Genomic DNA, 56985 nt, shown 5'->3' with positions numbered 1-56985 from the left:
CGTGAAGTGTTTGGCCGGGATAAGCTCGCCCGATTTGACCCCGGAAAGCTCCAGCATCGACTGCCAGATTAATTTTCCTGACTCGCCGGTTGTTGCGGCGAGCCTGGCTACCTGTTTATTTAACGAATTATGTTCGGCAGGCAGCAGCGGACGGTCGGTCGCCGGGCGCTGCTGCGGCTGTGGGATCGCCAGCTGGTTATTTTGCAGCAGCGTCAGTACGCTTTTTAATTGTTCGGGCGTGAGCTGGCCGAGCGCGGTCTGACCAAACTGCTGGCGGATGTAATCGCTCACGGCCTGGCGATTATTGCCCTGTGGCAGAAGGTCACTGAGCTGCTGAATCACCTGGCGCGTGGCGTGGGTGGTTTGTGCCAGGCTCAGGCGCTGATTGAGATTTTGCTCAGCCGCGGGGAAGTGACGCGATAATAAAGGCGTCTCACCTTTTAGCCCGAGATCGTGTTTGAGTCCGGCCCACACTTCGGCGCTTTGCTGCAGGCTTTGGGCAACAATACGCGTGATCAAACGTTCCAGAACGGTACGTTGCTGAGTGGAAAGCGGAAGCTCGCCTGCCGCAGAAAGGGGGGAGGACGGTTCCCCCGGAGGGCGTGCTGTGGCCCCCTGAATGGGTTGCATAAGCTAAAATCCTTTGTCGATCCCCGGCTCAAGTATGCCAGGACGCCAGATTATGGCACACTATCGGGCTTATTCTCGACGATTAACCGAACAGGTAGCTAACGTGAAAATCCTCGTTGACGAAAATATGCCCTATGCACGCGAATTGTTTAGTCGCCTTGGCGATGTTACTGCGGTTGCCGGGCGTCCTATTCCCGTATCCGAACTGGCTGATGCCGATGCGCTAATGGTGCGTTCGGTCACCAAAGTGAATGCTGATTTACTTGATGGCAAAGGGATTAAATTTGTCGGTACGGCAACGGCGGGCACCGACCACGTTGATGAAAATTACCTTAATCAGGCAGGCATCGCTTTTTCAGCGGCTCCTGGCTGTAACGCTATCGCGGTGGTTGAGTACGTCTTTTCCGCGCTACTAATGCTTGCGGAACGCGACGGTTTCCAGCTTGCCGACCGCACGGTGGGCATTGTTGGCGTCGGTAACGTAGGTTCACGCCTGCAGGCTCGCCTGGAAGCTTTTGGCGTTCGCACGCTGCTTTGCGATCCTCCGCGCGCTGACCGTGGTGATGAAGGTGATTTCCAGCCGCTGGAAACCCTGGTACGTGAAGCCGATGTGCTGACGTTCCATACGCCGCTGTTTAAAGACGGCCCTTACCAATCGCTGCATCTTGCCGATGAAAAGCTTATCTCCAGCCTCAAACCCGGTGCGATTCTGATTAACGCCTGCCGTGGCCCGGTGGTGGATAACGCCGCGTTGCTGAAATGTCTGGAGAACGGGCAGGACTTGAGCGTGGTGCTGGATGTCTGGGAGCCGGAGCCTGAACTCAATGTGGCGCTGCTCAATAAAGTCGATATCGGGACTGCGCACATCGCGGGCTATACGCTGGAAGGCAAAGCGCGCGGCACCACGCAGGTGTTTGAAGCATTTAGCGCGTTTATCGGCCAGAAACAGCAGGTGGCATTAGACACTTTGCTGCCAGCCCCTGAGTTTGGCCGCATCACCCTGCACGGCGCGCTCGATCAGGCGACACTCAAAAGACTGGTTCATCTGGTGTATGATGTGCGCCGCGACGATGCCCCGCTGCGTAAAGTCGCGGCCATTGCGGGCGAGTTTGACAAGCTACGCAAAAATTATCTGGAGCGCCGTGAATGGTCATCGCTCTATATTCAGTGCGATGATGAAGCTGCCGCGGCAATGCTGCAAAAGCTGGGCTTTAACGCCATCTATCAAGCAGGACGTTAATACAATCCTTTTTATCGTCCCGGTATATCGCCGGGGCGATACTGCTATCAAAGTCTGGAGTAAACCAACATGTCTGAAGGCTGGAATATTGCCGTTTTAGGTGCCACGGGTGCCGTAGGCGCAGCTGTGATTGAACTGCTTGCCGAACGCCAGTTCCCGGTTGGTGAATTGTATGCGCTGGCGCGCAACGAAAGCGCCGGTGAAAATATCCGTTACGAAGGCAAAACCGTGATGGTTCAGGATGCGGAAGCATTCGACTGGACGCAGGTTCAACTGGCATTCTTTGTGGCAGGCGCTGAAGCGTCCGCGCGTTATATCGAAGAAGCCACCAACGCGGGCTGCCTGGTTATTGACTCCAGCGGCCTGTTTGCGATGGAGCACGATGTGCCGCTGGTGGTGCCTGACGTGAACCCATTTGTGCTGGGCGAATACCGCAATCGTAACCTGGTGGCCGTTGCTGACAGTCTGACCAGCCAGCTACTGAGCGCGCTAAAGCCGCTTATCGAGCAGGGGGGATTATCGCGTATTCAGGTCACTAACCTACTGGCTGCGTCCGGGCGCGGCAAAACGGCGGTAGATGCGTTGGCAGGGCAGAGCGCCCGCCTGCTTAACGGTTTGCCTATCGAAGAGGCTGACCTGTTTGGCCGCCAGTTGGCCTTTAACATGCTGCCGTTAGTCCCAGATGCACAAGGTAGCGTGCCTGTAGAGCGCCGCCTGGTGAACGAAGTGCGTAAGGTGCTGCAAGACGAAGGCGTGATGATTTCTGCGAGCTTCGTTCAGGCTCCGGTATTTTACGGCCACGCGCAGATGGTTAACTTTGAAGCGATGCGCCCGCTTGCCGCTGAAGAAGCGCGTGATGCGTATATGCAGTTTGAAGATATCGAGCTTTCCGAAGCAGGCGAGTTCCCGACTCAGGTTGCTGATGCTTCCGGTAGCGCACATCTTTCCATCGGCTGTATCCACAACGATTACGGCATGCCAGAACAGATCCAGTTCTGGTCTGTTGCCGATAACGTTCGCTTTGGCGGCGCGCTGATGGCGGTGAAAACCGCTGAAAAATTAGTGCAGGAGTATATGTACTAATGTCCGAGGAGTTGCCCGATCTTTCCAGAACCAGCCCTCTTTATAAAATTGCGCTCGGCATTGAATACGACGGCAGCAAATATTACGGCTGGCAGCGCCAGAATGAAGTGCGCAGCGTGCAGGAGAAGCTTGAAAAAGCGCTCTCCAAAGTGGCGGACGAGCCGATCGGCGTCTTCTGCGCCGGGCGCACCGACGCAGGTGTTCATGCCACCGGCCAGGTGGTGCACTTTGAAACGCGCGTGCAGCGTAAAGATGCGGCATGGACGCTGGGGGTAAATGCGAATTTACCTGGCGACATTGCCGTGCGTTGGGTCAAAAATGTGCCCGATGATTTTCACGCGCGCTTCAGCGCGACGGCGCGGCGCTATCGCTATGTGATTTATAACCAGCGTCTGCGCCCGGCGGTGATGTCACAGGGGGTAACGCATTTTTACCATCCTCTGGATGCTGAGCGTATGCATCGTGCGGCACAGTGTTTGCTGGGCGAAAACGATTTTACTTCGTTCCGCGCGGTGCAATGCCAGTCGCGCACGCCGTGGCGTAACCTGATGCATATCAACGTCACGCGTTACGGTGCTTACGTGGTGGTGGATATTAAAGCCAACGCTTTTGTGCATCACATGGTGCGCAATATTGTCGGCAGCCTGATGGAAATCGGCTGTGGCAACCAGGCAGAAGACTGGATGGCTCAATTGCTGGCGGCAAAAGATCGCAAGCTGGCAGCTGCAACCGGTAAAGCAGAAGGCTTGTACTTAGTTTCTGTGGACTACCCTGAACATTTTGCGTTGCCTAAACCCCCGATGGGACCCCTTTTTTTGGCAGACTGACTCCGGTCGACAAAGGTAGATAACTATGGATTTTATCCACTTTATTATTGATTTTATTCTGCACATTGATGTGCACCTGGCGGAGTTGGTCGCGCAGTATGGCGTCTGGGTTTATGCCATTCTGTTTTTGATTCTGTTTTGCGAGACGGGTCTGGTGGTGACGCCGTTCCTGCCGGGTGATTCGTTGCTGTTTGTGGCGGGCGCGCTGGCGGCATTGCCAACCAACGATCTGAACGTTCATACCATGGTGATTTTGATGGTTATCGCCGCTATTGTGGGTGATGCGGTGAACTACACTATTGGGCGGATGTTTGGCGAAAAGTTGTTCAGCAACCCGGACTCAAAAATTTTCCGTCGCAGTTATCTTGATAAAACACACGCTTTTTACGAGCGTCATGGCGGAAAAACGATTATCCTCGCGCGCTTCGTACCGATTGTGCGAACTTTCGCACCGTTTGTTGCCGGCATGGGGCATATGTCCTATCGCCACTTTGCGCTGTATAACGTGGGCGGTGCGTTGCTGTGGGTATTGTTGTTCACCTACGCAGGTTACCTGTTCGGCGATCTACCCATCGTGCAGGAAAACCTGAAATTACTGATTGTGGCGATTATTTTACTGTCGATATTGCCGGGCGTGGTTGAGATCCTCCGCCATAAACGCGCGGCCAAACGCCTGCAAAAGTAATCCTGTCGCGCGGTTCGACCACTTTTTTATCCAAAGTCGCGGGCCGTTATGTTTTAATGAGCACCATTTATGGTCTGGGGCAGGTATTGACTGCCTCAGAAAAACTGGCATCGACCAGGTTCAAGCAGAAAGGTCATCAATGAGCTGGATTGAACGAATTCTCAATAAGAGCAATATCACCCCTACCCGTAAGGCGAGTATCCCTGAAGGGGTGTGGACAAAATGCGACAGCTGTGGCCAGGTTCTGTACCGTGCCGAACTGGAACGCAATCTTGAAGTCTGCCCAAAGTGCGATCACCACATGCGCATGTCCGCGCGCGATCGCCTGCATAGCCTGTTAGATGAAGGCTCGCTGTTTGAGCTGGGTAGCGAGCTTGAGCCAAAAGATATTCTCAAGTTTAAAGACTCGAAAAAATACAAAGATCGTCTGGCATCCGCCCAGAAAGAGACCGGCGAGAAAGATGCGCTGGTGGTGATGAAAGGCACGCTTTATAACATGCCAATTGTGGCGGTGGCGTTTGAGTTTGCTTTCATGGGCGGTTCCATGGGTTCTGTGGTGGGCGCGCGTTTTGTGCGTGCCGTGGAACAGGCTCTGGAAGATAACTGCCCGCTGATCTGCTTCTCAGCGTCCGGTGGCGCGCGTATGCAGGAAGCGCTGATGTCGCTGATGCAGATGGCGAAAACCAGCGCGGCGCTGGCAAAAATGCAGGAGCGCGGTTTGCCGTATATTTCGGTGCTGACTGACCCAACCATGGGCGGCGTGTCGGCAAGCTTCGCCATGCTGGGCGATCTGAACATTGCTGAACCAAAAGCGCTGATCGGCTTTGCAGGCCCGCGCGTGATTGAACAGACCGTGCGTGAAAAACTGCCGCCGGGCTTCCAGCGCAGCGAGTTCCTGATCGAAAAAGGGGCGATCGATATGATCGTTCGCCGCCCGGAAATGCGCCTGAAACTGGCAAGCATTCTGGCAAAACTGACCAATCAGCCCGCGCCGAATCCGGAAGCGCCGCGTGAACCGATTGTGGTTCCGGCCGCACCGGAAGAAGGTCACGAGGCCTGATAGTTAATAAGGGCAGGCCAAACAGGTCCTGCCCTTTTTCTTGAACCGTAGGTAGAGCGGGCATCATGGAAAAAACTCAAACTCCTCAAGCCACGTCGCCCCTGGCCACGTGGCTTTGTTATCTCGAAAACCTTCACTCTAAAACCATTGAGCTTGGCCTTGAGCGGGTAAAGAAAGTTGCCACGACGCTTGAGGTACTAAAACCGGCGCCCACGGTGTTTACGATTGCCGGAACCAACGGCAAGGGTACAACGTGCCGCACGCTGGAAAAAGTGTTGATGGCGGCGGGATATAGCGTTGGCGTCTATAGTTCACCGCACCTGGTGCGCTATACCGAACGCGTACGCGTGCAAAGCGAAGAGCTGGACGAGGCTTATCACACGGCGGCATTTGCCCAAATTGAGGCCGCGCGCGGCGAAACTTCACTGACCTATTTTGAGTACAGCACCCTGTCGGCGCTCCTGTTGTTTAAGCAACTGGCGGTGGATGTGGCGATCCTTGAAGTGGGCCTGGGCGGGCGTCTGGATGCGACCAATATTGTCGATGCCGACGTGGCTGTGGTTACCAGTATCGCGCTGGATCACACCGACTGGCTGGGGCCAGACCGCGAAAGCATCGGGCGTGAAAAAGCGGGCGTGTTCCGCGGTGGGAAACCGGCCATCGTCGGCGAGCCAGATATGCCACACACCATTGCCGATGTGGCGGCGGAAAAGGGCGCTCGGTTGCTGCGCCGTGATGTGGATTGGTCATATCAAGTGGATGAAGAAAGCTGGAGCTTTAAAGATGCTCAGGGTGAGCTACATGATTTACCGCTGCCGCTGGTTCCACAACCGAATGCCGCAACGGCACTTGCCGCATTGCGGGCAAGCGAACTAAACGTCAGTCATGCCGCTATGATTCAAGGCATTGAAGAGGCGACGTTGCCGGGGAGATTCCAGGTGATTTCGCAAGAGCCGTTGGTTATTCTCGATGTGGCGCACAACCCTCATGCGGCAGGGTATCTGGCCGGGCGTATCGCGCAGCTTCCGAAACGTGGGCGCGTGCTGGCGGTTATCGGCATGCTGCATGACAAAGACATCGCCGGTACGCTGGCCTGTTTGTCGCCTCAGGTTGATAGCTGGTATTGTGCTCCATTAGAAGGCCCGCGTGGTGCGACGGCGGAACAGCTGATTGAACATCTCGGTCAGGGCGAAGTCTATGGCAGCGTGGCGCAGGCCTGGCGTGCCGCAATGAAGGCCGCCACGGAAAATGATACCGTGCTGGTATGTGGTTCATTTCATACTGTAGCCCACGTAATGGAAGCGTTGGACGCGGAGAAAGCTGGTGGCGAGTAAGTTTCAGAATCGATTAGTCGGAACCATTATTCTGGTCGCATTGGGGGTGATTATCCTGCCAGGGCTGCTTGATGGTCAGAAAAAGTACTATCAGGATCAGTTTGCCGCTATCCCTCTGGTGCCAAAACCGGGTGACACCGACGAGCTGGATATGCTGCCTGCGGCGACTCAGGCGCTGCCTTCGCAGCCACCGGAAGGCGCGGCAGAAGAGGTAAGGGCGGGTACGGCAGCGGCACCCGGGCTGGATATTGCCTCACTGCCAGGCGATAACGGTGCGGGTATTGACGAAGTCCCCCTTACCCGCGAGCAGCCCAGGCTGAAGCCGGCGATTGAGAAGCCAAAACCTAAACCAGCAGCAAAACCGCACGGCAGGGCGGAGGTCGATCAAACCGAAGAACGCCTGGCGATGATGAGTGAAGAGCCGCCTGCGCCTGCAAAACCTGCCCAGCAAGAAACGGCCGAGCAGGCCCCCGTCGGGAAAGCTTACGTGGTGCAGCTCGGTGCCTTGAAGAATGCCGATAAAGTCAATGAAATTGTTGGTAAACTACGCGGCGCCGGGTTCCGTGTTTACACTTCACCGTCGACGCCAGTTCAGGGTAAAGTCACCCGAATTCTGGTAGGGCCGGATGCTTCGAAAGACAAGCTGAAATCGTCTCTGGGTGAGCTGAGTGCAATTTCCGGTTTGAACGGTGTGGTCATGAATTATACGGCTCGCTAGAGAGTTTTAACCCTCACCCCTCCCCTCTCTCTGCAAAGAAGAGGGGGGAAAGACAGCGCCCTCGCCCCACTGGGGAGAGGGACAGAATGAGGGGAAAATTCTGCGGCAATAGGGCAAAAAACCAATGGCGTTGAGCCTTTTTTCAACGCCATTATTTATTTACGCGGGGGAAGGAAATCCCTACGCAAACGTTTTCTTTTTCTGTTAGAATGCGCCCCGAACTGGACGTCAGGGCGATTTGTCGTGGGATTTGTTCATGGTCTGGATAGATTACGCCATTATTGCGGTCATCGGCTTTTCGGCTCTGATTAGCGTTATTCGTGGGTTTGTGCGTGAAGCGTTATCGCTGGTAACCTGGGGCTGTGCTTTCTTTGTCGCCAGTCATTACTACACTTACCTGTCAGTCTGGTTCACCGGCTTTGAAGACGAACTGGTACGTAATGGAATAGCTATCGCGATACTGTTTATCGCGACACTCATCGTCGGGGCGATAGTCAATTATGTGATTAGCGCGCTGGTTGAGAAAACCGGCCTGTCGGGTACAGACAGGGTGTTGGGGATCTGTTTTGGTGCGTTACGTGGCGCACTGATCGTCGCCGCCATTCTGTTCTTTCTTGATACGTTTACTGGTTTTTCGAAGAGTGACGACTGGCAAAAGTCGCAGCTTATTCCGCAATTCAGTTTCATCATCAGATGGTTCTTTGACTATCTGCAAAGCTCGTCAAGTTTCTTGCCCCGGCCGTAGCGCGGGGGTTATGGCTTAATGAGGAAAAGACAACATGTGCGGTATTGTCGGGATCGCCGGTTTTATGCCGGTAAACCAGTCTATTTATGACGCGTTAACGGTGCTTCAGCATCGCGGGCAGGATGCCGCAGGCATCGTCACTATTGATGCCTTAAACTGTTTCCGTCTGCGTAAAGCTAACGGTCTGGTGAGCGATGTGTTTGGCGCTATTCACATGCAGCGCCTGCAGGGAAATATGGGGATCGGCCATGTGCGATACCCCACGGCAGGCAGCTCCAGCGCTTCTGAAGCCCAGCCTTTCTACGTTAACTCCCCGTATGGTATTACCCTTGCACACAACGGTAATCTGACTAACGCCCACGAACTGCGCCAGAAGCTGTTCGAAGAAAAGCGTCGCCACATTAACACCACTTCCGATTCTGAAATCCTGCTTAATATTTTCGCCAGCGAGCTGGATAATTTCCGCAATTACCCGCTGGAAGCAGACAATATTTTTGCCGCTATTGCCGCAACCAACCGCCAGATTCGCGGCGCGTATGCTTGTGTGGCGATGATTATCGGCCACGGTATGGTGGCGTTCCGCGATCCGAACGGGATTCGCCCGCTGGTGATGGGCAAGCGTGATTTAAATGATGGCCGCACCGAATACATGGTGGCCTCCGAAAGCGTGGCGCTTGATACGCTGGGCTTCGAATTCCTGCGCGATATCGCACCGGGCGAAGCGGTGTACATCACCGAAAAAGGGCAGCTGTTTACCCGCCAGTGTGCTGACAACCCAACCAGCAACCCATGCCTGTTCGAGTACGTTTACTTTGCGCGCCCGGACTCGTTCATCGACAAAATTTCCGTTTACAGCGCCCGTGTGGAAATGGGTAAAAAGCTCGGTGAGAAAATTGCTCGCGAGTGGGAAGATTTGGATATCGACGTGGTTATCCCGATTCCAGAAACCTCGTGCGACATCGCGCTGGAAATCGCCCGTATTCTCGACAAGCCGTACCGTCAGGGTTTTGTGAAAAACCGCTACGTGGGCCGCACGTTTATCATGCCGGGCCAGCAGCTGCGCCGTAAATCGGTGCGTCGTAAACTCAACGCCAACCGCGCCGAATTCCGTGATAAAAACGTGCTGCTGGTGGATGACTCCATCGTGCGCGGGACCACTTCTGAGCAGATTATCGAAATGGCGCGTGAAGCCGGTGCGAAGAAAGTCTATCTTGCCTCCGCGGCGCCAGAGATCCGCTTCCCGAACGTTTACGGTATTGATATGCCCAGCGCCAACGAACTGATTGCTCACGGTCGTGAAGTTGATGAGATCCGTCAGCTGATCGGTGCAGACGGTCTGATTTTCCAGGATCTGAACGATCTGATTGAGGCGGTTCGGGTGGAGAATCCGGATATCACGCAGTTTGAATGTTCGGTGTTCAACGGTATCTACGTGACCAAAGATGTGGATCACGAATACCTTGAGTATCTTGAGTCGCTGCGTAATGACGATTCACAAGCGATTGCCCGTCAGAACGAAGTGGAAAACTTAGAGATGCATAACGAGGGTTAAAGCCATCCTCACCGTCACCCTCTCCCGGAAGGAGAGGGTGACCATTTCTTGCATCCCTGCCCATCTTGCGGCAAAGTCAGCCCAGATAAACTCCACGGGCGAATGAAAAATATGAAACGGTTAATTGTTGGGATTTCAGGTGCCAGTGGCGCAACTTACGGTGTGCGACTGCTTCAGGTACTGCAACAATTACCGGACATCGAAACGCATCTTATCCTGAGCAATGCAGCCCGCCAGACACTCGCGTTGGAAACCGATATTTCCTTACGAGAAGTTCAGGCCTTTGCCGATGTGGTTCACGACTCGCGTGATATCGCCGCCAGCCTTTCCTCTGGCTCTTTTAAGACCCACGGCATGGTCATATTGCCTTGCTCAATCAAAACCCTTTCAGGCATTGTGCATAGCTATACCGATGGTCTGCTAACGCGTGCGGCAGATGTGGTGCTAAAAGAGCGGCGCCCGCTGGTGCTCTGCGTGCGTGAAACGCCGCTGCATCTTGGCCATTTGCGTTTAATGACCCAGGCTGCCGAGTTGGGGGCGGTGATTATGCCGCCAATGCCAGCGTTTTATCATCGTCCGCAAAGCGTGCAGGATATCATTGACCAGACGGTCAACCGGGTGCTCGATCAGTTTGATATTGAGCTGCCAGAAGACTTGTTCGCTCGCTGGAGTGGAGCATAAGCTCTGCGCCAGCGTGGTGCATCACAAAACCCTGCGCCTCATCATGGGGCGATTTTGCAATCCCGATCACTTCCAGAACATTTATCCGTTATTTTCCACCGTTAATGCTTTTTCCTCATACCAGACCTGCTATCTTTCATTCTTGTGACGGAGTTGTAACTTTTATTTAACACAAAAATGCACACTTTCTTTCACGCAGGAAAAAGTGGCATAAGAACTGCAACTCTGGTCTGCAACACAAAACAAACACAACACGACATCACACATAATAAGATCCGTAAACCTGGGAGTTACGCATGAAAAAGCAAGTTCTCGCTCTGTCTTTGCTGCTTGGCCTGAGCACCACCGCAAGCGTCTTCGCAGCACTTCCACAGAGTCTTCGTCTGGGTACGGACACCACCTACGCGCCGTTTTCTTCTAAAGATGCAAAAGGGGATTTTGTTGGTTTCGATATCGATCTCGGCAATGAGCTTTGTAAACGCATTAATACCCAATGCACGTGGGTAGCAAGTGACTTTGACGCGCTGATCCCTTCGCTGAAAGCAAAGAAAATTGATGGCATTATCTCTTCACTGTCGATCACGGAAAAGCGCCAGCAAGAGATCGCTTTCTCAGACAAACTCTATGCGGCCGATCCCCGCCTGATCGCGGTCAAAGGTTCGCCGATTAAACCGACGCTGGATTCCCTGAAAGGCAAGCACATCGGGGTATTGCAGGGATCTACTCAGGAAGCGTATGCCAATGCTGAATGGCGTACCAAAGGTGTTGATGTTGTGGCTTATGCCAACCAGGATCTGATCTATTCTGATCTGGCGGCGGGGCGTCTGGATGCAGCATTCCAGGATGAAACCGCCGCAAGTGAAGGCTTCCTGAAACAGCCTGCGGGAGCAGGCTATGAGTTTGCAGGCCCGTCTGTGAAAAACAAACAGTACTTTGGTGACGGCACCGGTATTGGCTTGCGTAAGGACGATACCGAGCTGAAAGCGGCTTTCGACAAAGCGCTGGCAGAGATGCGTAAAGACGGCACTTACGACAAATTTGCGAAGAAGTACTTCGACTTTAATGTTTACGGTCAATAAGGTTATCCCGTAGTCTGTAGCCCGGCTGCGCTTCAGGGCCGCCGGGCTGAATAGAATTGCAATCCAGTTTTCGCTGATTGCACCTGCCTGGTGCGCAAATGCAGGATTGCACCAAAATGGTGTGCTGCATGCATCCTATTGGTGCATGGTGTTTTTCCTGTTTAAGGATGCGTCATTAATGTCGCGCTATAGCGGGCGAAAAACACTATATTAATATGCATAAATTGGCATGAAACATGCAATTTTATCCGGTTGAAAATCAATCGCGTATAAAAACAGTGACTTCGAGGATAATTATGAACAAGCCGATCATCGCGCTTTCTTTGGTGCTGGCATTTTCCAGTGTTTCCACAGCGTTTGCCGCTATTCCTGAGAACTTACGCATTGGTACTGACCCGACTTATGCACCGTTCGAGTCGAAAAATGCGCAGGGCGAATTAGTCGGATTTGATATCGATCTGGCAAAAGAACTCTGCAAACGCATCCAGACTAACTGTACCTTCGTAGAAAACCCACTTGATGCGCTGATCCCCTCGTTAAAAGCGAAAAAGATCGACGCGATTATGTCGTCCCTTTCAATTACGGAAAAACGCCAGCAAGAGATTGCCTTCACCGATAAACTTTACGCCGCAGACTCGCGTTTAGTGGTGGCAAAAGGCTCTCCTGTTCAACCCACTATTGAGTCCCTTAAAGGTAAGCGCGTCGGCGTTCTGCAAGGCACGACTCAGGAAACCTTTGGTAATGAGCACTGGGCGCCTAAAGGCATCGAAATTGTCTCTTACCAGGGCCAGGATTCTATCTACGCAGACCTGACGGCGGGCCGTATCGACGCTGCATTCCAGGATGAAGTTGCGGCCAGCGAAGGCTTCCTGAAACAGCCGGTGGGTAAAAATTACCAGTTCGGCGGCCCGTCGATTAAAGACGAAAAGCTGTTTGGCGTCGGTACCGGTATGGGCCTGCGTAAAGACGACACTGAATTACGCGCAGCGCTGAATAAAGCGTTTGCCGAAATGCGTAACGACGGAACCTACGAGAAGTTAGCGAAGAAATACTTCGATTTTGACGTTTACGGTGGTTAACAGTCACCAGTGGTTAAACCTGCCCGCCTGGGCAGGTTAAGTTTGTGCAGACGCTGACGACAGGATACGCACCATGCTGTACGGTTTTTCAGAAGTCATTTTTAGAGGAGCGATCGTCACGCTGGAACTGGCGCTGAGCTCCGTTATCCTCGCCGTTATTATTGGCCTGGCGGGAGCCGGGGCCAAATTATCTAAAAATCGCCCGTTGGCCATGCTGTTTGAAGGCTACACTACCCTGATTCGCGGCGTTCCCGATCTGGTGCTGATGCTGCTGATTTTCTATGGCCTGCAAATGGCGCTTAACGTATTAACGGACTCGCTTGGTGTCGCACAATTTGATATCGACCCGATGGTTGCGGGTATCATTACGCTCGGTTTTATCTACGGCGCCTATTTTACCGAAACCTTCCGCGGGGCTTTTATGGCCGTGCCTCGTGGGCATATCGAAGCGGCTACCGCCTTCGGTTTTACCGGTTCGCAAACTTTCCGCCGTATTCTCTTCCCGGCCATGATGCGCTATGCGTTACCCGGTATTGGGAATAACTGGCAGGTTATTTTAAAGGCCACCGCGCTGGTTTCGTTGTTAGGCCTGGAGGATGTGGTTAAGGCCACGCAGCTGGCCGGGAAAAGTACCTGGCAGCCATTCTACTTTGCGATTGTCGCAGGCTTAATCTACCTGTTCTTCACCACGGTATCGAATGGGGTATTGCTCTGGCTTGAACGCCGTTACTCCGTTGGCGTGAAGAGGGCCGAGCTATGATCGACATTATTCAGGAATACTGGAAAGCGCTGCTGTGGACCGACGGCTATCGCTTTACCGGCGTTGCCATCACGCTGTGGCTGCTGATTTCATCGGTAGTGATGGGCGGCATCCTGGCGCTGTTTTTGGCGATTGGCCGCGTGTCCAGCAACAGGTTTATTGCGTTCCCCATCTGGCTGTTTACCTATATTTTCCGTGGCACGCCGCTGTATGTGCAGCTGCTGGTGTTTTACTCGGGCATGTACACGCTTGAAGTGGTGAAAGGAACCGTGCTGCTAAATGAATTTTTCCGCAGCGGCCTGAACTGCACGGTGCTGGCGCTGACGTTAAACACCTGCGCGTATACCACTGAAATCTTCGCCGGGGCGATTCGCTCAGTCCCACATGGCGAAATTGAGGCCGGGCGGGCTTACGGTTTCTCGCCATTCAAAATGTATCGCTGCATTATTTTGCCTTCGGCGTTACGCATCGCGCTGCCTGCTTACAGCAACGAAGTGATTCTGATGCTGCACTCCACGGCGCTGGCGTTCACCGCCACGGTACCGGATCTGCTAAAAATCGCCCGCGATATCAACTCCGCGACCTACCAGCCGTTTACCGCCTTTGGCATTGCGGCGGTGTTATACCTGTGTATTTCTTATGTGCTGATTAGATTGTTCCGCAAGGCTGAGCAGCGCTGGCTGCAGCATGTTAAACCCAGCTCTTCGCATTGAGTGTTCAAGATGACTGATAAAAAATTAAGCGTTACCGACCTGCACAAGCGCTACGGCCAACATGAAGTGTTGAAGGGCGTCTCATTACAAGCCAACGCCGGCGATGTGATAAGCATTATTGGTTCTTCGGGCTCCGGGAAAAGTACCTTTTTGCGCTGCATCAACTTCCTCGAAAAGCCGAGTGAAGGCACGATTATCGTCAATAACCAGAACATTAATCTGGTACGCGACGGGGACGGGCAGTTGAAAGTGGCCGATAAAAACCAGCTCCGTTTGCTGCGCACGCGCCTGACCATGGTGTTCCAGCATTTCAACCTGTGGAGCCACATGACGGTACTGGAAAACGTGATGGAAGCGCCGATTCAGGTGCTGGGCCTGAGCAAGCAGGAAGCGAAAGAGCGGGCGGTTAAATACCTGGCGAAAGTCGGTATTGATGAGCGCCAGCAGGTGAAATACCCGGTGCATCTTTCCGGCGGCCAGCAGCAGCGCGTTTCTATTGCGCGCGCGCTTGCCATGGAGCCTGAAGTGTTGCTGTTCGACGAGCCGACCTCGGCGCTTGATCCTGAGCTGGTAGGCGAAGTGCTGCGTATTATGCAGAAGCTGGCCGAAGAGGGAAAAACCATGGTGGTGGTAACCCATGAGATGGATTTTGCGCGCCACGTATCCAACCATGTGATTTTCCTGCACCAGGGGTTAATCGAAGAAGAAGGCACGCCGGAAGAGCTGTTTGGCAACCCGAAAAGTGCGCGTTTGCAGCAGTTTTTGTCGGGATCGCTGAAGTAGTTTTCCCTCACCTATCCCCTTTCCCTGAAGGAAAGGGGATAGAACGGTTTTCTCCTTCTGCAGGGGAAGAAGGCCGGGATAAGGGCGCGTTCTAGCGCACCACATCCCCCAGCGCTTCCTCCAGATCGTACCAGCGAAAGCCAAACCCAGACTCCTCAAGCCGTTTGGGCAGCGCTCGTTGCCCGCCTAATACCAGCACCGAGGATTCCCCCATCATTAACCTGACCGCCGCGGCGGGTACGCGTATAAATGCCGGACGCTTCAGTACATGGCACAACGCGTGGGAGAACTGTTCGTTACGAACCGGGTAGGGTGAAACCATATTAAACGGCCCGCGCAGGTCGTTATCGAGCAGCCACAAAATGCCATTCACCATATCGTCGATATGGATCCACGCCAGATACTGCCGCCCGTCGCCCATCGGCCCGCCCAGGCCTAAGCGGAATATCGGCAGCAGCTTCGCCAGGATGCCGCCTTTGGGGGCCAGTACCACGCCGGTACGCAGCAGACAAACGCGAGTCTGCTCACTCTGCGCGCCACAGGCGATTTGTTCCCAGCGGGCGCACAGCTTGTGGGTAAATTCATTGTGCGGCGGCTCATCTTCATTGACGACGACTTCGCCGAGGTTGCCGTAGTAACCAGCAGCAGAACCGGAAATCAACACGGCAGGGGGCGTCTGGCTTGCTTTAAACATCTCAACCAGGCGTTCGGTTATCTGCCAGCGGCTTTGGCACAGACGCTGTTTCTGCACTTGCGTCCAGCGTTTATCGGCGATGGGTTCCCCTGCCAGGTTGATGACCGCAGCAAAACCATCGAGATTAGGATGATCGTGAAGCCCTTTCCAGAGCGTCACTGTTGAGCCCAGCAGCCTGCGGGCCTTATCGGGGTTGCGGGTGACGACGGTGACGTCGTGTCCTAACTCCTGCAAGCGTGGAATCAGATGGCTGCCAATCAGGCCGGTTCCACCGGTAATCAGTATCTGCATGCTTGTCTCCTGCCGTTTGCTTACCTGCGCCAGCTCAGCGTCATGGATACCGAGTCGGCGTAACGTAGCGCGTGAAGTTTATCAATCTCTACCTCAGCATAAGATACCCACGGGTGGTCACATGCGATATTGAGCACATCCTGAGTTAATTTTTCCAGTAAAGAGAAGCGGCTATTCTCAACCAACTGAATGATTTGTTTGGTGATGGTGCGGTAGTTCAACGCATCGTTGATGTCTTCACTGGCGCGGGCTTTATCTGCCGGATAATGAATGGCAACGTTAATCACGATATCCTGGCGGTTGGCAATCTCTTCTTCCTTGATGCCAATAAAGGTGCGCAGGCGTAAGTTCTTGATGCGAATAATCGCGTCTGGCTGTGGGGATGGCATTGCAGGTTTCCTCCATGTATTAATTTCCCGTCCCAGAATACACGAGGAATAACGTAGCGCCCATGCCGGGCGCTCAGGAGTTAAATTTTTTGCGCCTGGCCATATGCTCGTTCGGTTGCCGGGCGTGAATGAATGCGCTCAAACCAGTTTTGCACGGCGGGGAAATTTGCCAGATTAATGCGCTGGCGCTCGTGAGAAACCGTCCACGGATAAGTTGCAATATCGGCAATACTGTATTTATTGCCGCCCAGCCACGGGGTTTTCTCTAGCTGTTTATTCAGCACGCCGTACAGACGCTGGGTTTCTACCTGATAACGTTCGATAGCGTAAGGAACCGGCTGTGGGGCAAAGTGGTTGAAATGATGATTTTGCCCAAGCATCGGGCCGAAGCCACCCACCTGCCAGAACAGCCATTGCAGCGTTTGGGCGCGTTCACGCGGCTCTTTGCTTAATAGCTCGTTAGTCTTTTCCGCCAGATAAAGCAGGATTGCGCCAGACTCAAATAAACTCAGCGGGCCCCCGCCATCCGTTGGCTGGTGGTCAATAATGGCCGGAATTTTATTGTTGGGGGAAATCGCTAAAAAGGCAGGCTGAAACTGCTCTCCTTTGCCAATATCAATACGATGAAGCGTATATTCCAGACCCGCCTCTTCCAGAAACAACGCGATCTTATGCCCGTTGGGTGTGGGTGCATAGTAAAGGTCAATCATGGGATGCCCATCCTGATGTCAGCATTTTTCATCAACCTATCGAGTATAGACTTTTTCAAAAAATTGCCTTGAGGATAAGTTTTGTTTAAGTGACAGGGGGTATTTTCCCCTCTATGTTCAATATCCTGGAAAGCTAATTTATGGGGATGCTATGAGCCAGCCGACAATAACGCTGTGGTCCGACGCCAATTTTTTTAGCCCGTATGTGATGTCTGTTTATGTCGCTCTCAAAGAGAAAGGCCTGAGTTTTACTCTGCAAACTGTTGATCTTAATAGTGGGCAGCATCTGCAGCCCGGCTGGAAAGGGTATCAGCTGACGCGGCGCGTTCCGGTGCTTGCGGTCGATGACTTTTTGCTGACGGAATCCTCCGCCATTGCCGAGTATCTTGAAGAGCGCTTTGCGCCTCCGACCTGGGAGCGTATTTATCCCCATAACCTCGAAAAACGCGCCCGTGCCCGGCAAATTCAGGCGTGGCTGCGCAGCGATTTAGTGCCGATTCGTGAAGAGCGGGCAACGGATGTGGTGTTCGTGGGGGTGAAGAAGCCGCCATTGACGGAGAAAGGAGCGGCGGCGGCGCAAAAACTTATCACGACGGTAGAAAATTTATTACCTGCCGGTCAGCAAAATCTTTTTGCTGAATGGTCGCTTGCTGACACCGACCTCGCGCTGATGCTTAACCGCCTGATACTCAATGGTGATGACGTGCCTGAACGCCTGCAAGAGTACGCCGCATTTCAGTGGCAGCGCGCGTCGGTGCAGCGTTTCCTGGCACTTTGTGCAAAGCATTCTGGCTGATTAGCCCCATAATTCGCTATGATAATTTCGCTTATCATTAACAGGAATAGGGTTTTATGAAGCTGATGTTTGCCTCGGATATCCACGGTTCGCTACCCGCTACCGAGCAGGTGCTGGCGCACTTTGAGCGCAGTGGTGCTAATTGGCTGATATTGCTGGGAGATTTACTAAATCACGGGCCGCGTAATGCGCTTCCCGTGGGGTATAATCCAGCCGCCGTGGCCGAGCGGTTTAACAGCATGGCTGAAAGCATTATTGCGGTGCGGGGGAACTGCGATAGTGAAGTTGATCAGATGCTGCTCGAATTCCCCATTACCGCACCCTGGCAGCAGATATTGCTGGCAGAGCAACGTTTATTTATTACCCACGGCCATCTGTATCACCCGGATAAACTGCCGCCGCTGGCAGATAACGACGTGCTGGTTTTTGGTCACACGCATCTGCCGGTGGCGAAGAAGCAAGAATCGGTTTATCTGTTTAATCCCGGCTCGGTGAGCATTCCGAAAGGTGGGTTTGCCGCGAGTTACGGTATGCTAAACGACGGTGTTCTGAGCATTCACGCACTGAATAACGCTGGGGTTATTGCGCAGGTGGAGATTACCCCGTAACTTACCGTGAATTAAACCGATAACGCGCCAAAGAGCGCCCTGAATAAGGTTTCCCTAATGGCGGAACAGAGTCATTTTATTGGCACGGAATGGGTAGATATTGTCAATGAAGACAATGAAGTGATCGCGCAAGCGAGCCGTGAGCAAATGCGTGCGCAGCGTTTACGCCATCGCGCGACCTATATCGTGGTTCACGACGGTATGGGTAAGATTTTGGTGCAGCGCCGGACTGAAACCAAAGATTTTATGCCGGGCATGCTGGATGCCACCGCAGGCGGCGTGGTGCAGGCCGACGAGCAACTGCTTGACTCTGCACGCCGCGAGGCTGAAGAAGAGCTGGGGATTGCCGGTGTGCCATTTGCCGAACACGGGCAGTTCTATTTTGAAGATACCCACTGCCGGGTGTGGGGAAGCCTGTTTAGCTGTGTTTCTCACGGCCCCTTTGCCCTGCAGGAAGCAGAGGTCAGCGAAGTCTGCTGGATGTCCCCTGAAGAGATTACGGCCCGCTGTGACGACTTCACGCCTGATTCGCTCAAAGCGCTGGCGCTGTGGATGACGCGCAATGCTAAAAATGAGTCTCAGCATACGGCTGTAGCGGATTAATTCATTCAGACTCCAGCCCCGGGTAATTTTCGGGGCAGCAGCAATAAAAAAGGCCGCACATCAATGCGGCCTTTTTGCTTCTCAGAAAACGTTAGTCTTGTTGAGAAGACTGGATCGCGGTCAGTGCGATGGTGTAAACGATATCGTCTACCAGCGCGCCACGAGACAGGTCGTTAACCGGTTTACGCATGCCTTGCAGCATTGGCCCGATAGAGATCAGGTCCGCTGAGCGCTGTACCGCTTTATAGGTGGTGTTACCGGTGTTCAGATCCGGGAAGATGAACACGGTAGCACGGCCCGCAACCGGTGAGTTTGGCGCTTTGGACTTAGCCACATCAGCCATAACCGCGGCGTCATACTGCAATGGACCGTCGATCATCAGGTCAGGGCGTTTTTCCTGAGCCAGGCGAGTCGCTTCGCGAACTTTCTCTACATCGCTACCTGCACCAGAAGTACCGGTGGAGTAGGAGAGCATCGCAACGCGTGGCTCGATGCCGAATGCAGCAGCGGAATCCGCAGACTGAATGGCGATCTCTGCCAGCTGCTCAGCAGTTGGGTCCGGGTTGATCGCGCAGTCGCCGTAAACGTAAACCTGTTCAGGCAGCAGCATAAAGAACACAGAAGAAACCAGAGAGCTACCCGGAGCGGTTTTGATCAGCTGCAACGGAGGACGAATGGTGTTCGCCGTGGTGTGAACCGCACCGGAAACCAGGCCGTCAACTTCGTCCTGCTCAAGCATCAGCGTGCCCAGCACTACGTTGTCTTCCAGTTGCTCACGAGCAACGGCTTCGGTCATGCCTTTGCTCTTACGCAGCTCAACCAGACGCGCCACGTAGCTTTCGCGAACCACTTCTGGATCGACGATTTCGATGCCAGCGCTCAGCTCAACGCCCTGTGCTGCGGCAACACGGGTGATTTCATCCGGGTTACCCAATAGTACGCAAGTTGCGATACCACGTTCAGCACAAATCGCGGCGGCTTTCACCGTACGCGGCTCGTTACCTTCCGGCAGAACCACACGCTTACCGGCTTTACGTGCCAGCTCGGTGAGCTGATAACGGAACGCTGGTGGAGACAGGCGGCGGCTGCGCTCAGAAGTTGCCGTCAGTGATTCGATCCAGCCCGCATCAATGTGGCTTGCCACATATTCCTGCACTTTTTCGATGCGCTGATGGTCGTCCGTTGGCACTTCCAGGTTGAAGCTTTGCAGGCTCAGGGAGGTCTGCCAGGTGTTGGTGTCAACCATGAACAGCGGCAGGCCGGTGGCGAATGCTCGCTCGCACAGTTTGCTCACGCGTGGGTCCATTTCGTAACCACCGGTCAGCAGGATCGCACCGATCTCCACGCCGTTCATGGCGGCCAGGCACGCTGCAACCAGCACGTCTGGACGGTCTGCGGAGGTTACCAGCAGGGAACCTGGGCGGAAGTGCTCCAGCATGTGCGGAATGCTGCGCGCACAGAAGGTCACAGACTTCACGCGACGCGTTTTGATGTCGCCTTCGTTGATGATGGTGGCGTTCAGGTGACGTGCCATATCGATGGCGCGTGTCGCTATCAGATCGAAGCTCCACGGCACACAGCCCAGAACGGGCAGCGGGCTGTCAGCAAACAGCTCTTTAGGATCGATATTGGCGATGCTCGCTTTAGTCGAGTCATCGAAAATCTCAGACAGGTCAGGGCGGGTACGGCCTTGTTCATCAACCGGGGCGTTGAGTTTGTTAATGATAACGCCGGTGATGTTGGTGTTTTTGCTGCCGCCAAAGCTGCTACGAGCCAGCTCGATACGCTCTTTCATCTGCTGCGGGGAGTTGTTACCCAGAGACATCACGAAGACGATTTCAGCATTCAGCGTTTTGGCAATCTCATAGTTCAGAGACTGGGCGAACTGATGCTTGCGGGTAGGGACCAGACCTTCAACCAGCACCACTTCAGCATCTTTGCTGCTGGCGTGGTAGTTAGCGATGATCTCTTCCATCAGCACGTCTTGTTGGTTGCTCGACAGCAGCGTCTCAACGTGATGCATATGCAGCGGCTCGGCAGCTGGAATGCTGGAGTTGGCGCGCACGATGCTGGTGGTTTGGTCAGGAGTATCGCCACCGGTACGTGGTTGAGCGATAGGTTTGAAAACGCTTAGGCGAACGCCTTTTTGTTCCATAGCACGGATAACACCAAGGCTGACGCTGGTCAGGCCGACGCTGGTTCCGGTAGGGATCAACATAATAGTACGGGACACGGTATAACCTCTTTCGTATTCGTAAGGATTCGCTTACGAGGACTCAGAAAACAACACCGCCAGCTTGCGCTGGCGGTAAGGAGAATCAAGCGGTCAGGCGAGATGCATCCTGAGCGATAACCAGTTCTTCGTTGGTCGGAATGACCATCGCAGGAACGGTACCCTCTTTGTTAATGTAGCCTGATTTACCAAAACGCGCAGCCAGGTTACGTTCATGGTCAACTTCAAAGCCCAGAACGCCCAGTTTGCCCAGAGACAGTTCACGTACCATTGCGGCGTTCTCACCGATACCGCCGGTGAATACCACGCCGTCCAGGCGACCGTCCATCAGCGCAGTGTATGAGCCGATGTATTTTGCCAGGCGGTGGCAGAAGACGTCCATTGCACGCCTGGCATCGGCTTTGGTCTGGTAGTTATCTTCAACATAACGGCAGTCGCTGGTGACTTCAGTCAGACCCAGCAGGCCAGACTCTTTGGTCAGCATTTTGTTGATGTCATCAACGCTCATGCCCAGAGAGTCATGCAGGTGGAAGATGATAGCCGGGTCGATGTCACCAGAACGGGTGCCCATCACCAGGCCTTCCAGCGGAGTCAGACCCATAGAGGTGTCAACGCACTGGCCGTTACGAATAGCAGAAACGGAACCGCCGTTCCCCAGGTGGCAAGTGATAATATTCACTTCTTCCACCGGCTTGTTCAGCATTTTCGCGGCTTCCTGAGTCACATAGTAGTGGCTGGTGCCGTGTGCGCCGTAGCGACGAACGCCGTGCTCTTTGTACAGTTTGTACGGCAGAGCATAGAGATAAGATTCTTCTGGCATGGTCTGGTGGAACGCGGTGTCAAACACAGCAACGTTTTTATCAGCCAGTTTAGGGAAGGATTTCAGTGCTTCCGCGATACCGATCAGGTGCGCCGGGTTATGTAATGGTGCAAAAGAAGCGGTATCTTTGATACCCTGAATCACGGTCTCGTCGATAATTACAGAGCTGGTGTATTTCTCGCCGCCGTGAACAACACGGTGGCCGATAGCGGTCAGCTGCTCGGACAATTCAGGTTTTTGTGCCAGAATGGTATTAACCATAAAGTTAAGAGCTTCGCTGTGAGCGGCGCCTGCACCCAAAGCCGCTTCTTGTTTACCGCCATCCATTTTCCACTTGATACGCGCTTCTGGAAGATGGAAACATTCGGCTAAACCAGAAAGGTATTCGTCACCGTTGAGTGCATCAATGATTGCAAATTTCAGTGAAGAGCTACCGCAGTTCAGAACCAGTACTAACTTACTCGACATGGAAGTACCTACTATTAATATGTGGCTAAAAAAACGTCAGTTAGTCTCTCAGCGTAGCGCATGATGAGCCTGACATTTATGATTAACGTCATGCCAGAAGCGTTTTTTTGGCACGACAAACAAATACTCTTGAGTTTACGCCATGTTGCGTGATTTTCTGGCAACGGCTAACTAAGTAAAAATTGACAACCTGCGGTTTCCCTTCTACGGCCATCAAGGCCGGCACAGGATACCCGATTGCGGCAGCTAAAGACAAAAGATTTTGAACCATGTAATTTAGAGTTGCTGTTTTGCACGAAAATTTTATTTTTTATCTGTGAAGTTGAGGTAGAGCCATGTCGACACCCCAAAATAGCCACGTAAGCTGGTTTAGCCTGTTCAGCCGTGGACAACACTATTCGAAGACCTGGCCTGTCGATAAACGCCTCGCCCCGGTCTTTATTGAAAATCGAGTTATCCGCGCCACGCGCTTTGCCATTCGCTTTATGCCGCCTCTCGCGGTGTTCACGCTGAGCTGGCAAATTGCTCTTGGTGGCCAATTAGGCCCCGCCGTCGCTACCGCTTTATTCGCCTGTAGTCTGCCAATGCAGGGATTATGGTGGCTGGGCAAACGTTCCGTGACGCCGCTGCCGCCGACGATTTTGAGTTGGTTTTACGAAGTGCGCGGTAAATTACAGGATGCCGGGCAGGCGTTAACGCCTGTCGAAGGCAAGCCAGATTACCAGGCGCTGGCCGACGTTCTGAAGCGTGCTTTTAAGCAGCTGGATAAAACTTTTCTTGATGATTTGTAAAATCCCTGCCGTTACGCCTATATAGAAAGGATATTTTTTCGCGGGCTCACTCACCCCGCGCAACAGGAGCTAAGAAATGGAAATGACTCACGCCCAGCGTCTGATTTTATCGAATCAGTACAAAATGATGACCATGCTCGATCCGGATAATGCCGAGCGCTATCGCCGCCTGCAAACCATCATCGAGCGTGGCTACGGCCTGCAAATGCGCGAACTGGATCGTGAGTTTGGTGAGCTGACGGAAGAAACCTGCCGCACCGTTATCGATATTATGGAGATGTACCACGCGCTGCATGTCTGCTGGACTAACCTGAAAGATAACCAGCAAATTGACGAACGCCGCGTAACTTTCCTCGGCTTTGATGCGGCCACAGAAGCTCGCTTGCTGGGCTATGTTCGCTTTATGGTGAATATTGAAGGCCGTTACACCCATTTTGATGCGGGTACTCATGGCTTTAATGCGCAAACTCCAATGTGGGAAAAATACCAGCGGATGTTGAAAGTATGGCATTCCTGCCCGCGTCAGTATCATCTAAGCGCCAACGAGATTGCGCAAATCATTAATGCCTGAGGGGAGAGTCGTCTTGAAGTGCAAAGGTTTTTTGTTTGATTTGGACGGGACTCTGGTCGACTCCCTGCCTGCCGTTGAGCGTGCCTGGATTAACTGGGCTAAACGCTTCGATATTTCACCGCAGGAAGTTTTAGGCTTCATTCATGGCAAACAGGCGATGACTTCGCTGCGTCATTTTATGGCGGGTGCCCCTGAGGAAGCTATTCAGCAGGAATTCTTGCGCCTCGAAAAAATCGAGTCAGAAGATACCGACGGTATCGTGGCTTTGCCTGGCGCCGCTGAACTGCTGGCCCATTTGAGCGAAGCGGGCATTCCGTGGGCTATCGTCACTTCGGGTTCACTGCCGGTTGCCTCTGCTCGCCGTGCAGCGGGAGGATTACCGGCTCCGGAAGTGCTGGTGACTGCTGAACGTGTGGCTCGGGGCAAACCTGAGCCGGATGCTTACCTGCTCGGCGCTCAACTACTCGGGCTTGAGCCTGAAGAGTGCGTGGTGGTGGAAGATGCGCCAGCAGGCGTGCTTTCAGGCCTTGCTGCGGGTTGCCATGTGATTGCGGTAAACGCTCCGGCCGAGACACCTCGCCTTGAACATGTCGATTATGCGCTGCATTCATTAACCGAATTGCTGGTGCAGAAGTTGCCAGACGGCAGCGTTGAAGTATTCAGAAAACACTAAACACATGATTTAGCCCCGCGATAGCGGGGCTTTTTTATGGCATGATTTTTCCCCCAGAGACAACTCACAAGGACTTGTTTTGAACTCGGAACTCGTTTGGGTTTTATCGCTGTTAGCGGTAGCGGTGGTACTGTTTGCCACTGGAAAAGTACGTATGGACGCGGTAGCACTGCTTGTCATCATTGCATTTGTCCTCAGCGGCACCCTCACTCTTAGCGAAGCCTTTTCTGGCTTTAGCGATCCCAACGTTATTTTGATTGCCGCGCTGTTTATTATTGGCGACGGCCTCGTGCGCACCGGCGTTGCCACAAAAATGGGCGCCTGGCTGGTAGATGTCGCAGGCAGCAGTGAAACTAAAATGCTGGTTTTGCTGATGCTAACCGTGGCAGGTCTTGGCGCGTTTATGAGCTCCACGGGCGTTGTCGCGATATTTATTCCGGTGGTTTTAAGCGTTTCCATGCGAATGAAAACCTCACCGTCGCGCCTGATGATGCCGCTGAGTTTTGCTGGCCTGATTAGCGGCATGATGACGTTGGTCGCCACGCCGCCAAATCTGGTGGTCAATAGTGAACTATTGCGTGAAGGTCTTCAGGGTTTCCACTTCTTCAGCGTGACGCCGATTGGCCTGGTGATTTTGCTGTTGGGCATTATTTATATGCTGTTCGCCCGCTTTGCGCTAAACGGCCAGCATAAAGAAGACGGTAAACAAGACTGGCGCCGCCGCACGTTCCGCGATTTGATCAAAGAATACCGTCTGACCGGCCGGGCGCGCCGCCTGACAATCCGCCCGGGCTCTCCAATGGTAGGCCGCCGTCTGGATGATTTAAAGCTGCGCGAGCGCTATGGTGCGAACGTTATTGGTCTTGAGCGCTGGCGCAAATTCCGTCGGGTGATTGTTAATGTCACTGGAGTCACCGAATTTCGCGCGCGCGATGTTTTGTTGATTGATATGTCTGCATCAGAGGTCGATCTGCGTGAATTTTGTCGCGAGCAGATGCTTGAACCTATGGTGCTGCGCGGCGAGTATTTTTCGGACCAGGCGCTGGACGTTGGCATGGCTGAGGTTTCGCTGATCCCCGAGTCAGAACTCATTGGGCAAACGCTGCGCGAAATAGCCTTCCGCACGCGTTACGGCCTGAACGTGGTAGGGCTGCGCCGCAATGGGGAAGCGATGGAAGGGGTGCTGGTGGATGAAGCCCTGCAGCTTGGCGATATCTTGCTGGTGGTGGGCGACTGGAAACTGATTAGCCAGCTGCAATTGAAAGGCCGTGATTTCCTGGTGCTTAATTTGCCCGTGGAGGAAGGGGAGGCGTCGCCTGCCCATAGTCAGGCACCACATGCGGTCTTCTGTCTTGCGTTAATGGTCGCATTGATGCTGACCGACGAAATTCCCAATCCCATTGCCGCGATGATTGCCTGCCTGCTGATGGGTAAATTCCGCTGTATTGACATGGAAAGCGCCTATAAAGCGGTGCACTGGCCAAGCATTATTTTAATTGTCGGCATGATGCCGTTTGCCCTTGCGCTGCAAAAAACGGGCGGCGTTGATCTGATCGTCAATGGATTAATGCAGCTGGGCGGGGGCTATGGCCCGCATCTGATGTTGATTTGCCTGTTTGTGATGTGCGCGGCAATTGGGCTGTTTATTTCCAATACGGCGACCGCCGTCTTAATGGCGCCTATTGCGCTGGCCGCCGCGAAGACGATGGGGGTTTCACCTTACCCGTTCGCCATGATCGTCGCACTTGCCGCCTCTGCTGCATTTATGACCCCGGTCTCGTCCCCTGTAAACACGCTAGTTCTGGGGCCGGGGAACTATAAGTTCAGCGACTTTGTGAAGATGGGCGTGCCGTTCACCATCATTGTGATGGTGGTGAGCGTAGTGATGGTGCCGATGCTATTTCCGTTTTAGTTTATGGTATAGACAGCCCTCTGCCTGAGGGAGCAAAGATAGATCCCCACTCCTGCGGGAGGGGGCGGTCTCACCAAACTACAGCGGTGAATCCTGGCTTATCTCATCAAGCGACAGCTGGAAGCTTGGCACAAAGACATTCATAAAATAGTCCATCTCTTCGCTGTGCCTGTCCGCCAGGGTCTTCTCAAGGCGGCTTTTCGCCAGCAGAAACTCATTATTCCCGGCCGACAGCTCTTCAAGGCATTTCAGATAGGCGCATAGTGCATCAGCCTGCTTCACAATGGCTCTTTCTTCATCGCTACTCTGATGTTCATCGATCAGCGGCGCCCAGATATCCCGCAGCTCTTCGGGCACCATATCAATCAGTTTCTGCTGGGCGATTTTTTCGATGGCTTTGTATTCATGAGCGATTTGCGAGTTGAAATACTTCACCGGCGTCGGCAGATCCCCGGTCAGCACTTCACTGGCATCGTGATACATGGCCAGCAGAGCAACGCGCTCGGCGTTAATCTGCCCGTTAAATTTGCGGTTTTTAATCACCGCCAGCGCATGAGCGACCATCGCAACTTGCAGACTATGCTCTGAAACATTCTCGGTACGCACATTGCGCATCAGCGGCCAGCGATTGATTAATTTCAGGCGTGAAAGGTGGGCGAAGAAATGGCTCTGGCTCATAGGTACACTCGGTCTCTACTACAAAGAAAACCATTGTGCAGGGGGGCAGGGGAAGATGCAAACATCTCCCCCTCAAGCTTTACTGGTGGTAGTGTCCGAGGAAACGGCCAAATTTATTGATCGCCATTTCCAGCTCATCAACCCGTGGTAAGGTCACGATACGTACGTGATCGGGCCACGGCCAGTTAAACGCCGTTCCCTGAACCAACAGCACTTTTTCTTGCAGCAAGAAATCCAGCACCATTTTCTGGTCATCGTGGATATTAAAGCGCCTGGCGTCAATTTTCGGGAACATATACAGCGCGCCGCGCGGCTTCACGCAAGAGACGCCGGGAATATCGTTAATCAGCTCCCATGCGCGATTACGCTGTTCGTAGAGGCGGCCCCCAGGCGCGATAAACTCGCTAATACTTTGGTAGCCACCCAGCGCGGTCTGAATAGCATGCTGAGCCGGAACGTTGGCGCAAAGACGCATGGAGGCCAGCATTTCCAGACCTTCAATATACCCTTTAGCGTGTTTTTTCGGCCCGTTCAGCACCATCCAGCCCTGGCGGAATCCGGCAACGCGATAAGTTTTCGATAAGCCATTAAAGGTAATGGTCAGCAGGTCGGGTGCCAGCGCGGCAATGGAGTGGTGCTGGGCTTCGTCGTACAAAATTTTGTCGTAAATTTCATCCGCGAAAATGATCAAATTATGCTGACGCGCAATTTCAACCACTTCTAACAGTAACTCTTTAGAGTAGACCGCACCCGTTGGGTTGTTTGGGTTAATAATCACGATACCGCGCGTGCGGGGGGTGATTTTGGCGCGAATATCATCCAGGTCCGGGAACCAGTCAGCGGACTCATCACATAAATAGTGCACCGCCTTGCCGCCTGAAAGCGACACCGCTGCGGTCCACAGAGGATAATCCGGTGCCGGAACCAGCATCTCATCGCCGCTATTGAGCAGCGCCTGCATTGACTGAACGATCAGTTCAGAGACCCCGTTGCCGATGTAGATATCCTCAACCGTCACATCCCGCATCTCCCGCGCCTGATAATGCTGCATGATGGCTTTGCGTGCGGAGTAGAGCCCTTTCGAGTCGCAGTAGCCCTGCGCCGTTGGCAGGTTACGAATCACATCGACAAGGATTTCATCCGGGGCGTCAAAGCCAAAAGGGGCCGGGTTGCCAATATTGAGCTTGAGGACTTTATTCCCTTCTTCTTCAAGGCGTTTCGCCTCTTTGAGCACCGGGCCACGGATGTCATAACAGACGTTATCAAGTTTGCTGGATTTTTCGATAGGGGACATGAACCTGACCTTAAATGTTAGCGCCACTTCCTGCCGTGGAAGCGACCAGGCAACAATGTACTCCTGCTACGCGCAGATTTGAAGGTCATCGAAGCGTCAGAAGGTCATTTATCTTTGATTTTAAGGTAAGGTTAGAAAAACGAATCAATGGATTTTTTTTAGAATAATATATCGTTAAGTATTGGTTTTTAATTAAAAATATGGAAATTAAATTTAGACTCAATTTCATTAACTATCTGGCTGGTGAGTGTTGGTAGGTCATGCTAATCCGTTAGCAAATTAAACTGAGTAATAGTTAAGGAAAACTGAATATTCATGCTGAAGATAAAAGGAGCGTATTGGTGTGAGTTAATAATATGTATATAAAAATAACCGGGAGTGTGATTAATATAAGTAGAAAAAGAGTTAAACGGCTTCTCTTTGGTTTTAAGTTGCTTCAAAAATCTTTATCAATAAGCCACTGAGCCGTGAATTAAAAAAGAGAATGGGATCAGATAATCCACAACAAAATCTAGGGATTGGTATCATTTGCGGTAAGATATGTTAGTCAAAAATGGCTAATGTCTTTTTTTGGCTATTGTGAAAGTCTATGTTTTATCGCAGGTTAGTATATAGCCACTGTACTTTGATATTTGTCCGCGCAGCGAAAGCGACAGAGCGAAGATTTTCATCGCGCTGACCTCTGCAACCGCAGGGAGTTGAATAAATAAAACGCAGTGCTGAAGAAGCCGTTTGATCATCATTGCTCAGTTTTAATTTCAGTGACTGGTACGATAAGACGAATGTTTGTATGTTGGTTATGGCGGTATAATCTTGCCCGGAATACGTGTTTCGCATAATTGATGCGCGTGGGACAGGATGTATGAGAATAAAAAAATCAGAACGACTGTCAGGATGACGGCATGGCCCCTCGGGAGGCGTTCTGTAAAAGGGAATTGCTTTATCTTTTTGATAAATCACAGCAATAAAACTAAGGCAGACTCGTAAGAGCAACCTGGTAGTGAAAAATTATGATTAACGCAAATCGTCCGATACTTAATCTCGACCTCGATCTGTTAAGGACTTTTGTCGCCGTAGCGGATCTGAATACTTTTGCAGCAGCAGCCGTCGCGGTTTGTCGTACGCAATCGGCTGTTAGTCAGCAGATGCAGCGTCTTGAACAGTTAGTAGGGAAAGAGCTTTTTGCCCGTCATGGCCGTAATAAGCTGCTGACCGAGCATGGCATTCAGCTCCTGGGGTATGCGCGAAAAATCCTGCGTTTTAATGATGAAGCCTGTACTTCACTGATGTTTAGTAATTTGCAGGGGGTACTCACCATTGGTGCCTCTGACGAAACAGCGGACACCATTCTTCCCTTCCTGCTTAACCGGATAAGTTCGGTTTATCCTAAGCTGGCGCTGGACGTGCGCGTCAAACGCAATCCGTTTATTGAGGAGATGCTTAACCAGCAGGAAGTTGATCTGGTGGTGACCACCTCAAAACCCGCACATTGTGAATCCATTGTATTACGGACTTCGCCAACCTTATGGTATTGCGCCTCGGATTATCTCTTCCAGAAAGGGGAAACCGTGCCTTTAGTGATGCTTGACGATCCTAGCCCGTACCGGGATATGATGCTTGAGCACTTAAATGCAGAGCGTATTCCGTGGCGCATTGCCTATGTAGCTTCAACGCTTTCCGCGGTGCGGGCGGCGGTGAAAGCGGGCCTGGGCATTACCGCGCGCCCGGTGGAAATGATGAGTCCTGAACTCCGCGTGCTGGGGAATGCCGACGGCTTACCGGTAATGCCGGAGACGCAATATCTGCTGTGCCGTAATTTGCACAGCGGCAATGATTTGGCTCAGGCTATTTTCAGCGCCCTTGAATCCAATCCCAGCCCTTATCGCTACATGGCCTCGCCAGATGAAGATGACGGCACTGTGTTAATGGAACGTGATTTCGAGTAGTAATCCGCGAAGGTTAGTAACAAAGCGGGAAAGTCAAAAACGGGTCACTGAAGATGTTTCTTGTTTCAGTGGCTCGTTTTTTAATCACTGCCCGATGCGTGAATAATTAATTTGTAAAAACATGTTTTAAAACAAACAGCTTTCTCTCCCCTATCCAGCCTGCCTTTTGTGCCTGTCTCATCAATTAACCTGCGTCAGATTGTTAATAAATAGGATGTAATGTTGTTGGTTTTCTCGGTGAGTTAACAAAAGCGTGTCTCAGATCAAGAAAATACTCCCTCTTGGGGGGATGAATAGTTGAGATTTCCTGCCAGAATAGAACTGTATAAGATTTTTCCTCCTTAACGGACACGATTCACTTCATTAAAAAGAGTTAGTCACGTGACGTTACAACTTGTAGCGCACTAAATGTTAATGACGTTGGATTGATGTAAATTAATGTGTGGATACTTTTGTTAAAGTTGACAAAAGGTTATAGAAAGGAGTAAAAAACCCCATCAATTTGCCGGTAAAGATTTGATTCCGGCAGTTATTGTAAGGTTTATTGTTCCTCCCCATGAATCGATGTGGTGTTCATCTGCCAGCAAGAGCAGAGACTCTGGCGCCACTTTTGATGAGTAAGCAATGAGTATGTCAACATCCACTGAAGTTATCGCTCACCATTGGGCGTTCGCAGTCTTTCTTATTGTTGCCATAGGCCTGTGTTGCGTAATGCTTCTCGGGGCCTGGTTCCTTGGCGGGAGAGCTAAGGGTCGGCACAAAAACACCCCCTTCGAGTCAGGTATCGACTCAGTTGGTACCGCGCGCTTACGTCTTTCCGCCAAGTTTTACCTGGTCGCCATGTTCTTCGTTATCTTCGACGTGGAAGCCTTGTATCTCTATGCGTGGTCAGTCTCTATCCGTGAAAGCGGGTGGGTAGGCTTTGTCGAGGCCGCAATTTTCATTTTAGTGTTACTGGCAGGCCTGGTGTATCTGGTGCGCATTGGCGCGCTTGACTGGACTCCTGCGCGTTCGCGCCGCGCCCAAATCAACCCGGAAACCGACAGTCTCACTAACCGTCAGCAGTAATAGCGAGGCAATAAGATGGACTATACGCTCACCCGCATAGACCCCAACGGTGAGAACGACCGTTATCCCCTGCAAAAGCAGGAGATCGTAACCGACCCTCTCGATCAAGAAATCAACCGTAGCGTGTACATGGGCAAACTCGAACATGCCATGCACGATATGGTGAACTGGGGGCGTAAAAACTCAATCTGGCCTTATAACTTTGGCCTTTCTTGCTGCTACGTTGAGATGGTGACCTCGTTTACCGCCGTACATGACGTGGCACGTTTTGGTGCTGAAGTTCTGCGTGCCTCTCCGCGCCAGGCAGACCTGATGGTGATTGCCGGGACCTGCTTTACCAAAATGGCTCCCGTTATTCAGCGCCTTTATGACCAGATGCTCGAACCAAAGTGGGTCATCTCGATGGGGGCCTGTGCCAACTCAGGCGGCATGTACGACATCTATTCGGTAGTACAAGGCGTGGATAAATTCCTGCCGGTTGATGTTTACATCCCGGGCTGCCCGCCGCGTCCGGAAGCTTATATGCAGGCTCTGATGCTGCTGCAGGAATCCATTGGTAAAGAACGTCGCCCGCTCTCGTGGGTGGTTGGCGACCAGGGTGTGTATCGCGCCAATATGCAATCAGAGCGCGAGCGCAAACGTGGCGAGCGTATTGCCGTCACCAATTTGCGCACGCCAGACGAGATTTAACTTTAATTTGCGCCTGTGGTCGGCGTGAGTTTACTTCGCATATCAATAATATTAGCGCGAAGCCGTTGACCAACAGTCACCACAGTACCATTTGCAATGGTGAGAATTATGACCGATTTAACCGCGCATGATGCCAACCAGCACGCCTGGCAAACCCGTGACCATTTAGACGATCCGGTTATTGGCGAACTGCGTAACCGTTTTGGGCCGGATGCCTTCACTGTTCAGCCAACCCGTACCGGTGTTCCGGTGGCGTGGGTTAAGCGCGAGCAATTACTGGAAGTGGTCGATTTCTTAAAGAGATTACCCCAGCCCTACGTCATGCTGTTCGATTTACACGGCATGGACGAACGTCTCCGTACCCACCGCAACGGCTTACCGGCGGCGGATTTTTCCGTTTTCTACCACCTGCTATCCATCGATCGCAACCGCGACATTATGCTCAAGGTGGCGCTGTCTGAAAACGATCTGAACCTTCCCACCCTCACCAAACTGTTCCCGAATGCGAACTGGTACGAGCGTGAAACCTGGGAAATGTTTGGCATCACCTTTAATGGTCACCCGCACCTGACGCGCATCATGATGCCGCCAACCTGGGAAGGCCATCCGCTGCGTAAAGACTACCCGGCGCGCGCCACCGAGTTCGATCCGTTTGAATTGACTAAACAGAAAGAAGACCTCGAGATGGAGGCGTTGACCTTCAAGCCTGAAGACTGGGGCATGAAGCGCAGCAGTGAACATGAAGACTTCATGTTCCTTAACCTCGGTCCTAACCACCCCTCCGCGCACGGTGCGTTCCGTATTGTCCTGCAACTCGACGGTGAAGAGATTGTTGATTGCGTACCAGATATCGGTTACCACCACCGTGGCGCTGAGAAAATGGGCGAGCGCCAGTCCTGGCACAGCTACATTCCGTATACCGACCGTATCGAGTACCTCGGCGGCTGCGTCAACGAAATGCCATACGTGCTGGCGGTGGAAAAACTGGCGGGCATCAAGGTTCCTGAGCGTGTAGACGTTATCCGCGTGATGCTGTCTGAGCTGTTCCGTATCAACAGTCACCTGCTTTACATCTCTACGTTTATTCAGGACGTGGGGGCGATGACGCCGGTGTTCTTCGCCTTTACCGACCGTCAGAAAATCTATGATCTCGTCGAAGCGATTACCGGTTTCCGTATGCATCCAGCCTGGTTCCGCATCGGCGGTGTGGCCCACGACCTGCCAAACGGCTGGGAACGCCTGCTTAAAGAGTTCCTCGACTGGATGCCGAAACGTCTGGATTCCTACGAAAAAGCGGCGCTGCGCAACACTATCCTGAAAGGTCGTTCTCAGGGCGTTGCGGCGTACGGTAAAAAAGAAGCGCTGGAGTGGGGCACCACCGGTGCAGGCCTGCGTGCCACCGGTATCGACTTCGATATCCGTAAAGCGCGTCCTTATTCTGGCTATGAGAACTTCGACTTCGAAATCCCGGTTGGCGGTGGCGTTAGTGACTGCTACACCCGCGTGATGCTGAAAGTAGAAGAGCTGCGCCAGAGCTTGCGCATTCTTGATCAGTGCCTGAAAAACATGCCTGCCGGCCCGTTCAAAGCTGACCATCCGCTGACCACGCCGCCGCCGAAAGAACGCACGCTGCAACATATCGAAACCCTGATCACTCACTTCCTGCAGGTTTCGTGGGGCCCGGTGATGCCGGCTAACGAATCCTTCCAGATGATTGAAGCGACGAAAGGGATTAACAGTTACTACCTGACCAGCGACGGCAGCACCATGAGCTACCGCACCCGTATTCGCACCCCGAGCTTTGCGCACCTGCAGCAAATCCCGTCGGCGATCCGTGGCAGCCTGGTCTCTGACCTGATTGTCTACCTGGGTAGTATCGATTTTGTAATGTCTGATGTGGATCGCTAACTATGCACGATAAACAACAACCCCAGGCAGAAGCCTTTGAGCTGAGTCAATTCGAGCGTGATGCGATTGAGCACGAAAAACATCATTACGAAGATGCTCGCGCAGCGTCTATCGAAGCGCTGAAAATCGTACAGAAACAGCGTGGCTGGGTGCCAGACGGCGCTATTTATGCCATCGCTGAGGTGCTGGGCATTCCGGCCAGTGATGTCGAAGGCGTTGCCACATTCTATAGCCAGATTTTCCGCCAGCCGGTGGGCCGCCACGTGATTCGCTACTGCGATAGCGTGGTTTGCCATATTACGGGCTACCAGGGTATTCAGTCGGCTATCGAAGCAAAACTAAACATCAAACCGGGTCAAACCACGTTTGATGGTCGCTTTACCCTGCTGCCTACCTGCTGTCTGGGCAACTGCGACAAAGGGCCGACCATGATGATTGATGAGGACACTCACAGCTATCTCACGCCGGAAGCGATCCCTGATTTGCTGGAGCAGTACAAATGAAAACCGTTATCGTGACTTCTGAAACCCATCCGCTGACCTGGCGGCTGCGCGATGACAAACAGCCGGTCTGGCTGGATGAATATCGCAGCAAAAACGGCTACGAAGGTGCACGTCTGGCATTGACTGGTCTTGCACCAGATGAAGTCGTTAACCGTGTTAAAGACGCAGGCCTGAAAGGGCGCGGCGGTGCGGGCTTCTCCACCGGTTTGAAGTGGAGCCTGATGCCAAAAGACGAGTCCATGAACATCCGTTACCTGCTGTGTAACGCCGATGAAATGGAACCCGGTACTTACAAAGACCGCCTGCTGATGGAGCAACTGCCGCACCTTCTGGTTGAAGGTATGCTGATCTCTGCTTTCGCCCTCAAAGCGTATCGCGGCTACATCTTCCTGCGTGGCGAATACATCGAAGCGGCTGTGCATTTGCGCCGCGCGATTGCGGAAGCTACCGAAGCGGGCCTGCTTGGCAAAAATATTCTCGGTTCTGGTTTTGATTTTGAACTGATCGTGCACACCGGTGCCGGGCGTTATATCTGTGGTGAAGAAACCGCGCTGATTAACTCCCTCGAAGGCCGCCGCGCAAACCCACGTTCAAAACCACCATTCCCGGCTTCAAGCGGCGTCTGGGGTAAGCCGACCTGCGTTAACAACGTCGAAACGCTGTGTAACGTGCCAGCGATTCTGGCTAATGGCGTGGAGTGGTATCAGGGTATTTCAACCAGCAAAGATGCCGGGACTAAGCTTATGGGCTTCTCGGGTCGCGTAAAAAACCCTGGCGTCTGGGAATTACCGTTCGGCACCACGGCCCGTGAAATCCTCGAAGATTATGCGGGTGGCATGCGCGATGGCCTGAAATTCAAAGCCTGGCAGCCGGGCGGGGCGGGGACAGACTTCCTGACCGAATCGCACCTCGATCTGCCGATGGAATTTGAAAGCATCGGCAAAGCAGGCAGCCGTTTAGGCACCGCGCTGGCGATGGCCGTAGACCACGAAATTGGTATGGTCCCGCTGGTCCGTAACCTGGAAGAGTTCTTTGCCCGTGAGTCCTGCGGCTGGTGTACGCCGTGCCGTGACGGCCTGCCGTGGAGCGTAAAAATTCTGCGTGCGCTGGAACGTGGCGAAGGGCAGCCGGGGGATATCGAAACGCTTGAGCAACTGTGTCGTTTCCTCGGGCCGGGTAAAACCTTCTGTGCGCATGCGCCAGGTGCGGTTGAGCCATTGCAGAGCGCGATTAAATATTTCCGCGAAGAATTCGAAGCAGGCATTGCCAGACAAGATTTCGGTAATACCCGTGCCATTAGTGGCATTCAGCCGAACTTGTTAAAAGCACGCTGGTGATATCTGCGCCGATAAAGGTGCAGGTAAGAAAAATTTTATAATTAACTGGAAGCATGCTGACTATGGCTACGATTCATGTAGACGGCAAAGAATATGAGGTCAACGGGTCAGACAACCTGCTACAAGCCTGTCTGTCACTCGGCCTCGATATTCCTTATTTTTGCTGGCACCCGGCGCTAGGCAGCGTCGGTGCTTGCCGCCAGTGCGCGGTGAAGCAATATCAGAACGCAGAAGATCTTCGTGGTCGCCTGGTGATGTCCTGTATGACACCGGCCGCTGACGGCACGTTCATCTCGATTGAAGATGGCGAAGCAAAAGAATTTCGCGAAAGCGTGGTGGAATGGTTGATGACCAACCACCCGCATGATTGCCCGGTTTGTGAAGAAGGCGGCAACTGCCATTTGCAGGATATGACGGTCATGACCGGTCATAGCTTCCGCCGCTATCGCTTCACCAAACGTACTCACCGTAATCAGGATCTCGGCCCGTTCATCTCTCACGAAATGAACCGCTGTATCGCCTGTTACCGCTGCGTGCGTTATTACAAAGATTACGCTGACGGCACCGACTTAGGTGTTTATGGCGCGCACGATAACGTCTACTTCGGTCGCCCGGAAGACGGCACGCTTGAGAGCGAATTCTCCGGTAACCTGGTAGAAATCTGCCCGACCGGCGTGTTCACGGACAAAACTCACTCCGAGCGTTATAACCGTAAGTGGGATATGCAGTTTGCACCGAGCATTTGCCAGCAGTGCAGCATCGGCTGTAACACCAGCCCTGGCGAACGCTACGGTGAATTGCGTCGTATCGAAAACCGCTACAACGGCACCGTGAACCACTACTTCCTGTGTGACCGTGGTCGTTTCGGTTATGGCTACGTCAACCTGAAGGATCGTCCACGTCAGCCGATCCAACGTCGTGGCGACGATCTGATCGCTCTGAACGCTGAACAAGCGATGCAGGGCGCGGCAGATATTCTGCGCCAGTCGAAGAAAGTGATCGGTATCGGATCTCCACGGGCCAGCGTAGAAAGCAACTTTGCGCTGCGCGAGCTGGTCGGTGCGGACAACTTCTACACCGGTATTGCAACCGGTGAGCAAGCACGTCTGCAACTGATGCTTAAAGTGCTGCAAGAGAGCGGCATTCATACCCCGGCGCTGCGTGAAATCGAATCTTACGATGCGGTTCTGGTGCTCGGTGAAGATATTACCCAAACCGGCGCGCGCGTAGCGCTGGCTGTGCGTCAGGCGGTGAAAGGCAAAGCGCGTGAAATGGCGGCGGCCCAGAAAGTGGCTGACTGGCAGATTGCGGCCATCCTGAACATCGGCCAGCACGCCAAACATCCGCTGTTTGTGACCAACATCGACAGCACTCGTCTGGACGACATCGCCGCGTGGACTTATCGTGCGCCGGTTGAAGATCAGGCGCGTCTGGGCTTCGCAATCGCCAACGCGCTGGACAGCAACTCTCCGGCGGTTGAACTGGATCGCGACCTGAAAAACAAAGTCGATGTTATCGTGCAGGCGCTGGCGGGTGCGAAAAAACCCTTGATCGTTTCTGGTACTAACGCCGGTAGCGAAGCGGTGATTCAGGCGGCAGCCAACGTGGCTAAAGCACTGAAAGGCCGTGGTGCCGATGTCGGTATCACCATGGTTGCTCGTGCAGTCAACAGTGTTGGGCTAGGCCTTATCGGCGGTGGTTCTCTTGAAGAAGCACTGAGCGAACTGGAAAGCGGTTCTGCCGATGCGGTAGTCGTGCTGGAAAACGATCTGCATCGCCATGCCTCTGCGGCACGGGTTGATGCCGCACTCAGTAAAGCTCCGCTGGTGATGGTTATTGACCATCAGCGCACCGCGATTATGGACAAAGCCCACCTGGTGCTGTCCACCGCAAGCTTTGCTGAAAGCGACGGTACGGTCATCAATAACGAAGGCCGCGCACAGCGTTTCTTCCAGGTTTATGACCCGGCGTATTACGACCATTCCGTGGTGATGCTTGAAAGCTGGCGCTGGCTGCACTCCCTGCACAGCACGGTTCTAAGCCGTGAAGTGGACTGGACGCAGCTTGACCATGTTATCGACGCCTGCGTGAAAGCGCTGCCACAGCTGGCTGGAATTAAGGATGCGGCACCAGATGCCAGCTTCCGTATTCGTGGTCAGAAACTGTCGCGTTCACCAATCCGCTCCAGTGGTCGTACCGCAATGCGTGCCAACATCAGCGTGCACGAACCTCGTCAGCCGCAGGATAAAGACACCATGTTCGCCTTCTCTATGGAAGGGAACAACAGCCCGTCGGCAAACCGTCAGCAAATTCCATTTGCATGGGCGCCAGGCTGGAACTCACCGCAGGCATGGAACAAATTCCAGGCCGAAGTGGGTGGCAAACTGCGTCACGGCGACCCGGGCGTGCGTCTGATTGAAGCCTCCGAAACGGGGATTGATTACTTCACCGAGGTGCCGGAAATCTTCCACGCCGAAGAAGGGAAATGGCGTATTGCGCCTTACTACCATCTGTTTGGCAGCGATGAAATGTCCCAGCGCTCTCCGATATTCCAGAGCCGCATGGCCGAGCCGTACATCAAGCTTAATCCGGCAGACGCTGCGAAACTGGGCGTGAATGCGGGAAGCCTGATTTCGTTTAGTTACGAAGGCCAGACGTTGAGTCTGCCACTGCAACTTTCCGAAGGTCTGGCAGCAGGGCAGGTTGGTTTACCGATGGGTATGCCTGGCATTGCTCCGGTACTGGCGGGTGCGCGTCTTGAAAATCTCCAGGAGGCTGGCCAATGAGTTGGTTAACACCGGATATTATCGACATCCTGCTGAGCATTCTCAAAGCGGTGGTGATCCTGCTGGTGGTGGTAACCTGCGGCGCGTTCATGAGCTTCGGTGAGCGTCGTTTGCTGGGCCTGTTCCAGAATCGTTACGGACCTAACCGCGTTGGCTGGGGCGGCTCGCTCCAGCTGGTCGCCGACATGATCAAAATGTTCTTTAAAGAAGACTGGACCCCGCGCTTTGCGGATCGCGTCATCTTTACTCTGGCCCCGATGATTGCCTTCACCTCGATGCTGCTGGCCTTTGCGATTGTGCCGGTCAGCCCGAGCTGGGTGGTTGCCGACCTGAACATCGGTATTTTGTTCTTCCTGATGCTGGCGGGGCTTGCGGTTTACGCGGTGCTGTTCGCCGGCTGGTCAAGTAACAATAAATACTCGCTGCTCGGTGCGATGCGTGCGTCTGCGCAAACGCTCAGCTACGAAGTGTTCCTCGGTCTTTCCCTGATGGGGGTTGTGGCGCAGGCGGGGTCGTTCAATATGGGCGATATCGTTGATAACCAGGCCAATTTGTGGAACGTGATCCCGCAGTTCTTTGGCTTCGTGACCTTTGCGATTGCAGGCGTTGCGGTTTGTCACCGTCACCCGTTTGACCAACCGGAAGCTGAGCAAGAGCTGGCTGATGGTTATCACATCGAATATTCAGGCATGAAATTCGGCCTGTTCTTCGTCGGTGAATACATCGGTATCGTCACCGTTTCCGCGATGATCGTGACCCTGTTCTTTGGTGGCTGGCATGGCCCGTGGTTACCGCCGTTCATCTGGTTCGCGCTGAAAACCGCGTTCTTTATGATGATGTTCATTTTGATTCGTGCCTCATTACCTCGTCCGCGTTATGACCAGGTGATGTCCTTCGGCTGGAAAGTTTGCCTGCCGTTGACGCTGATCAATCTGCTGGTGACCGCCGCGGTCATTCTCTATCAGGCACCATAAGGGGTGAAAAAACCATGACGTTAAAAGAGTTAGTGGTTGGTTTCGGCACCCAGGTACGCAGTATCTGGATGATCGGTCTGCACGCGTTTGCCAAACGCGAAACGCAGATGTATCCGGAAGAGCCAGTCTATTTACCGCCGCGCTACCGTGGCCGCATCGTGCTGACGCGCGACCCGGACGGCTCCGAGCGCTGCGTTGCCTGTAACCTGTGTGCGGTAGCCTGCCCGGTAGCCTGTATCTCTTTGCAAAAAGCAGAAACCAAAGATGGCCGCTGGTATCCAGAATTCTTCCGCATTAACTTCTCGCGCTGCATCTTCTGCGGCCTGTGCGAAGAAGCGTGCCCCACCACTGCGATTCAGCTCACCCCAGATTTCGAGCTGGGCGAGTTTAAGCGCCAGGATTTGGTGTACGAAAAAGAGGACCTGCTGATCTCCGGTCCGGGCAAATACCCGGAATATAACTTCTACCGGATGGCAGGTATGGCAATCGACGGCAAAGATAAAGGTGAGGCGGAAAACGAAGCCAGGCCTATCGACGTCAAAGGCCTATTACCTTAAAGGAGCAGGGCAATGGAATTCGCTTTTTATATTTGCGCAATCATCGCGGTCGGGACCACCCTGCGGGTGATCACCCACACCAACCCGGTGCATGCCTTGCTGTATCTGATTATCTCGCTGTTGGCGATCTCCGGGGTGTTCTTCTCCCTGGGGGCGTACTTTGCCGCCGCGCTTGAGATCATCGTTTACGCCGGTGCCATCATGGTGCTGTTCGTCTTTGTGGTGATGATGCTTAACCTTGGCGGTGCGGTCGTGGAGCAAGAGCGTAACTGGCTGAAGCCGCAGCTATGGATTGGCCCAGGCATTTTGTCTGCCATCCTGCTTGCGGTGCTGGTGTACGCGATTCTGGGTCTCAATGACCAGGGTATCGACGGCACATCCGTCAGCGCTAAAGAGGTGGGTATCGCGCTGTTTGGGCCTTATGTCCTGGCGGTGGAGTTAGCTTCAATGCTGCTGCTGGCAGGGCTGGTTGTGGCCTTCCACCTGGGGCGTGAAGACCGTCCGGGGGACGTGCTGAGCAACCGCCAGGCCGATCAGGCTGCGAAAAGAAAAACGGAGGAGCACCTATGATTCCGCTGCAACATGGATTAATCCTCGCGGCCATTTTGTTCGTTCTTGGGCTGACTGGTCTGGTGATTCGTCGCAACCTGCTTTTTATGCTGATAAGCCTGGAAGTGATGATCAACGCCGCGGCCCTCGCGTTCGTGGTCGCCGGGAGTTACTGGGGCCAGGCCGATGGCCAGGTGATGTATATCCTCGCGATTAGCTTAGCTGCTGCCGAAGCCAGTATTGGACTTGCGCTGTTACTGCAGCTTCATCGTCGTCGCCAGAGCCTGAATATCGATTCAGTAAGTGAGATGCGTGGATGAACCTTCTCTGGTTAACCATTCTTTTGCCGTTTGTGGGCTTTTTATTGCTGGCGTTCTCGCGTGGCCGCTGGTCAGAAAACCTTTCTGCCACGGTTGGCGTGGGCTCGATTGGCCTTGCGGCGTTAGTGACCGCCATAGCCGGCGTTGATTTCTTCAACAACGGGCAACAAGCGTTTACTCAACCGCTGTGGACGTGGATGTCAGTAGGCGATTTTAATATCGGCTTCAACCTGATCCTCGACGGTTTGTCGCTGACCATGCTGTCCGTGGTCACCGGCGTTGGCTTCCTGATCCACATGTACGCTTCCTGGTATATGCGTGGAGAAGAGGGCTATTCCCGCTTCTTCGCCTACACCAACCTGTTTATCGCCAGCATGGTGATTCTGGTTCTCGGCGACAACCTGTTGCTGATGTACCTCGGCTGGGAAGGCGTGGGCCTGTGTTCGTATCTGCTGATTGGCTTCTACTACACCGATCCGAAGAACGGCGCGGCGGCGATGAAAGCCTTTGTGGTGACCCGTGTGGGCGACGTGTTCCTCGCGTTTGCGCTGTTCATCCTTTACAACGAACTGGGCACGCTGAACTTCCGTGAAATGGTTGAACTGGCTCCGCAGCACTTTGCAGCTGGCAACCAGATGCTGACCTGGGCAACCCTGATGCTGCTGGGCGGTGCGGTCGGTAAATCTGCTCAGCTGCCGTTGCAGACCTGGCTTGCGGATGCGATGGCAGGCCCAACGCCTGTTTCAGCGCTGATCCACGCGGCGACGATGGTTACCGCGGGTGTCTATCTGATTGCCCGTACTCACGGCCTGTTCCTGTTAACGCCTGAAGTACTGCATTTAGTGGGCATTGTGGGGGCGGTAACGCTGGTGATGGCAGGCTTTGCCGCGCTGGTGCAAACCGATATCAAACGTGTGCTGGCGTACTCGACCATGAGCCAGATTGGCTACATGTTCCTGGCGCTGGGCGTACAGGCCTGGGATGCCGCAATCTTCCACCTGATGACGCACGCTTTCTTCAAGGCGCTGTTGTTCCTGTCATCCGGTTCGGTGATCCTTGCCTGCCACCACGAACAGAACATCTTCAAAATGGGTGGCCTGCGTAAGTCCATTCCGCTGGTGTACATCTGCTTCCTGGTCGGCGGCGCGGCGTTGTCTGCCCTGCCATTGATCACCGCAGGCTTCTTCAGTAAAGATGAGATTCTGGCCGGTGCATTGGCGAATGGTCATATCAACCTGATGGTTGCGGGTCTGGTCGGTGCGTTTATGACCTCCCTGTATACTTTCCGCATGATCTTCATCGTCTTCCACGGTAAAGAGCAGATTCACGCTCACGCGCTGAAAGGCATTACTCACCACCTGCCGCTGATAGTGCTGCTGGTGCTGTCCACCTTTGTGGGCGCAATGATTGTTCCGCCACTGGCGGGCGTGCTGCCAGCAACAACAGAGCTTGCGCACGGTAGCGTGTTGACGCTGGAGATCACTTCTGGTGTGGTCGCCATCGCGGGCATCCTGATTGCCGCATGGCTGTGGCTGGGCAAACGCACTCTGGTGACCTCCATTGCTAACAGCGCACCGGGCCGCTTCTTCGGTACCTGGTGGTTCCATGCCTGGGGCTTCGACTGGCTGTATGACAAAATCTTTGTTAAGCCATTCCTCGGTATCGCCTGGTTGATTAAGAGCGATCCGCTGAATTCACTGATGAACATTCCGGCGATTGTTTCTCGCTTCGCAGGCCGCGGCCTGCTGGTGAGTGAAAACGGTCATCTGCGCTGGTATGTGGCATCAATGAGTATCGGTGCTGTCGTGGTGCTGGGCTTGCTGCTGGTCTTGCGCTAATTCAACGCTTCCTCCTCTGCATAAGGGGAGGGAATGTGAGTGATGTTTTGGTTTATTTTGACTTAGGGACACAAATGCCATGCTATTACCCTGGCTGATACTCATCCCCTTTATTGGCGGCTTCTTCTGCTGGCAGACCGAGCGCTTCGGCGTAAAAGTGCCGCGTTGGATTGCGCTGGTAACGATGGGACTGACACTGGCGCTCTCGCTGCAACTGTGGTTAGCCGGCGGCTACTCGCTGACGCAATCCGCAGGTTTGCCGCAGTGGCAGTCTGAATTTGTTTTGCCGTGGATCCCACGCTTTGGGATTGAAATCCACTTAGCCCTTGACGGCCTGTCGCTGCTGATGGTGGTCCTGACCGGTCTGCTCGGCGTGCTGGCGGTACTCTGTTCCTGGAATGAAATCGAAAAATATCAGGGCTTCTTCCACCTCAACCTGATGTGGATCCTCGGCGGCGTGATCGGCGTGTTCCTTGCCATCGACATGTTCCTGTTCTTCTTCTTCTGGGAAATGATGCTGGTGCCGATGTACTTCCTGATTGCGCTGTGGGGCCACAAAGCCTCCGACGGGAAGACGCGTATCACCGCTGCGACCAAGTTCTTCATCTACACCCAGGCAAGCGGTCTGGTGATGTTGATTGCCATTCTTGGCCTGGTATTCGTGCATTACAACTCAACCGGCGTCTGGACATTTAACTACGAGCAATTGCTGCATACTGAAATGTCCAGCAGCGTTCAATGGCTGCTGATGCTCGGCTTCTTCATCGCCTTTGCGGTGAAAATGCCGGTAGTTCCATTGCACGGTTGGCTACCTGATGCGCACTCGCAAGCACCAACCGCGGGTTCGGTTGACCTCGCCGGTATCCTGCTGAAAACCGCCGCTTACGGCCTGCTGCGTTTTGCTCTGCCGCTGTTCCCGGAAGCCTCCGCTGAATTTGCCCCAATCGCCATGTGGCTGGGCGTCATCGGTATCTTCTACGGCGCATGGATGGCCTTCGCGCAGACCGATATCAAACGCCTGATCGCTTACACCTCCGTTTCCCACATGGGCTTTGTGTTGATTGCCATTTATACCGGCAGCCAGCTGGCTTACCAGGGGGCGGTGATTCAGATGATTGCGCACGGTCTTTCCGCGGCGGGGATGTTCATCATCTGCGGCCAGCTCTACGAGCGTCTGCACACGCGTGATATGCGCCTGATGGGCGGCCTGTGGAACAAAATCAAATGGTTGCCGGGTCTGTCGATGTTTTTCGCCGTGGCAACGCTTGGCATGCCGGGTACCGGTAACTTTGTGGGCGAGTTTATGATCCTGTTCGGCAGCTACCACATCGTGCCGATGATTACGATTATCTCGACCTTCGGTCTGGTATTTGCCTCGGTTTATTCGCTGGCGATGCTGCACCGTGCTTACTTCGGTAAAGCGAAAAGTGAAATCAGTGATAAACAGCTGCCAGGCATGTCGCCGCGCGAGTTCTTTATCATCCTGTTGCTGGTGGTGCTGTTAGTCCTGCTGGGCTTCTACCCGCAGCCAATTCTGGATACTTCGCATTCCGCGATGAGCAATATTCAGCAGTGGTTTACCAGTTCAATTCCAACTACAAGGCCGTAATTCGCCATGACTATAACTCCTCAACACTTGATCGCGCTGCTACCGCTGCTCGTCGTCGGATTGACGGTGGTGGTTGTGATGCTCTCCATAGCGTGGCGACGCGACCATTTTGTCAATGCAACCCTGGCAGTCATCGGCCTGAACGCAGCACTCGTTTCTCTGTGGTTTGTCGGCCAGGCCGGCGCTATGGACGTCACGCCGCTGATGCGCGTCGATGGCTATGCGATGCTCTACACCGGGCTGGTTTTGCTGGCGAGCCTGGCAACCTGTACCTTTGCCTATCCGTGGCTTGAGGGCTACACCGACAACCGCGAAGAGTTTTACCTGCTGGTGCTGATTGCCGCTCTCGGCGGTATTCTGCTGGCAAACGCTAACCACCTGGCGGCGCTGTTCCTCGGTATTGAGCTGATTTCGCTGCCGCTATTTGGTTTGATTGGCTACGCTTTCCGCCAGAAACGCTCGCTTGAAGCCAGTATCAAATACACGATTCTTTCTGCCGCAGCCTCTTCATTCCTGCTGTTCGGTATGGCGCTGGTGTATGCGGAATCTGGTGACCTGTCGTTTGTGAGCCTGGGTCAAAGCCTGGCAGACAACATGCTGCACGAGCCGTTGCTGCTGGCCGGTCTGGGCCTGATGATTGTTGGTCTTGGTTTTAAACTGTCGCTGGTTCCGTTCCACCTGTGGACGCCAGATGTCTATCAGGGCGCGCCGGCTCCGGTTTCTACCTTCCTTGCCACCGCCAGCAAAATCGCCATCTTTGGCGTAGTGATGCGTCTGTTCCTCTACGCGCCGGTTGGCGATAGCGAAGCGGTGCGCGTGGTGCTGGGGATTATCGCCTTTATCTCCATTATCTTCGGTAACCTGATGGCGCTGAGTCAGACCAATATCAAGCGTCTGCTGGGCTACTCGTCTATTTCGCACCTCGGTTATCTGCTGGTGGCGCTGATTGCCCTGCAAAGCGGCGATATGTCGATGGAGGCCGTTGGCGTCTATCTGGCCGGTTACCTGTTCAGCAGCCTTGGCGCATTCGGCGTGGTTAGCCTGATGTCCAGCCCGTATCGCGGCCCGGATGCCGATTCGCTGTACTCCTACCGTGGTCTGTTCTGGCACAAGCCGATCCTTTCCGCGGTGATGACGGTGATGATGCTGTCGCTGGCGGGTATCCCAATGACGCTGGGCTTCATCGGCAAGTTCTACATTATCGCGGTTGGCGTTCAGTCCCAGCTGTGGTGGCTGACCGGGGCCGTGGTGCTGGGAAGTGCGATTGGCCTGTATTACTACCTGCGTGTGACGGTGAGTTTGTATCTGAACGCACCACAGCAGCCAGGCCGTGATGCGCCGACTAACTGGGCGTTCACTGCGGGCGGCGTGGTGGTGCTGATCTCTGCCGTGCTGGTACTGTTGCTGGGGGTTTATCCGCAACCGCTGATTACGCTGGTGCGTATGGCGACACCGATGATGTAGTGCCAACCCGACCTGTGAAAGGGCTGCCCAACAGGGTGGCCCTTTTTGTTTTACGGGCTTGCTACACTTATGCGAGCACATTCAAACGTGCGGATACGGTAATTAAATATGGAGTTTTATGGCCACGCATCTGGTCTGGTTTCGCAATGATTTACGGGTCAATGACAACCTGGCGCTGGCGGCAGCGTGCCGTTCGTCTGAGGTCCGCGTCATCGGCATTTTTCTCGCCACCCCGCAGCAATGGCGCCAGCACGATATGGCACCGCGTCAGGCGGAGTTTATCTGGCAGCACGTACAAGGCCTGCGTGCTGCGCTTGCGGAGCGCGGCATTGAGCTGTTGGTCCGTGAGGTCGGTGACTTTAATGACTGTGCGCAATTCCTGAAAAATTTCTGCGAACAGCAGCAGGTTGAGGCGCTGTTTTATAACTACCAATACGAGCTTAATGAACGCCAGCGTGACGCGGCGGTTGAAAAGGCGCTGGGCCGTGAAGTGGTTTGCCAGGGTTTTGATGACAGTGTGTTATTGCCGCCAGCGAGCGTCATCACGGGCAATCAAGAGATGTACAAAGTTTTTACGCCCTTTAGCAAAGCATTTATCAAACGGCTTCACGAAGGGCTACCCGAATGTGTTTCAGCCCCGAAAGCGCGTGGCGCATCCCTTTGGGAAATACCACCGCTCCACGAGTTTGATTATCCCCGCCAGCCAATAGATGAAAGTTTGTTCCCCATCGGTGAACCGCAGGCCATTAATCAGCTGCGCCAGTTCTGCCGCCAGTCAGCGGCTGATTACGAACAACGGCGCGATTTTCCCGCCGTCGATGGCACCAGCCGCCTGTCGGCGTACCTGGCAATTGGCGTGCTGTCGCCGCGCCAGTGTTTACACCGTTTATTGAAAGAGCATCCACAGGTGCTGGACGGTGGGAGCGGAAGCGTGTGGTTAAATGAATTAATCTGGCGGGAGTTCTATCGCCATTTGCTGGTGGCGTATCCGAAACTTTGCCGCCATCAGCCATTTATCTCATGGACAGATAAGGTTGTCTGGCGACAAGATGAGGCGCAGTTTATCGCCTGGCAGCAAGGGAAAACGGGGTTCCCGATTGTGGATGCGGCTATGCGCCAGCTCAACACCACTGGCTGGATGCTCAACCGTTTACGCATGGTGGCGGCGAGTTTTCTGGTCAAAGATTTATTGTGTGACTGGCGGCGTGGTGAACGCTACTTTATGTCACAGCTGGTGGATGGCGATCTCGCGGCAAACAATGGCGGCTGGCAATGGGCTGCTTCGACAGGCACCGACGCCGCGCCTTATTTTCGCATCTTCAACCCGACGACCCAGGGCGAGCGATTTGATGCGCAAGGGGAATTTATCCGCCAGTGGTTGCCAGAACTGGTGGCTGTACCCGATAAATATATTCATACGCCCTGGCTCTGGGCAGAAAAACAGCAATTGGAGCTGGACTATCCACGTCCAATTGTTGAACATAAACAAGCACGTATCGCGACACTTGCCGCTTATGAAGCGGCCCGTAAATCCTGAGAGAAAGAAGATGAAAAATAGCGAGCTTGAACGTCTGATTAACGAGAAGCTTAACAGTGCCGCGATAAGCGACTATGCGCCGAATGGGCTGCAGGTGGAAGGGCGCGAAGAGATACGCAAAATTGTGACCGGCGTGACCGCAAGCCAGGCGCTGATTGATGAGGCTGTGCGCCAGCAGGCAGACGCCATTATTGTGCACCACGGTTATTTCTGGAAAGGCGAATCGCCGGTGATTCGCGGCATGAAACGCAGGCGCCTGAAAGCGCTGCTGGCTAACGATATCAATCTCTTCGGCTGGCATCTGCCGCTTGATGCCCATCCGCAACTCGGTAATAACGCGCAGCTTGGTGCGTTGCTGGGCATTGAAACCAAAGGTGAAATTGAGCCGCTGGTGCCCTGGGGAGAGTTCCCCACGCCGCTTTCAGGCGTTGAACTGGCGTCATGGATTGAAATGCGTCTGGGACGCACGCCGTTGTGGTGCGGCGATACGGGGCCTGAGCAGATCCGTCGCATCGCCTGGTGTACCGGTGGGGGCCAAAGCTTTATTGATAGCGCGGCCCGTTTTGGCGTGGATGCGTTTATTAGCGGTGAAGTTTCAGAACAGACCATTCATTCTGCACGCGAGCAGGGCCTGCATTTTTATGCGGCTGGACACCACGCCACGGAGCGCGGCGGCATTCAGGCGCTGAGTGACTGGCTGAACAGCGAAACCGATTTAGACGTGACCTTTATTGATATTCCGAACCCGGCATAACGCAAGACCGAGGAGAAAAAGTGCAAAGAGCACGCTGTTATCTATTAGGCGAAAGCGCAGTGGTTCTGGAACTGGAGCCGCCATTATCATTGAAAAGTCAGCAACGTATCTGGGGATTGACCCAACGCTTGCTGGAAGCGCCTTCAGTCCTGGAAGTCATCCCCGGGATGAACAACATCACCGTCGTATTACGTGAGCCGCAGAGCCTGGCGCTGGATGGCATTGAACGCATTCAACGCTGGTGGGAAGAGAGCGAGGCCATGATCCCCACCTCGCGCTGCGTGGAAATTCCGGTGATTTACGGCGGCAGCCACGGCCCAGATTTGGCAGAAGTGGCCGGGCATTGCGGTTTATCGGTAAGCCAGGTGGTGGAACAACACGCGGCGGTTGATTACGTGGTCTATTTTCTCGGCTTTCAGCCGGGCTTTGCGTATCTTGCAGGGCTTGCGCCTACGCTTGTCACCCCGCGCCGTGCTGAACCGCGGTTGATGGTACCGGCCGGATCGGTTGGGATTGGCGGCAGCCAGACCGGAATTTACCCGCTGGCAACGCCGGGCGGCTGGCAGATTATCGGCCAGACGTCGTGGAAATTATTCAATCCGGCAGCAGAGCAACCAACATTATTAACTCCGGGTGATACCGTGCGTTTTGTGCCTCAAAAGGAGGGCGTGTGCTGAAAATTATTCGTGCCGGGATGCACATGTCGGTGCAAGACACCGGGCGCTATGGCTACCGCCAATTAGGCGTGAGCCGCTGCGGCGCGCTGGATACCCCTGCGTTACAAATTGCCAATTTGCTGGTAGGCAATGCCCCGGAAAGCGCGGCGCTGGAAATCACGCTCGGCCACTGCGTGGTGGAATTTACCAAAGATGGCTGGTTTGCCTTAACCGGCGCCGGTTGTCATGCTGAACTCGATGGCCGTGCAGTGTGGACCGGCTGGCGTTTGCCGGTGAAAGCGGGCCAGCAATTAAAGCTCAAAACCCCCGAGCGTGGCATGCGGAGTTATCTTGCTGTTGCGGGTGGTCTGGATGTGCCGGAGGTTCTGGGGTCGTACAGTACCGATCTTAAAGCGCAGGTGGGTGGCCTTGAAGGACGCTTAGTGAAAGATGGCGATGAGATCCCCGTGCTACCCGCCACACGCCATTTCCGTGAGGCGCGCGGCGTGAAACAGCTGCTATGGGGAAACCGCATCCGTGCGCTGGCGGGGCCGGAATATCATGAATTTACGCAAACTTCGCAAGATGAATTCTGGCGTCTGCCGTGGCAGTTAAGCCCGCAAAGTAACCGCATGGGCTATCGCCTGCAGGGGCAGCGCCTGGAACGCACCACCGAGCGCGAATTGCTGTCCCATGGTTTGTTACCCGGCGTGGTGCAGGTGCCGCATAACGGGCAGCCTATCGTGCTGATGAACGATGCTCAGACAACCGGCGGCTATCCAAGAATCGCCTGCGTAATTGAAGCCGATATGTTTAACCTGGCGCAAATACGACTCGGCGAACCGGTGCATTTTGTGCCATGCACGCTTGAAGAAGCGCTGAAGGCGCGTCGCGAACAGCATATTTATCTGGAACAGCTGGCCTGGCGGCTGAATAACGAAGATTAATTTTCAGGAATAAAGAGATGCCAGAAGGCCCGGAAATAAGGCGAGCCGCAGATATGCTTGAGGCCGCCGTTTTAGCTCAGCCGCTAACCGACGTGTGGTTTGCTTTTCCCGCGTTGAAAGCGTTTGAGCAGGCGCTAATTGGTGAGCAAGTCAATCGCCTCGAAACGCGCGGTAAGGCATTGCTTACGCATTTTTCCAATGGGCTAACTTTGTACAGCCACAACCAGCTGTACGGCGTGTGGCGCGTGATAAATGCAGGGGAAATGCCGGACACCACTCGGGTGCTGCGCGTTAAGTTGCAAACGGCTGAGAAAGCCATTTTGCTGTATAGCGCGTCGGATATTGAAATGCTCGACGCCGATGGAGTAACAAATCACCCGTTTTTGCTGCGCGTTGGCCCGGATGTGTTGGATCTCACACTCAGCGCTGAGCAAGTTAAGGCACGCTTATTATCAGCAAAGTTCCGTAAACGCCAATTCAGCGGGTTATTGCTGGATCAGGCCTTTCTGGCCGGTTTAGGAAACTATCTGCGCGTTGAGATCCTTTGGGCCGTGGGGCTGCTGGCGCACCATAAGGCGCAGGATTTATCGCCGCAGCAACTCGATAAACTCGCGTACGCGCTGCTGGATATTCCGCGACACTCCTACAATACGCGCGGAACTGTGAATGAAAACAAACATCACGGCGCGATTTTTAGCTTTAAGGTGTTCCACCGCGCAGGGCAGAAGTGCGAACGCTGCGGCGGGGTAATCGAGAAAACAATGCTTTCATCCCGGCCGTTTTATTGGTGCCCGGGCTGTCAGCATTAAACAATCCTGAAGATTGCGTTTATCTCACAGGCCGGAGATGGGGTATATTGGGATGCCGATCACAAAAAAACCTTAAAGGAAGACCTCGTACTATGAGTTATCGTTTCACCCTGACCGCCGTCACAGCCGTTTTAGCCCTGACAGGATGCGCAGCATCGAAAACTGCCGACCCGGCACCGGCTTTCGATTTCGGCTCCTCGCGGGTGGCCGTGACGCATATCCCGACGAAAACCGACGATGGCACCGAAATATACGTCACCATTGATGGTAAGGACGCCGGTATGCTGGGGACCGGTGAGAAGATTGAGGTCCAGCTGCCAGAAGGCAAGCATAAAGTCGGCGGCTATGCCCGTACGCTGATTGGTCGCGTCACCATTTCGCCTGTTGAAATATCGACAGCGCGCGACGTTATCAGCCACGTGACCTATTCTGTGACCAACCATAAACCGACATTTGTCGTCCGCGCGTCCACTCCGGTTCCGCAACCGAAGGCAGAATCGATTCCGGCAGAACCCGTTCCGGTGATACCTGAGCAAATTGAAGCTCCCGCGACGGTCGAACAGATGCCGCCTGCCACGCCTGCCGAGCCAGTAGCGGTACCGGAAATACAGATGCCGGAAATCACCGAGCTGGCGCCAACGGCTCAGCCGCAGGCTGAAACGCAAACCTCGACGCCGCAGGGCGTGAATATCACGAATCTGACGGCTGCCCCGCAGGCATAATCTCGGGGAAATCAGCACTTTTAAGCATAAAAAAACGCGCCAGCCAGCGCGTTTTTGTTTTTTCCAGAAGCGAACTTATTTTTTCAAATCAGACTGGAAATCACGCTGTTCGTAGCCGGTATACAGCTGGCGTGGACGGGCAATTTTAATGCCGTCGTCGTGCATTTCGTTCCAGTGCGCAATCCAGCCCACGGTACGCGCCATCGCGAAGATAACGGTAAACATGGAAGATGGAATTCCCATCGCTTTCAGGATGATACCGGAGTAGAAGTCCACGTTCGGGTAGAGTTTCTTCTCGATGAAGTACGGGTCGTTAAGCGCAATATGCTCAAGCTCCATGGCCACTTCCAGCAGATTATTATCTTTCAGATTCAGCTCTTTGAGCACTTCATGGCAGGTTTCACGCATCACCGTGGCGCGCGGGTCGTAGTTTTTGTACACGCGATGGCCAAAGCCCATCAGGCGGAAAGAGTCATTCTTGTCTTTCGCACGACGCACGAATTCCGGGATGTGCTCAACGCTGCTGATCTCTTCGAGCATTTTCAGTGCGGCTTCGTTAGCGCCACCGTGAGCAGGCCCCCACAAAGAGGCAATGCCCGCGGCGATACAGGCGAACGGGTTAGCGCCAGAAGAACCGGCGGTACGCACCGTAGAGGTAGACGCATTTTGTTCGTGGTCGGCGTGCAGGATCAAAATACGGTCCATGGCACGTTCCAGAATAGGGTTAACTTCGTATTTCTCACACGGCGTGGAGAACATCATATTCAGGAAATTACCGGCGTAGGAGAGGTCGTTACGTGGGTAAACGAACGGCTGGCCAATGGAATATTTATAACACATGGCTGCCATGGTCGGCATTTTGGACAGCAGGCGGAACGCGGCGATTTCACGATGGCGCGGGTTATTCACATCCATGGAGTCATGATAAAACGCCGCCAGCGCGCCGGTCACGCCGCACATCACCGCCATCGGGTGCGAGTCACGACGGAAACCGTGGAACAAACGGGTGATTTGTTCGTGGATCATGGTGTGGCGGGTGACAATGGTTTTGAACTCTTCGTACTGCTGTTGGGTCGGTTTTTCACCGTTTAGCAGGATGTAGCAAACTTCAAGGTAATTGGAGTGGGTTGCCAGCTGATCGATAGGGAAACCACGGTGCAGTAAGATACCTTCATCACCGTCGATAAAGGTGATTTTTGATTCACATGATGCGGTAGAGGTAAAACCCGGGTCAAAAGTAAACACACCTTTAGAACCAAGACTACGAATATCAATGACATCCTGACCAAGGGTGCCTTTTAGCACATTCAGTTCCAGAGCATCATCACCATTGTAGGTAAGCGTTGCTTTTTTATCAGCCATTTACGGTCTCCTTAGCGCCTTATTTCATCAGACTGCGGGTCCGTGATTTGCATTCAAACACAACCGTGTCCGTTACCCGTTTTAATTTGCTCGTGGCTCTGTTTTGATTGTGTAGCCAGGGTACAGAGCGATGGGCGCTTGCAGGTAACTGGTGCCACGTAGGCGAAAATTCAGCAAATCAGACCCTTTGCAGTCCATATCATTCAAACCTGTGTATCACTAATAACTGGCCTTATCGACTGGGTCAATACCATCACACTGTTACATAACTTATTCTCAGGTGAAAGGTTCACCCTATAACTTTTGCGAATTATACGGCTTTTTCGGCCTCGTTTGTAACAATAATGTTTAAGTTTTGTCAAATCAGATGATTAAAAATTAAAATAATGTTGTTATCGTGATCCTGCTCACTGTTCCGAGCAAAACCCTTCAAACTATATGTAGGTTAATTGTAATGAATTTGTGAAGCGCCTATACTGCCGCCAGGTCTCCGGAATACCCTGCCACCGGGCGCCACCCAGCGTTGTAGCCAGCTTTTTGGCATCTGGATGTAGCTGTTTTTGCATGACGCACAGTTATAGAAAGTTCACGCTGTCTGACCCCGCCTGCAGACCCGGAGGAAGGAAACTATAAGAACAGCATGTGGGCGCTATTCATGATAAAAAATGCAAAAAAACAAAGACCTGTAAATCTTGATCTCTCAACGATCAGGTTCCCCGTCACTGCCATTGCTTCCATCCTCCACCGTGTATCCGGCGTGATCACCTTTGTGGCTGTTGGCATTCTCCTGTGGTTATTAGGCCAGTCACTCTCCTCTCCGGAAGGCTTCCTCGTTGCTCATGCAATCATGAGCGGCTTGTTGGCCAAATTCATTCTGTGGGGCATCCTCACCGCGCTGGCTTATCACGTGGTGGTGGGCATTCGCCATATGCTGATGGACACCGGTTTGCTGGATGAAACCCTGATAGCGGGCAAACGATCCGCGATGATTTCCTTTGTATTGACTTTCGTGCTTTCACTTCTCGCAGGAGTCCTCGTATGGTAAGCAATGCCTCCGCATTAGGTCGCAATGGTGTGCATGACTATATTCTGGTTCGTGCCTCCGCCATTGTTATTACCCTGTATATCCTCTATATGATTGGGTTCTTCGCTGTTACCGGCGATTTAACCTACGAGGTCTGGAGTGGTTTCTTCGGCTCCGCCTTCACCAAAGTGTTCACCCTGCTGACATTGTTCTCAATTTTGATCCATGCCTGGATTGGCATGTGGCAGGTGTTGACCGACTACGTTAAACCAGTGGCGATGCGTCTTGGGCTACAGCTCGTGATTGTGGTGGCACTGCTGGTTTACGTCATTTATGGATTCGTTGTGGTGTGGGGTGTGTAATGAGTTTACCAGTCAGAGAATTTGATGCAGTCGTCATTGGTGCAGGTGGCGCAGGTATGCGCGCCGCACTGCAGATTTCACAAAGCGGCCAGACCTGTGCCTTGCTGTCGAAAGTTTTCCCAACCCGTTCCCATACCGTGTCTGCGCAGGGTGGCATTACCGTGGCTCTCGGCAATACCCATGAAGACAACTGGGAATGGCATATGTATGACACGGTAAAAGGTTCCGATTACATCGGCGACCAGGATGCCATTGAATATATGTGTAAAACCGGCCCGGAAGCGATTCTTGAGCTGGAGCACATGGGTCTGCCGTTCTCCCGCCTTGATGATGGCACTATTTATCAGCGTCCGTTTGGCGGCCAGTCGAAGAACTTCGGCGGCGAGCAGGCGGCGCGAACTGCTGCGGCAGCGGACCGTACCGGTCACGCATTGTTGCACACGCTGTACCAACAAAACCTGAAAAACAAAACTACCATTTTCTCCGAATGGTACGCGCTGGATCTGGTGAAAAATGCCGATGGTGCCGTGGTCGGTACCACCGCGCTGTGCATCGAAACTGGCGAAGTGGTTTACTTCAAAGCGAAAGCGACCATTCTGGCAACGGGCGGCGCGGGCCGTATTTATCAGTCCACCACTAACGCCCATATCAATACCGGCGACGGTGTTGGTATGGCGCTGCGTGCAGGCGTGCCTGTACAAGATATGGAAATGTGGCAGTTCCACCCAACCGGTATCGCCGGTGCGGGTGTGCTGGTCACCGAAGGTTGCCGTGGCGAAGGCGGTTATCTGCTGAACAAGCACGGTGAGCGCTTTATGGAGCGCTATGCGCCAAACGCGAAAGATCTGGCAGGCCGTGACGTGGTTGCGCGTTCTATCATGATTGAAATCCGCGAAGGCCGCGGCTGCGATGGCCCGTGGGGTCCACATGCCAAACTGAAACTTGATCACCTGGGTAAAGAAGTTCTCGAATCCCGTCTGCCGGGCATTCTGGAGCTGTCTCGTACCTTTGCACACGTTGACCCGGTTAAAGAGCCGATTCCGGTTATCCCTACCTGCCACTATATGATGGGCGGTATTCCGACCAAAGTTACCGGCCAGGCATTAACGGTGAACGAGCAGGGCGAAGATGTGCTGATTCCTGGCCTGTTCGCGGTGGGGGAAATTGCCTGCGTCTCCGTTCACGGCGCTAACCGCCTGGGCGGCAACTCGCTGCTGGATCTGGTGGTGTTTGGCCGTGCGGCGGGCCTGCATCTGCTGGAGTCTATCGCAGAGCAGGGCGAGCTGCGTGACGCGACCGAAGATGAAATTAATGTCGCGCTGGAGCGCCTGAATCGCTGGAACGGCAACCGCAACGGCGAAGATCCGGTGCAAATCCGTAAAGCACTTCAGGAATGTATGCAGCACAACTTCTCGGTATTCCGTGAAGGTGACGCGATGGCAAAAGGCCTTGAGCAGCTGAAACAGATCCGCGAACGCCTGAAAAACGCCCGCCTGGATGATACTTCCAGCGAGTTCAACACCCAGCGCGTTGAGTGCCTGGAGCTGGATAACCTGATGGAAACCGCTTATGCGACCGCTGTTTCCGCTAACTTCCGCACCGAAAGCCGTGGCGCCCATAGCCGCTTCGACTATCCGGACCGTGACGATGCCAACTGGCTGTGCCACAGCCTGTATCTGCCTGAGTCGGAAAGCATGACGCGCCGTGAGGTGAACATGCAGCCGAAGCTGCGTCCGGCATTCCCACCGAAAGTGCGTACTTATTAATAGCGGAGCAAAGTGATGAAACTCGAATTCTCTATTTATCGCTACAACCCGGATGTTGACGATGCTCCGCGTATGCAGGAGTACACCCTGGAAGGGGAAGAAGGGCGCGATATGATGCTGCTTGACGCGCTGATGCAGCTGAAAGAAAAAGATCCGACCCTCTCTTTCCGTCGCTCCTGCCGTGAAGGAGTTTGCGGCTCCGACGGCGTGAACATGAACGGCAAGAATGGTCTGGCCTGTATTACGCCAATCTCCGCCCTGGGGAATGGCAAGCAAAAGATAGTCGTCCGTCCTCTGCCTGGATTGCCGGTGGTGCGCGATCTGGTGGTAGACATGGGACAATTCTATGCCCAATATGAGAAGATTAAGCCTTACCTGTTGAATAATGGGCAAAATCCACCTGCTCGTGAGCATTTACAATCACCTGAGCAACGTGAAAAACTGGATGGTCTGTACGAGTGCATCCTTTGCGCCTGCTGCTCGACCTCCTGCCCGTCGTTCTGGTGGAACCCGGATAAGTTCATCGGCCCGGCAGGTTTACTGGCAGCGTACCGCTTCCTGATTGACAGCCGTGATACTGAAACCGCCAGCCGTCTTGACGGGATCAGCGACGCTTTCAGCGTATTCCGCTGCCATAGCATCATGAATTGCGTCAGTGTTTGTCCTAAGGGATTGAACCCGACGAAAGCCATCGGCCACATTAAGTCGATGCTGCTGCAAAAGAGTGCCTAGCTTTTCGTTCCCTCTCCTTCGGGAGAGGGGAAAATTTGCAGGAAACCTTTAAAAACTGCCCTGTTGCGACAGTTTTTAAAGGTTCCTTCTCGAGCCGCCTGGAAAGGAAAAAGGCTCGTAGTTGTGAACCCCGGTAATGTGTACCACCTGTGTACGCAATAGTTATTCACGGCGAAATAAGCATATAAATGCTTAAGGGATCACGATGCAGAACGGCGAAATGAAAGCCTGGCTGGATTCCTCTTACCTGGCGGGTGCAAACCAG

At 53.6% G+C, this 56985-nt stretch carries 57 protein-coding genes (2 of these 57 running past the window's edge); 47 read left to right on the top strand and 10 right to left on the bottom strand.

The window, feature by feature from the left end; translation table 11 throughout:
* Nucleotides 1–630 carry the 5' portion of a flagella biosynthesis regulator Flk gene (gene flk / locus EHN07_RS02990; protein ID WP_124022718.1) on the bottom strand. The gene continues 375 nt to the left of window position 1, outside the view, so the window shows 630 of its 1005 coding nt (coding positions 1–630); the start codon lies at nucleotides 628–630; its stop codon lies off the left edge, out of view.
* Nucleotides 631–733: 103 nt separating this feature from the next.
* Between flk and pdxB the strand changes: the two genes are divergently transcribed.
* The 15 genes from pdxB to hisP all read left to right on the top strand — a co-directional run bounded on the left by pdxB (nucleotide 734) and on the right by hisP (nucleotide 14969).
* On the top strand, nucleotides 734–1870 hold the full coding sequence (pdxB, locus tag EHN07_RS02985) for a 4-phosphoerythronate dehydrogenase PdxB (RefSeq protein WP_124022723.1): 1137 nt from the start codon (nucleotides 734–736) through the stop codon (nucleotides 1868–1870).
* A gap of 69 nt (nucleotides 1871–1939) precedes the next feature.
* Complete coding sequence (locus EHN07_RS02980; protein WP_124022717.1) at nucleotides 1940–2953, top strand: aspartate-semialdehyde dehydrogenase; 1014 nt, start codon at nucleotides 1940–1942, stop codon at nucleotides 2951–2953.
* Nucleotides 2953–3780 carry a tRNA pseudouridine(38-40) synthase TruA gene (gene truA, locus EHN07_RS02975; protein WP_124022716.1) on the top strand — a complete coding sequence of 276 codons (828 nt, stop codon included), beginning with the start codon at nucleotides 2953–2955 and terminating at the stop codon, nucleotides 3778–3780. Before EHN07_RS02980 ends, truA begins: the two co-directional genes overlap by 1 nt.
* 25 nt (nucleotides 3781–3805) lie before the next feature.
* The gene (locus tag EHN07_RS02970) at nucleotides 3806–4465 is read left to right on the top strand and encodes a DedA family protein (RefSeq protein WP_124022715.1); all 660 of its coding nucleotides are present in this window, start codon (nucleotides 3806–3808) and stop codon (nucleotides 4463–4465) included.
* Nucleotides 4466–4604: 139 nt separating this feature from the next.
* Nucleotides 4605–5525 (top strand): acetyl-CoA carboxylase, carboxyltransferase subunit beta, encoded by a 921-nt coding sequence (gene accD, locus EHN07_RS02965; RefSeq protein WP_208646968.1) that lies wholly within the window; start codon nucleotides 4605–4607, stop codon nucleotides 5523–5525.
* 65 nt (nucleotides 5526–5590) lie between these two features.
* Nucleotides 5591–6859 carry a bifunctional tetrahydrofolate synthase/dihydrofolate synthase gene (folC, locus tag EHN07_RS02960; protein WP_124022714.1) on the top strand — a complete coding sequence of 423 codons (1269 nt, stop codon included), beginning with the start codon at nucleotides 5591–5593 and terminating at the stop codon, nucleotides 6857–6859.
* Nucleotides 6849–7577 (top strand): cell division protein DedD, encoded by a 729-nt coding sequence (gene dedD, locus EHN07_RS02955; RefSeq protein ID WP_124022713.1) that lies wholly within the window; start codon nucleotides 6849–6851, stop codon nucleotides 7575–7577. Before folC ends, dedD begins: the two co-directional genes overlap by 11 nt.
* A 256-nt stretch (nucleotides 7578–7833) precedes the next feature.
* A complete protein-coding gene (gene cvpA / locus EHN07_RS02950; protein WP_034458856.1) occupies nucleotides 7834–8322 on the top strand; it encodes a colicin V production protein in 489 nt (162 codons plus the stop codon).
* Nucleotides 8323–8356: 34 nt separating this feature from the next.
* On the top strand, nucleotides 8357–9874 hold the full coding sequence (gene purF / locus EHN07_RS02945) for an amidophosphoribosyltransferase (RefSeq protein WP_064512741.1): 1518 nt from the start codon (nucleotides 8357–8359) through the stop codon (nucleotides 9872–9874).
* 111 nt (nucleotides 9875–9985) lie between these two features.
* A complete protein-coding gene (locus tag EHN07_RS02940; protein ID WP_124022712.1) occupies nucleotides 9986–10555 on the top strand; it encodes a UbiX family flavin prenyltransferase in 570 nt (189 codons plus the stop codon).
* Nucleotides 10556–10851: 296 nt separating this feature from the next.
* Nucleotides 10852–11634 (top strand): lysine/arginine/ornithine ABC transporter substrate-binding protein ArgT, encoded by a 783-nt coding sequence (argT, locus tag EHN07_RS02935; RefSeq protein WP_124022711.1) that lies wholly within the window; start codon nucleotides 10852–10854, stop codon nucleotides 11632–11634.
* Between the two features lie 296 nt (nucleotides 11635–11930).
* Nucleotides 11931–12713 (top strand): histidine ABC transporter substrate-binding protein HisJ, encoded by a 783-nt coding sequence (gene hisJ, locus EHN07_RS02930; protein WP_124022710.1) that lies wholly within the window; start codon nucleotides 11931–11933, stop codon nucleotides 12711–12713.
* 73 nt (nucleotides 12714–12786) lie between these two features.
* On the top strand, nucleotides 12787–13473 hold the full coding sequence (locus tag EHN07_RS02925) for a histidine ABC transporter permease HisQ (RefSeq protein ID WP_124022709.1): 687 nt from the start codon (nucleotides 12787–12789) through the stop codon (nucleotides 13471–13473).
* Nucleotides 13470–14186, top strand: coding sequence for an ABC transporter permease (locus tag EHN07_RS02920; protein WP_124022708.1), 717 nt, complete (start codon nucleotides 13470–13472; stop codon nucleotides 14184–14186). Before EHN07_RS02925 ends, EHN07_RS02920 begins: the two co-directional genes overlap by 4 nt.
* Before the next feature lie 9 nt (nucleotides 14187–14195).
* Nucleotides 14196–14969 carry a histidine ABC transporter ATP-binding protein HisP gene (gene hisP, locus EHN07_RS02915; protein WP_124022707.1) on the top strand — a complete coding sequence of 258 codons (774 nt, stop codon included), beginning with the start codon at nucleotides 14196–14198 and terminating at the stop codon, nucleotides 14967–14969.
* Between the two features lie 91 nt (nucleotides 14970–15060).
* On the opposite strand, the gene EHN07_RS02910 is transcribed toward hisP, so the two are convergent.
* From EHN07_RS02910 to yfcG, 3 genes are all read right to left on the bottom strand, one after another.
* Nucleotides 15061–15954, bottom strand: coding sequence for a TIGR01777 family oxidoreductase (locus tag EHN07_RS02910; RefSeq protein ID WP_124022706.1), 894 nt, complete (start codon nucleotides 15952–15954; stop codon nucleotides 15061–15063).
* 20 nt (nucleotides 15955–15974) lie between these two features.
* Nucleotides 15975–16343, bottom strand: coding sequence for a dihydroneopterin triphosphate 2'-epimerase (gene folX, locus EHN07_RS02905; RefSeq protein WP_124022705.1), 369 nt, complete (start codon nucleotides 16341–16343; stop codon nucleotides 15975–15977).
* A gap of 80 nt (nucleotides 16344–16423) precedes the next feature.
* Nucleotides 16424–17053 carry a GSH-dependent disulfide bond oxidoreductase gene (gene yfcG, locus EHN07_RS02900; protein WP_124022704.1) on the bottom strand — a complete coding sequence of 210 codons (630 nt, stop codon included), beginning with the start codon at nucleotides 17051–17053 and terminating at the stop codon, nucleotides 16424–16426.
* 151 nt (nucleotides 17054–17204) lie between these two features.
* On the opposite strand from yfcG, the gene yfcF reads away from it, so the two are divergent.
* The 3 genes from yfcF to yfcD are packed head-to-tail and all read left to right on the top strand — an operon-like array spanning nucleotide 17205 to nucleotide 19060.
* Nucleotides 17205–17849 carry a glutathione transferase gene (gene yfcF, locus EHN07_RS02895; RefSeq protein WP_124022703.1) on the top strand — a complete coding sequence of 215 codons (645 nt, stop codon included), beginning with the start codon at nucleotides 17205–17207 and terminating at the stop codon, nucleotides 17847–17849.
* Between the two features lie 56 nt (nucleotides 17850–17905).
* The gene (gene yfcE / locus EHN07_RS02890) at nucleotides 17906–18457 is read left to right on the top strand and encodes a phosphodiesterase (RefSeq protein ID WP_124022702.1); all 552 of its coding nucleotides are present in this window, start codon (nucleotides 17906–17908) and stop codon (nucleotides 18455–18457) included.
* A 57-nt stretch (nucleotides 18458–18514) separates the two neighbouring features.
* On the top strand, nucleotides 18515–19060 hold the full coding sequence (yfcD, locus tag EHN07_RS02885) for an NUDIX hydrolase YfcD (RefSeq protein WP_124022701.1): 546 nt from the start codon (nucleotides 18515–18517) through the stop codon (nucleotides 19058–19060).
* 91 nt (nucleotides 19061–19151) lie between these two features.
* Here yfcD and pta read toward each other — a convergent pair whose 3' ends face one another.
* Both pta and ackA read right to left on the bottom strand, forming a co-directional pair.
* Nucleotides 19152–21293, bottom strand: a complete 2142-nt coding sequence (gene pta, locus EHN07_RS02880) for a phosphate acetyltransferase (RefSeq protein ID WP_124022700.1) — start codon at nucleotides 21291–21293, stop codon at nucleotides 19152–19154.
* Between the two features lie 85 nt (nucleotides 21294–21378).
* Nucleotides 21379–22581, bottom strand: a complete 1203-nt coding sequence (ackA, locus tag EHN07_RS02875; RefSeq protein WP_124022699.1) for an acetate kinase — start codon at nucleotides 22579–22581, stop codon at nucleotides 21379–21381.
* A 335-nt stretch (nucleotides 22582–22916) separates the two neighbouring features.
* Between ackA and yfbV the strand changes: the two genes are divergently transcribed.
* From yfbV to EHN07_RS02850, 4 genes are all read left to right on the top strand, one after another.
* Nucleotides 22917–23372: a terminus macrodomain insulation protein YfbV gene (gene yfbV, locus EHN07_RS02865; protein ID WP_124022698.1), complete on the top strand. Its 456-nt coding sequence runs from the start codon at nucleotides 22917–22919 to the stop codon at nucleotides 23370–23372.
* Between the two features lie 76 nt (nucleotides 23373–23448).
* Nucleotides 23449–23943: a YfbU family protein gene (locus tag EHN07_RS02860; RefSeq protein ID WP_124022697.1), complete on the top strand. Its 495-nt coding sequence runs from the start codon at nucleotides 23449–23451 to the stop codon at nucleotides 23941–23943.
* Between the two features lie 13 nt (nucleotides 23944–23956).
* Entirely contained in the window at nucleotides 23957–24616 is a 660-nt protein-coding gene (locus tag EHN07_RS02855; protein ID WP_425267165.1) for a sugar phosphatase, read from the top strand.
* A gap of 79 nt (nucleotides 24617–24695) precedes the next feature.
* Nucleotides 24696–26528: an SLC13 family permease gene (locus tag EHN07_RS02850; protein ID WP_124022695.1), complete on the top strand. Its 1833-nt coding sequence runs from the start codon at nucleotides 24696–24698 to the stop codon at nucleotides 26526–26528.
* A gap of 78 nt (nucleotides 26529–26606) precedes the next feature.
* Here the strand turns inward: EHN07_RS02850 and yfbR are convergent, their stop codons facing one another.
* Both yfbR and alaA read right to left on the bottom strand, forming a co-directional pair.
* Nucleotides 26607–27206 (bottom strand): 5'-deoxynucleotidase, encoded by a 600-nt coding sequence (yfbR, locus tag EHN07_RS02845; protein WP_124022694.1) that lies wholly within the window; start codon nucleotides 27204–27206, stop codon nucleotides 26607–26609.
* A gap of 79 nt (nucleotides 27207–27285) precedes the next feature.
* Nucleotides 27286–28500 (bottom strand): alanine transaminase AlaA, encoded by a 1215-nt coding sequence (gene alaA / locus EHN07_RS02840; protein WP_124022693.1) that lies wholly within the window; start codon nucleotides 28498–28500, stop codon nucleotides 27286–27288.
* 1010 nt (nucleotides 28501–29510) lie between these two features.
* Between alaA and lrhA the strand changes: the two genes are divergently transcribed.
* The 20 genes from lrhA to EHN07_RS02740 all read left to right on the top strand — a co-directional run bounded on the left by lrhA (nucleotide 29511) and on the right by EHN07_RS02740 (nucleotide 51474).
* Entirely contained in the window at nucleotides 29511–30446 is a 936-nt protein-coding gene (gene lrhA, locus EHN07_RS02835) for a transcriptional regulator LrhA (RefSeq protein WP_124022692.1), read from the top strand.
* Nucleotides 30447–31070: 624 nt separating this feature from the next.
* Nucleotides 31071–31514 (top strand): NADH-quinone oxidoreductase subunit NuoA, encoded by a 444-nt coding sequence (nuoA, locus tag EHN07_RS02830; protein ID WP_124022691.1) that lies wholly within the window; start codon nucleotides 31071–31073, stop codon nucleotides 31512–31514.
* A gap of 15 nt (nucleotides 31515–31529) precedes the next feature.
* On the top strand, nucleotides 31530–32204 hold the full coding sequence (gene nuoB, locus EHN07_RS02825; protein WP_124022690.1) for an NADH-quinone oxidoreductase subunit NuoB: 675 nt from the start codon (nucleotides 31530–31532) through the stop codon (nucleotides 32202–32204).
* Nucleotides 32205–32300: 96 nt separating this feature from the next.
* Nucleotides 32301–34112: an NADH-quinone oxidoreductase subunit C/D gene (gene nuoC / locus EHN07_RS02820; protein ID WP_124022689.1), complete on the top strand. Its 1812-nt coding sequence runs from the start codon at nucleotides 32301–32303 to the stop codon at nucleotides 34110–34112.
* 2 nt (nucleotides 34113–34114) lie between these two features.
* Nucleotides 34115–34615, top strand: a complete 501-nt coding sequence (gene nuoE / locus EHN07_RS02815; RefSeq protein WP_120066226.1) for an NADH-quinone oxidoreductase subunit NuoE — start codon at nucleotides 34115–34117, stop codon at nucleotides 34613–34615.
* Nucleotides 34612–35952, top strand: a complete 1341-nt coding sequence (gene nuoF / locus EHN07_RS02810) for an NADH-quinone oxidoreductase subunit NuoF (protein WP_124022688.1) — start codon at nucleotides 34612–34614, stop codon at nucleotides 35950–35952. Before nuoE ends, nuoF begins: the two co-directional genes overlap by 4 nt.
* 62 nt (nucleotides 35953–36014) lie before the next feature.
* Nucleotides 36015–38738 carry an NADH-quinone oxidoreductase subunit NuoG gene (gene nuoG, locus EHN07_RS02805; RefSeq protein WP_124022687.1) on the top strand — a complete coding sequence of 908 codons (2724 nt, stop codon included), beginning with the start codon at nucleotides 36015–36017 and terminating at the stop codon, nucleotides 38736–38738.
* Nucleotides 38735–39712 (top strand): NADH-quinone oxidoreductase subunit NuoH, encoded by a 978-nt coding sequence (gene nuoH / locus EHN07_RS02800; RefSeq protein WP_124022686.1) that lies wholly within the window; start codon nucleotides 38735–38737, stop codon nucleotides 39710–39712. The genes nuoG and nuoH overlap by 4 nt, the downstream gene beginning before the upstream one ends.
* A 14-nt stretch (nucleotides 39713–39726) precedes the next feature.
* The gene (nuoI, locus tag EHN07_RS02795) at nucleotides 39727–40269 is read left to right on the top strand and encodes an NADH-quinone oxidoreductase subunit NuoI (RefSeq protein WP_124022685.1); all 543 of its coding nucleotides are present in this window, start codon (nucleotides 39727–39729) and stop codon (nucleotides 40267–40269) included.
* 12 nt (nucleotides 40270–40281) lie between these two features.
* Nucleotides 40282–40839 carry an NADH-quinone oxidoreductase subunit J gene (gene nuoJ / locus EHN07_RS02790; protein WP_124022684.1) on the top strand — a complete coding sequence of 186 codons (558 nt, stop codon included), beginning with the start codon at nucleotides 40282–40284 and terminating at the stop codon, nucleotides 40837–40839.
* Entirely contained in the window at nucleotides 40836–41138 is a 303-nt protein-coding gene (gene nuoK, locus EHN07_RS02785; protein ID WP_034458791.1) for an NADH-quinone oxidoreductase subunit NuoK, read from the top strand. The genes nuoJ and nuoK overlap by 4 nt, the downstream gene beginning before the upstream one ends.
* Nucleotides 41135–42976, top strand: a complete 1842-nt coding sequence (gene nuoL / locus EHN07_RS02780; RefSeq protein WP_124022683.1) for an NADH-quinone oxidoreductase subunit L — start codon at nucleotides 41135–41137, stop codon at nucleotides 42974–42976. Before nuoK ends, nuoL begins: the two co-directional genes overlap by 4 nt.
* A gap of 79 nt (nucleotides 42977–43055) precedes the next feature.
* Entirely contained in the window at nucleotides 43056–44585 is a 1530-nt protein-coding gene (gene nuoM / locus EHN07_RS02775; RefSeq protein ID WP_124022682.1) for an NADH-quinone oxidoreductase subunit M, read from the top strand.
* Nucleotides 44586–44591: 6 nt separating this feature from the next.
* Nucleotides 44592–46049, top strand: a complete 1458-nt coding sequence (gene nuoN, locus EHN07_RS02770; protein WP_124022681.1) for an NADH-quinone oxidoreductase subunit NuoN — start codon at nucleotides 44592–44594, stop codon at nucleotides 46047–46049.
* A gap of 118 nt (nucleotides 46050–46167) precedes the next feature.
* A complete protein-coding gene (gene phrB, locus EHN07_RS02765; RefSeq protein WP_124022680.1) occupies nucleotides 46168–47586 on the top strand; it encodes a deoxyribodipyrimidine photo-lyase in 1419 nt (472 codons plus the stop codon).
* Between the two features lie 10 nt (nucleotides 47587–47596).
* Nucleotides 47597–48340 (top strand): type 2 GTP cyclohydrolase I, encoded by a 744-nt coding sequence (locus EHN07_RS02760; protein WP_124022679.1) that lies wholly within the window; start codon nucleotides 47597–47599, stop codon nucleotides 48338–48340.
* 20 nt (nucleotides 48341–48360) lie between these two features.
* Nucleotides 48361–49017 (top strand): 5-oxoprolinase subunit PxpB, encoded by a 657-nt coding sequence (gene pxpB / locus EHN07_RS02755; RefSeq protein WP_124022678.1) that lies wholly within the window; start codon nucleotides 48361–48363, stop codon nucleotides 49015–49017.
* A complete protein-coding gene (gene pxpC / locus EHN07_RS02750) occupies nucleotides 49011–49943 on the top strand; it encodes a 5-oxoprolinase subunit PxpC (RefSeq protein ID WP_124022677.1) in 933 nt (310 codons plus the stop codon). The genes pxpB and pxpC overlap by 7 nt, the downstream gene beginning before the upstream one ends.
* A 17-nt stretch (nucleotides 49944–49960) precedes the next feature.
* Complete coding sequence (nei, locus tag EHN07_RS02745; RefSeq protein ID WP_124022676.1) at nucleotides 49961–50752, top strand: endonuclease VIII; 792 nt, start codon at nucleotides 49961–49963, stop codon at nucleotides 50750–50752.
* Between the two features lie 92 nt (nucleotides 50753–50844).
* Complete coding sequence (locus EHN07_RS02740; RefSeq protein ID WP_244202339.1) at nucleotides 50845–51474, top strand: hypothetical protein; 630 nt, start codon at nucleotides 50845–50847, stop codon at nucleotides 51472–51474.
* 75 nt (nucleotides 51475–51549) lie between these two features.
* Here the strand turns inward: EHN07_RS02740 and EHN07_RS02735 are convergent, their stop codons facing one another.
* Both EHN07_RS02735 and EHN07_RS20820 read right to left on the bottom strand, forming a co-directional pair.
* Nucleotides 51550–52836, bottom strand: a complete 1287-nt coding sequence (locus EHN07_RS02735) for a citrate synthase (RefSeq protein WP_124022675.1) — start codon at nucleotides 52834–52836, stop codon at nucleotides 51550–51552.
* A 203-nt stretch (nucleotides 52837–53039) separates the two neighbouring features.
* Nucleotides 53040–53198, bottom strand: a complete 159-nt coding sequence (locus EHN07_RS20820) for a hypothetical protein (protein ID WP_425267164.1) — start codon at nucleotides 53196–53198, stop codon at nucleotides 53040–53042.
* Between the two features lie 278 nt (nucleotides 53199–53476).
* Here EHN07_RS20820 and sdhC point away from each other — a divergent pair, with 278 nt between their 5' ends.
* From sdhC to sucA, 5 genes are all read left to right on the top strand, one after another.
* A complete protein-coding gene (gene sdhC / locus EHN07_RS02730) occupies nucleotides 53477–53881 on the top strand; it encodes a succinate dehydrogenase cytochrome b556 subunit (RefSeq protein WP_167467265.1) in 405 nt (134 codons plus the stop codon).
* A complete protein-coding gene (sdhD, locus tag EHN07_RS02725) occupies nucleotides 53875–54222 on the top strand; it encodes a succinate dehydrogenase membrane anchor subunit (protein WP_124022674.1) in 348 nt (115 codons plus the stop codon). Before sdhC ends, sdhD begins: the two co-directional genes overlap by 7 nt.
* The gene (gene sdhA, locus EHN07_RS02720; RefSeq protein ID WP_124022673.1) at nucleotides 54222–55988 is read left to right on the top strand and encodes a succinate dehydrogenase flavoprotein subunit; all 1767 of its coding nucleotides are present in this window, start codon (nucleotides 54222–54224) and stop codon (nucleotides 55986–55988) included. The genes sdhD and sdhA overlap by 1 nt, the downstream gene beginning before the upstream one ends.
* A 15-nt stretch (nucleotides 55989–56003) precedes the next feature.
* Nucleotides 56004–56720 (top strand): succinate dehydrogenase iron-sulfur subunit, encoded by a 717-nt coding sequence (locus EHN07_RS02715; protein ID WP_124022672.1) that lies wholly within the window; start codon nucleotides 56004–56006, stop codon nucleotides 56718–56720.
* A gap of 205 nt (nucleotides 56721–56925) precedes the next feature.
* Nucleotides 56926–56985, top strand: the beginning of a protein-coding gene (gene sucA / locus EHN07_RS02710; RefSeq protein WP_124022671.1) for a 2-oxoglutarate dehydrogenase E1 component. Its footprint extends 2748 nt past the window's final position; the window shows 60 of its 2808 coding nt (coding positions 1–60); the start codon lies at nucleotides 56926–56928; its stop codon lies beyond the right edge, outside the window.

The organism is Buttiauxella warmboldiae (assembly GCF_003818135.1).
GTDB lineage: Bacteria > Pseudomonadota > Gammaproteobacteria > Enterobacterales > Enterobacteriaceae > Buttiauxella > Buttiauxella warmboldiae.
The sequence above is the reverse complement of the archived record's forward strand: the minus strand, read 5'-3'. Positions and strand labels throughout refer to the sequence as shown.

Excerpts from the sequence above, each read along its gene's own strand:
- hisP (WP_124022707.1), top strand. The coding sequence starts at position 14,196 with ATGACTGATAAAAAATTAAGCGTTACCGACCTGCACAAGCGCTACGGC.
- nuoC (WP_124022689.1), top strand. The coding sequence starts at position 32,301 with ATGGTGAGAATTATGACCGATTTAACCGCGCATGATGCCAACCAGCAC.
- nuoF (WP_124022688.1), top strand. The coding sequence starts at position 34,612 with ATGAAAACCGTTATCGTGACTTCTGAAACCCATCCGCTGACCTGGCGG.
- sdhC (WP_167467265.1), top strand. The coding sequence starts at position 53,477 with ATGTGGGCGCTATTCATGATAAAAAATGCAAAAAAACAAAGACCTGTA.
- nuoJ (WP_124022684.1), top strand. The coding sequence starts at position 40,282 with ATGGAATTCGCTTTTTATATTTGCGCAATCATCGCGGTCGGGACCACC.
- cvpA (WP_034458856.1), top strand. The coding sequence starts at position 7,834 with ATGGTCTGGATAGATTACGCCATTATTGCGGTCATCGGCTTTTCGGCT.
- EHN07_RS02760 (WP_124022679.1), top strand. The coding sequence starts at position 47,597 with ATGAAAAATAGCGAGCTTGAACGTCTGATTAACGAGAAGCTTAACAGT.
- folX (WP_124022705.1), bottom strand. The coding sequence starts at position 16,343 with ATGCCATCCCCACAGCCAGACGCGATTATTCGCATCAAGAACTTACGC.
- EHN07_RS02910 (WP_124022706.1), bottom strand. The coding sequence starts at position 15,954 with ATGCAGATACTGATTACCGGTGGAACCGGCCTGATTGGCAGCCATCTG.
- alaA (WP_124022693.1), bottom strand. The coding sequence starts at position 28,500 with ATGTCCCCTATCGAAAAATCCAGCAAACTTGATAACGTCTGTTATGAC.
- argT (WP_124022711.1), top strand. The coding sequence starts at position 10,852 with ATGAAAAAGCAAGTTCTCGCTCTGTCTTTGCTGCTTGGCCTGAGCACC.
- nei (WP_124022676.1), top strand. The coding sequence starts at position 49,961 with ATGCCAGAAGGCCCGGAAATAAGGCGAGCCGCAGATATGCTTGAGGCC.
- yfcD (WP_124022701.1), top strand. The coding sequence starts at position 18,515 with ATGGCGGAACAGAGTCATTTTATTGGCACGGAATGGGTAGATATTGTC.
- yfcG (WP_124022704.1), bottom strand. The coding sequence starts at position 17,053 with ATGATTGACCTTTACTATGCACCCACACCCAACGGGCATAAGATCGCG.
- ackA (WP_124022699.1), bottom strand. The coding sequence starts at position 22,581 with ATGTCGAGTAAGTTAGTACTGGTTCTGAACTGCGGTAGCTCTTCACTG.
- nuoH (WP_124022686.1), top strand. The coding sequence starts at position 38,735 with ATGAGTTGGTTAACACCGGATATTATCGACATCCTGCTGAGCATTCTC.
- phrB (WP_124022680.1), top strand. The coding sequence starts at position 46,168 with ATGGCCACGCATCTGGTCTGGTTTCGCAATGATTTACGGGTCAATGAC.
- purF (WP_064512741.1), top strand. The coding sequence starts at position 8,357 with ATGTGCGGTATTGTCGGGATCGCCGGTTTTATGCCGGTAAACCAGTCT.
- nuoL (WP_124022683.1), top strand. The coding sequence starts at position 41,135 with ATGAACCTTCTCTGGTTAACCATTCTTTTGCCGTTTGTGGGCTTTTTA.
- EHN07_RS02920 (WP_124022708.1), top strand. The coding sequence starts at position 13,470 with ATGATCGACATTATTCAGGAATACTGGAAAGCGCTGCTGTGGACCGAC.
- accD (WP_208646968.1), top strand. The coding sequence starts at position 4,605 with ATGAGCTGGATTGAACGAATTCTCAATAAGAGCAATATCACCCCTACC.
- nuoG (WP_124022687.1), top strand. The coding sequence starts at position 36,015 with ATGGCTACGATTCATGTAGACGGCAAAGAATATGAGGTCAACGGGTCA.
- sdhA (WP_124022673.1), top strand. The coding sequence starts at position 54,222 with ATGAGTTTACCAGTCAGAGAATTTGATGCAGTCGTCATTGGTGCAGGT.
- nuoN (WP_124022681.1), top strand. The coding sequence starts at position 44,592 with ATGACTATAACTCCTCAACACTTGATCGCGCTGCTACCGCTGCTCGTC.
- lrhA (WP_124022692.1), top strand. The coding sequence starts at position 29,511 with ATGATTAACGCAAATCGTCCGATACTTAATCTCGACCTCGATCTGTTA.
- nuoI (WP_124022685.1), top strand. The coding sequence starts at position 39,727 with ATGACGTTAAAAGAGTTAGTGGTTGGTTTCGGCACCCAGGTACGCAGT.
- sdhD (WP_124022674.1), top strand. The coding sequence starts at position 53,875 with ATGGTAAGCAATGCCTCCGCATTAGGTCGCAATGGTGTGCATGACTAT.
- nuoK (WP_034458791.1), top strand. The coding sequence starts at position 40,836 with ATGATTCCGCTGCAACATGGATTAATCCTCGCGGCCATTTTGTTCGTT.
- folC (WP_124022714.1), top strand. The coding sequence starts at position 5,591 with ATGGAAAAAACTCAAACTCCTCAAGCCACGTCGCCCCTGGCCACGTGG.
- EHN07_RS02925 (WP_124022709.1), top strand. The coding sequence starts at position 12,787 with ATGCTGTACGGTTTTTCAGAAGTCATTTTTAGAGGAGCGATCGTCACG.
- hisJ (WP_124022710.1), top strand. The coding sequence starts at position 11,931 with ATGAACAAGCCGATCATCGCGCTTTCTTTGGTGCTGGCATTTTCCAGT.
- yfcE (WP_124022702.1), top strand. The coding sequence starts at position 17,906 with ATGAAGCTGATGTTTGCCTCGGATATCCACGGTTCGCTACCCGCTACC.
- yfcF (WP_124022703.1), top strand. The coding sequence starts at position 17,205 with ATGAGCCAGCCGACAATAACGCTGTGGTCCGACGCCAATTTTTTTAGC.
- EHN07_RS02940 (WP_124022712.1), top strand. The coding sequence starts at position 9,986 with ATGAAACGGTTAATTGTTGGGATTTCAGGTGCCAGTGGCGCAACTTAC.
- nuoA (WP_124022691.1), top strand. The coding sequence starts at position 31,071 with ATGAGTATGTCAACATCCACTGAAGTTATCGCTCACCATTGGGCGTTC.
- nuoB (WP_124022690.1), top strand. The coding sequence starts at position 31,530 with ATGGACTATACGCTCACCCGCATAGACCCCAACGGTGAGAACGACCGT.
- yfbV (WP_124022698.1), top strand. The coding sequence starts at position 22,917 with ATGTCGACACCCCAAAATAGCCACGTAAGCTGGTTTAGCCTGTTCAGC.
- EHN07_RS02970 (WP_124022715.1), top strand. The coding sequence starts at position 3,806 with ATGGATTTTATCCACTTTATTATTGATTTTATTCTGCACATTGATGTG.
- EHN07_RS02735 (WP_124022675.1), bottom strand. The coding sequence starts at position 52,836 with ATGGCTGATAAAAAAGCAACGCTTACCTACAATGGTGATGATGCTCTG.
- nuoM (WP_124022682.1), top strand. The coding sequence starts at position 43,056 with ATGCTATTACCCTGGCTGATACTCATCCCCTTTATTGGCGGCTTCTTC.
- yfbR (WP_124022694.1), bottom strand. The coding sequence starts at position 27,206 with ATGAGCCAGAGCCATTTCTTCGCCCACCTTTCACGCCTGAAATTAATC.
- EHN07_RS02740 (WP_244202339.1), top strand. The coding sequence starts at position 50,845 with ATGAGTTATCGTTTCACCCTGACCGCCGTCACAGCCGTTTTAGCCCTG.
- nuoE (WP_120066226.1), top strand. The coding sequence starts at position 34,115 with ATGCACGATAAACAACAACCCCAGGCAGAAGCCTTTGAGCTGAGTCAA.
- EHN07_RS02980 (WP_124022717.1), top strand. The coding sequence starts at position 1,940 with ATGTCTGAAGGCTGGAATATTGCCGTTTTAGGTGCCACGGGTGCCGTA.
- truA (WP_124022716.1), top strand. The coding sequence starts at position 2,953 with ATGTCCGAGGAGTTGCCCGATCTTTCCAGAACCAGCCCTCTTTATAAA.
- EHN07_RS02715 (WP_124022672.1), top strand. The coding sequence starts at position 56,004 with ATGAAACTCGAATTCTCTATTTATCGCTACAACCCGGATGTTGACGAT.
- EHN07_RS02860 (WP_124022697.1), top strand. The coding sequence starts at position 23,449 with ATGGAAATGACTCACGCCCAGCGTCTGATTTTATCGAATCAGTACAAA.